This is a genomic window from Flavobacterium sp. CFBP9031 (assembly GCF_034044945.1).
GTDB lineage: Bacteria > Bacteroidota > Bacteroidia > Flavobacteriales > Flavobacteriaceae > Flavobacterium.
This window is the reverse complement of record NZ_JAXCWF010000001.1, coordinates 691,389-749,059: the sequence shown is the minus strand read 5'-3', so window position 1 is coordinate 749,059 and position 57,671 is coordinate 691,389. Positions and strand designations below refer to the sequence as shown.

The 57,671-nt window shown below is 32.3% G+C and carries 56 protein-coding genes (2 of these 56 cut by a window edge); 36 read left to right on the top strand and 20 right to left on the bottom strand.

The window, feature by feature from the left end:
• On the top strand, positions 1-13 hold the end of the coding sequence (locus SOM12_RS03225; RefSeq protein ID WP_320492371.1) for an LTA synthase family protein. Its footprint begins 1,925 nt before the window's first position; 13 of the gene's 1,938 nt are visible here — the last part of the coding sequence; its start codon lies beyond the left edge, outside the window; the stop codon is at positions 11-13.
• An 81-nt stretch (positions 14-94) separates the two neighbouring features.
• Here the strand turns inward: SOM12_RS03225 and meaB are convergent, their stop codons facing one another.
• From meaB to SOM12_RS03210, 3 genes are all read right to left on the bottom strand, one after another.
• Positions 95-1,192, bottom strand: a complete 1,098-nt coding sequence (gene meaB, locus SOM12_RS03220; protein ID WP_320492370.1) for a methylmalonyl Co-A mutase-associated GTPase MeaB — start codon at positions 1,190-1,192, stop codon at positions 95-97.
• A gap of 265 nt (positions 1,193-1,457) precedes the next feature.
• The gene (locus SOM12_RS03215) at positions 1,458-2,099 is read right to left on the bottom strand and encodes an NAD(P)-dependent oxidoreductase (protein ID WP_320492369.1); all 642 of its coding nucleotides are present in this window, start codon (positions 2,097-2,099) and stop codon (positions 1,458-1,460) included.
• 57 nt (positions 2,100-2,156) lie between these two features.
• The gene (locus SOM12_RS03210) at positions 2,157-2,564 is read right to left on the bottom strand and encodes an RrF2 family transcriptional regulator (protein ID WP_095931086.1); all 408 of its coding nucleotides are present in this window, start codon (positions 2,562-2,564) and stop codon (positions 2,157-2,159) included.
• 255 nt (positions 2,565-2,819) lie between these two features.
• Between SOM12_RS03210 and SOM12_RS03205 the strand changes: the two genes are divergently transcribed.
• Both SOM12_RS03205 and SOM12_RS03200 read left to right on the top strand, forming a co-directional pair.
• Entirely contained in the window at positions 2,820-3,731 is a 912-nt protein-coding gene (locus tag SOM12_RS03205) for an AEC family transporter (RefSeq protein WP_320492368.1), read from the top strand.
• Between the two features lie 113 nt (positions 3,732-3,844).
• Positions 3,845-4,483 (top strand): peroxiredoxin, encoded by a 639-nt coding sequence (locus SOM12_RS03200; protein WP_248727929.1) that lies wholly within the window; start codon positions 3,845-3,847, stop codon positions 4,481-4,483.
• 182 nt (positions 4,484-4,665) lie between these two features.
• On the opposite strand, the gene SOM12_RS03195 is transcribed toward SOM12_RS03200, so the two are convergent.
• The 4 genes from SOM12_RS03195 to SOM12_RS03180 all read right to left on the bottom strand — a co-directional run bounded on the left by SOM12_RS03195 (position 4,666) and on the right by SOM12_RS03180 (position 9,925).
• Positions 4,666-6,903 carry a cation:proton antiporter gene (locus SOM12_RS03195; protein WP_320492367.1) on the bottom strand — a complete coding sequence of 746 codons (2,238 nt, stop codon included), beginning with the start codon at positions 6,901-6,903 and terminating at the stop codon, positions 4,666-4,668.
• Positions 6,904-7,118: 215 nt separating this feature from the next.
• Positions 7,119-8,465, bottom strand: a complete 1,347-nt coding sequence (gene purB / locus SOM12_RS03190) for an adenylosuccinate lyase (protein ID WP_320492366.1) — start codon at positions 8,463-8,465, stop codon at positions 7,119-7,121.
• Positions 8,466-8,534: 69 nt separating this feature from the next.
• Positions 8,535-9,227, bottom strand: coding sequence for a sterol desaturase family protein (locus tag SOM12_RS03185; protein ID WP_320492365.1), 693 nt, complete (start codon positions 9,225-9,227; stop codon positions 8,535-8,537).
• Entirely contained in the window at positions 9,224-9,925 is a 702-nt protein-coding gene (locus tag SOM12_RS03180; RefSeq protein WP_320492364.1) for an NAD-dependent deacylase, read from the bottom strand. The genes SOM12_RS03185 and SOM12_RS03180 overlap by 4 nt, the downstream gene beginning before the upstream one ends.
• Before the next feature lie 134 nt (positions 9,926-10,059).
• On the opposite strand from SOM12_RS03180, the gene cysC reads away from it, so the two are divergent.
• The 4 genes from cysC to SOM12_RS03160 are packed head-to-tail and all read left to right on the top strand — an operon-like array spanning position 10,060 to position 12,977.
• The gene (cysC, locus tag SOM12_RS03175) at positions 10,060-10,587 is read left to right on the top strand and encodes an adenylyl-sulfate kinase (RefSeq protein ID WP_320492363.1); all 528 of its coding nucleotides are present in this window, start codon (positions 10,060-10,062) and stop codon (positions 10,585-10,587) included.
• Between the two features lie 4 nt (positions 10,588-10,591).
• Entirely contained in the window at positions 10,592-11,278 is a 687-nt protein-coding gene (locus SOM12_RS03170; protein WP_320492362.1) for an aspartyl/asparaginyl beta-hydroxylase domain-containing protein, read from the top strand.
• A gap of 4 nt (positions 11,279-11,282) precedes the next feature.
• Positions 11,283-12,251 carry a sulfotransferase family protein gene (locus SOM12_RS03165; RefSeq protein ID WP_095931077.1) on the top strand — a complete coding sequence of 323 codons (969 nt, stop codon included), beginning with the start codon at positions 11,283-11,285 and terminating at the stop codon, positions 12,249-12,251.
• 60 nt (positions 12,252-12,311) lie between these two features.
• Positions 12,312-12,977: a TrmH family RNA methyltransferase gene (locus SOM12_RS03160; RefSeq protein WP_095931076.1), complete on the top strand. Its 666-nt coding sequence runs from the start codon at positions 12,312-12,314 to the stop codon at positions 12,975-12,977.
• A gap of 173 nt (positions 12,978-13,150) precedes the next feature.
• Here the strand turns inward: SOM12_RS03160 and secA are convergent, their stop codons facing one another.
• The 4 genes from secA to SOM12_RS03140 all read right to left on the bottom strand — a co-directional run bounded on the left by secA (position 13,151) and on the right by SOM12_RS03140 (position 18,481).
• Positions 13,151-16,495 carry a preprotein translocase subunit SecA gene (gene secA, locus SOM12_RS03155; protein WP_095931075.1) on the bottom strand — a complete coding sequence of 1,115 codons (3,345 nt, stop codon included), beginning with the start codon at positions 16,493-16,495 and terminating at the stop codon, positions 13,151-13,153.
• 87 nt (positions 16,496-16,582) lie between these two features.
• Positions 16,583-16,804 (bottom strand): DUF2795 domain-containing protein, encoded by a 222-nt coding sequence (locus SOM12_RS03150; protein WP_007138072.1) that lies wholly within the window; start codon positions 16,802-16,804, stop codon positions 16,583-16,585.
• A gap of 262 nt (positions 16,805-17,066) precedes the next feature.
• Positions 17,067-17,636, bottom strand: a complete 570-nt coding sequence (locus SOM12_RS03145; RefSeq protein ID WP_095931074.1) for a cob(I)yrinic acid a,c-diamide adenosyltransferase — start codon at positions 17,634-17,636, stop codon at positions 17,067-17,069.
• Between the two features lie 152 nt (positions 17,637-17,788).
• The gene (locus tag SOM12_RS03140; protein ID WP_095931073.1) at positions 17,789-18,481 is read right to left on the bottom strand and encodes an ABC transporter ATP-binding protein; all 693 of its coding nucleotides are present in this window, start codon (positions 18,479-18,481) and stop codon (positions 17,789-17,791) included.
• Between the two features lie 290 nt (positions 18,482-18,771).
• Here SOM12_RS03140 and SOM12_RS03135 point away from each other — a divergent pair, with 290 nt between their 5' ends.
• Positions 18,772-19,431, top strand: a complete 660-nt coding sequence (locus tag SOM12_RS03135; protein ID WP_320492353.1) for a DUF6565 domain-containing protein — start codon at positions 18,772-18,774, stop codon at positions 19,429-19,431.
• 57 nt (positions 19,432-19,488) lie between these two features.
• Here SOM12_RS03135 and SOM12_RS03130 read toward each other — a convergent pair whose 3' ends face one another.
• The 4 genes from SOM12_RS03130 to SOM12_RS03115 all read right to left on the bottom strand — a co-directional run bounded on the left by SOM12_RS03130 (position 19,489) and on the right by SOM12_RS03115 (position 23,803).
• The gene (locus SOM12_RS03130) at positions 19,489-20,268 is read right to left on the bottom strand and encodes a class I SAM-dependent methyltransferase (RefSeq protein ID WP_320492352.1); all 780 of its coding nucleotides are present in this window, start codon (positions 20,266-20,268) and stop codon (positions 19,489-19,491) included.
• A 21-nt stretch (positions 20,269-20,289) separates the two neighbouring features.
• Complete coding sequence (locus tag SOM12_RS03125; RefSeq protein WP_320492351.1) at positions 20,290-20,760, bottom strand: FKBP-type peptidyl-prolyl cis-trans isomerase; 471 nt, start codon at positions 20,758-20,760, stop codon at positions 20,290-20,292.
• 124 nt (positions 20,761-20,884) lie between these two features.
• Positions 20,885-22,747 (bottom strand): ABC-F family ATP-binding cassette domain-containing protein, encoded by a 1,863-nt coding sequence (locus SOM12_RS03120; RefSeq protein ID WP_320492350.1) that lies wholly within the window; start codon positions 22,745-22,747, stop codon positions 20,885-20,887.
• Between the two features lie 90 nt (positions 22,748-22,837).
• Positions 22,838-23,803 carry a T9SS C-terminal target domain-containing protein gene (locus SOM12_RS03115; RefSeq protein WP_320492349.1) on the bottom strand — a complete coding sequence of 322 codons (966 nt, stop codon included), beginning with the start codon at positions 23,801-23,803 and terminating at the stop codon, positions 22,838-22,840.
• Positions 23,804-24,130: 327 nt separating this feature from the next.
• Between SOM12_RS03115 and SOM12_RS03110 the strand changes: the two genes are divergently transcribed.
• From SOM12_RS03110 to SOM12_RS03050, 13 genes are all read left to right on the top strand, one after another.
• The gene (locus tag SOM12_RS03110; RefSeq protein WP_320492348.1) at positions 24,131-24,556 is read left to right on the top strand and encodes an adenylyltransferase/cytidyltransferase family protein; all 426 of its coding nucleotides are present in this window, start codon (positions 24,131-24,133) and stop codon (positions 24,554-24,556) included.
• Between the two features lie 11 nt (positions 24,557-24,567).
• The gene (locus SOM12_RS03105) at positions 24,568-25,518 is read left to right on the top strand and encodes a GDP-L-fucose synthase family protein (protein ID WP_320492347.1); all 951 of its coding nucleotides are present in this window, start codon (positions 24,568-24,570) and stop codon (positions 25,516-25,518) included.
• A gap of 31 nt (positions 25,519-25,549) precedes the next feature.
• Positions 25,550-26,677 carry a GDP-mannose 4,6-dehydratase gene (gene gmd, locus SOM12_RS03100; RefSeq protein ID WP_320492346.1) on the top strand — a complete coding sequence of 376 codons (1,128 nt, stop codon included), beginning with the start codon at positions 25,550-25,552 and terminating at the stop codon, positions 26,675-26,677.
• A 163-nt stretch (positions 26,678-26,840) separates the two neighbouring features.
• A complete protein-coding gene (locus SOM12_RS03095) occupies positions 26,841-28,205 on the top strand; it encodes a lipopolysaccharide biosynthesis protein (protein ID WP_320492345.1) in 1,365 nt (454 codons plus the stop codon).
• A gap of 9 nt (positions 28,206-28,214) precedes the next feature.
• Complete coding sequence (locus SOM12_RS03090) at positions 28,215-29,567, top strand: O-antigen ligase family protein (RefSeq protein ID WP_320492344.1); 1,353 nt, start codon at positions 28,215-28,217, stop codon at positions 29,565-29,567.
• Positions 29,568-29,579: 12 nt separating this feature from the next.
• The gene (locus SOM12_RS03085; protein WP_320492343.1) at positions 29,580-30,473 is read left to right on the top strand and encodes a glycosyltransferase family 2 protein; all 894 of its coding nucleotides are present in this window, start codon (positions 29,580-29,582) and stop codon (positions 30,471-30,473) included.
• Between the two features lie 205 nt (positions 30,474-30,678).
• The gene (locus tag SOM12_RS03080) at positions 30,679-31,572 is read left to right on the top strand and encodes a sugar transferase (protein ID WP_320492342.1); all 894 of its coding nucleotides are present in this window, start codon (positions 30,679-30,681) and stop codon (positions 31,570-31,572) included.
• Positions 31,573-31,574: 2 nt separating this feature from the next.
• Entirely contained in the window at positions 31,575-32,747 is a 1,173-nt protein-coding gene (locus tag SOM12_RS03075; protein ID WP_320492341.1) for a glycosyltransferase, read from the top strand.
• On the top strand, positions 32,744-33,484 hold the full coding sequence (locus SOM12_RS03070) for a WecB/TagA/CpsF family glycosyltransferase (RefSeq protein ID WP_320492340.1): 741 nt from the start codon (positions 32,744-32,746) through the stop codon (positions 33,482-33,484). Before SOM12_RS03075 ends, SOM12_RS03070 begins: the two co-directional genes overlap by 4 nt.
• A gap of 14 nt (positions 33,485-33,498) precedes the next feature.
• Positions 33,499-34,917 carry an undecaprenyl-phosphate glucose phosphotransferase gene (locus SOM12_RS03065; protein WP_320492339.1) on the top strand — a complete coding sequence of 473 codons (1,419 nt, stop codon included), beginning with the start codon at positions 33,499-33,501 and terminating at the stop codon, positions 34,915-34,917.
• Between the two features lie 102 nt (positions 34,918-35,019).
• Entirely contained in the window at positions 35,020-35,811 is a 792-nt protein-coding gene (locus tag SOM12_RS03060) for a polysaccharide biosynthesis/export family protein (RefSeq protein WP_320492338.1), read from the top strand.
• Positions 35,812-35,831: 20 nt separating this feature from the next.
• Positions 35,832-38,198 carry a GumC family protein gene (locus SOM12_RS03055; protein WP_320492337.1) on the top strand — a complete coding sequence of 789 codons (2,367 nt, stop codon included), beginning with the start codon at positions 35,832-35,834 and terminating at the stop codon, positions 38,196-38,198.
• Between the two features lie 177 nt (positions 38,199-38,375).
• Positions 38,376-39,791 carry an undecaprenyl-phosphate glucose phosphotransferase gene (locus SOM12_RS03050; RefSeq protein WP_320492336.1) on the top strand — a complete coding sequence of 472 codons (1,416 nt, stop codon included), beginning with the start codon at positions 38,376-38,378 and terminating at the stop codon, positions 39,789-39,791.
• Between the two features lie 26 nt (positions 39,792-39,817).
• Here the strand turns inward: SOM12_RS03050 and SOM12_RS03045 are convergent, their stop codons facing one another.
• A complete protein-coding gene (locus SOM12_RS03045) occupies positions 39,818-40,555 on the bottom strand; it encodes a tyrosine-protein phosphatase (RefSeq protein ID WP_320492335.1) in 738 nt (245 codons plus the stop codon).
• Positions 40,556-40,667: 112 nt separating this feature from the next.
• Between SOM12_RS03045 and SOM12_RS03040 the strand changes: the two genes are divergently transcribed.
• Entirely contained in the window at positions 40,668-41,858 is a 1,191-nt protein-coding gene (locus SOM12_RS03040) for a DUF5009 domain-containing protein (RefSeq protein ID WP_320492334.1), read from the top strand.
• A gap of 241 nt (positions 41,859-42,099) precedes the next feature.
• On the opposite strand, the gene SOM12_RS03035 is transcribed toward SOM12_RS03040, so the two are convergent.
• A complete protein-coding gene (locus SOM12_RS03035; protein ID WP_095931112.1) occupies positions 42,100-42,657 on the bottom strand; it encodes a hypothetical protein in 558 nt (185 codons plus the stop codon).
• 135 nt (positions 42,658-42,792) lie between these two features.
• Here SOM12_RS03035 and SOM12_RS03030 point away from each other — a divergent pair, with 135 nt between their 5' ends.
• The 14 genes from SOM12_RS03030 to SOM12_RS02965 all read left to right on the top strand — a co-directional run bounded on the left by SOM12_RS03030 (position 42,793) and on the right by SOM12_RS02965 (position 54,028).
• Complete coding sequence (locus tag SOM12_RS03030; protein ID WP_320492333.1) at positions 42,793-43,974, top strand: hypothetical protein; 1,182 nt, start codon at positions 42,793-42,795, stop codon at positions 43,972-43,974.
• A gap of 31 nt (positions 43,975-44,005) precedes the next feature.
• Positions 44,006-45,169, top strand: coding sequence for a glycosyltransferase family 2 protein (locus SOM12_RS03025; protein WP_320492332.1), 1,164 nt, complete (start codon positions 44,006-44,008; stop codon positions 45,167-45,169).
• 84 nt (positions 45,170-45,253) lie between these two features.
• Entirely contained in the window at positions 45,254-46,612 is a 1,359-nt protein-coding gene (locus SOM12_RS03020) for a dihydrolipoamide acetyltransferase family protein (protein ID WP_095931063.1), read from the top strand.
• Positions 46,613-46,830: 218 nt separating this feature from the next.
• A complete protein-coding gene (locus SOM12_RS03015; RefSeq protein ID WP_248727902.1) occupies positions 46,831-47,601 on the top strand; it encodes a 3'-5' exonuclease in 771 nt (256 codons plus the stop codon).
• Positions 47,602-47,688: 87 nt separating this feature from the next.
• On the top strand, positions 47,689-48,300 hold the full coding sequence (locus SOM12_RS03010; RefSeq protein WP_095931061.1) for a fumarylacetoacetate hydrolase family protein: 612 nt from the start codon (positions 47,689-47,691) through the stop codon (positions 48,298-48,300).
• Positions 48,300-48,644 carry an Hpt domain-containing protein gene (locus SOM12_RS03005; RefSeq protein ID WP_008468078.1) on the top strand — a complete coding sequence of 115 codons (345 nt, stop codon included), beginning with the start codon at positions 48,300-48,302 and terminating at the stop codon, positions 48,642-48,644. The genes SOM12_RS03010 and SOM12_RS03005 overlap by 1 nt, the downstream gene beginning before the upstream one ends.
• A 178-nt stretch (positions 48,645-48,822) precedes the next feature.
• Entirely contained in the window at positions 48,823-50,076 is a 1,254-nt protein-coding gene (locus SOM12_RS03000) for a CinA family nicotinamide mononucleotide deamidase-related protein (RefSeq protein WP_320492331.1), read from the top strand.
• A gap of 71 nt (positions 50,077-50,147) precedes the next feature.
• Positions 50,148-50,384 (top strand): 50S ribosomal protein L28, encoded by a 237-nt coding sequence (gene rpmB, locus SOM12_RS02995; RefSeq protein ID WP_008468080.1) that lies wholly within the window; start codon positions 50,148-50,150, stop codon positions 50,382-50,384.
• A 27-nt stretch (positions 50,385-50,411) separates the two neighbouring features.
• Positions 50,412-50,594 carry a 50S ribosomal protein L33 gene (gene rpmG / locus SOM12_RS02990; RefSeq protein WP_011963553.1) on the top strand — a complete coding sequence of 61 codons (183 nt, stop codon included), beginning with the start codon at positions 50,412-50,414 and terminating at the stop codon, positions 50,592-50,594.
• 75 nt (positions 50,595-50,669) lie between these two features.
• A complete protein-coding gene (locus SOM12_RS02985; protein WP_008468081.1) occupies positions 50,670-50,822 on the top strand; it encodes a DUF4295 domain-containing protein in 153 nt (50 codons plus the stop codon).
• A 188-nt stretch (positions 50,823-51,010) separates the two neighbouring features.
• The gene (gene ftsY, locus SOM12_RS02980; RefSeq protein WP_095931059.1) at positions 51,011-51,964 is read left to right on the top strand and encodes a signal recognition particle-docking protein FtsY; all 954 of its coding nucleotides are present in this window, start codon (positions 51,011-51,013) and stop codon (positions 51,962-51,964) included.
• Positions 51,965-52,449: 485 nt separating this feature from the next.
• Positions 52,450-52,890 (top strand): lipocalin family protein, encoded by a 441-nt coding sequence (locus SOM12_RS02975; protein WP_320492327.1) that lies wholly within the window; start codon positions 52,450-52,452, stop codon positions 52,888-52,890.
• Positions 52,871-53,167 (top strand): DUF721 domain-containing protein, encoded by a 297-nt coding sequence (locus SOM12_RS02970; protein WP_095931056.1) that lies wholly within the window; start codon positions 52,871-52,873, stop codon positions 53,165-53,167. Before SOM12_RS02975 ends, SOM12_RS02970 begins: the two co-directional genes overlap by 20 nt.
• Positions 53,168-53,308: 141 nt before the next feature.
• Positions 53,309-54,028 carry a hypothetical protein gene (locus SOM12_RS02965; protein WP_095931055.1) on the top strand — a complete coding sequence of 240 codons (720 nt, stop codon included), beginning with the start codon at positions 53,309-53,311 and terminating at the stop codon, positions 54,026-54,028.
• 71 nt (positions 54,029-54,099) lie between these two features.
• Here the strand turns inward: SOM12_RS02965 and SOM12_RS02960 are convergent, their stop codons facing one another.
• From SOM12_RS02960 to bshC, 3 genes are all read right to left on the bottom strand, one after another.
• Complete coding sequence (locus tag SOM12_RS02960) at positions 54,100-54,519, bottom strand: nucleoside-diphosphate kinase (protein ID WP_012026941.1); 420 nt, start codon at positions 54,517-54,519, stop codon at positions 54,100-54,102.
• Positions 54,520-54,750: 231 nt separating this feature from the next.
• Entirely contained in the window at positions 54,751-56,022 is a 1,272-nt protein-coding gene (locus SOM12_RS02955; protein ID WP_320492325.1) for an acyltransferase family protein, read from the bottom strand.
• A gap of 123 nt (positions 56,023-56,145) precedes the next feature.
• Positions 56,146-57,671, bottom strand: partial view of a bacillithiol biosynthesis cysteine-adding enzyme BshC gene (bshC, locus tag SOM12_RS02950; RefSeq protein ID WP_320492324.1) — the 3' portion only. It continues 64 nt past the right edge of the window; 1,526 of the gene's 1,590 nt are visible here — the last part of the coding sequence; its start codon lies beyond the right edge, outside the window; its stop codon occupies positions 56,146-56,148.

The following is a 57,671-nucleotide window of genomic DNA, read 5'->3' as shown; positions in this document are numbered from 1 at the left end:
ACCTAAAAAATAGGTTCAAAGGTTCAGAGTAACAAAGTAACAAAGTAACAAAGGTTCAAAGAAGCAGAGAAAAACTTTGCCACTTGAACCTTTGTTACTTTACACCTTTATTAAAATATAGTTTTAATAACTCATAAGCAGCTGCAAAAGATGAAATTTCATTGTTTTGCACTGCTTTTTTGTTTTCTTCCAATAATGAAATAATTTCAGGGCGGTTATAAAAATTCTGTTTCAATTGCTCATTGATGGTTTCCATCATCCAGAAATGGTTTTGTTCGTTTCTTTTGTCTTGGAAAAATCCTGATTCTTTTGTCAATTCTAAATAATTAGAAATCGTACTCCAAACTTCGGGAATTCCATCTTTTGTTAGCGAACTGCAAGTGGTTACTTTAGGCTGCCAATTTGATTTTTTTGGAGGAAATAAATGTAAAGCACGATTAAACTCTAATTTCGCCTGATTGGCTTTTTTTACATTGTCGCCGTCTGCTTTGTTGATTACAATTGCATCAGCCATTTCCATTATACCTCGTTTGATACCTTGGAGTTCATCGCCTGCACCAGAAATTTTTAAAAGTAAAAAGAAATCGACCATACTGTGAACAGCAGTTTCACTTTGGCCAACACCGACTGTTTCGATAATTATAGTATCAAAACCTGCGGCTTCACAAAGAATAATCGTTTCTCGGGTTTTTCGAGCCACTCCTCCTAAAGTTTCTCCAGATGCACTTGGCCTAATAAAAGCATTTTCATCTTTAACCAATTCTTCCATTCTGGTTTTGTCACCCAAAATACTTCCGTGTGAAAGCGAACTGCTTGGATCAACGGCCAAGACCGCTACTTTTTTTCCAAGTTCAGTTAGATGTTTTCCAAAAGCTTCAATAAAAGTACTTTTTCCAACACCGGGAACTCCAGTAATTCCAATTCGAATTGATTTATTGGCATGAGCCAAACAGCCTTGAATGACTTCGCCAGCTTTTTCAAAATGATCTGGATTAGTGCTTTCGATTAAAGTAATAGCACGGCTTAAAGAAGTTCTATTGCCGCCTAAAATACCATTAATTAATTCTTGCGAAGAGGGTTGCTGTCTGCGTTTATTTTTAATTTGATTGATAGCCAAAATATTGGTGATTTCGGGAGGTGAAATTCCAGCTTTTTCAGATATGCTACCAGTTTGTTTATTAGAATTTGACAAAACGCACTTTTTAGAAATGTAAAAGTACAGAAAACAAAGACAGTTTCAAAAAGTTAGTTTGCCACGACCCGAGCGATAGCGAACAGGCGAAGCAATTACACGAATTTCCGCTAATTTGTTATTCTCAAAAGGAGTAAAAAAAAGTTTGCCACGAATTCACGAATTTTCTTTTTAAAATCTTTATCTAATATTATTCGAATTAATTCGAAAAAAATAATCTCAAAGATTTTAAAAAGAAAATTCGTGAATTCGTGGCTGAAGAAAATTAATATCCAGCTGTAAAGCGTACTTGATGATGTTTTGGAGTTTCTACTTCATCAGCAATTACAACCGCTAAATCTTCTACAGATAAGATACTTCTTTGCTCATCATTGAAAACCGGATTTTCTAAACCTAAACGGTATTTTCCAGTTCTACCTGTTTTAGTTCCAGCATGCATTTCAAAAGCAGGGCTAAAAAATGCCCAGTCTAAATCTTTTTCTTCTTTAATGATATTTAAATAATGTCTTGCAGCGTTTGCACCTGGGAAAATCTCTTTTGGAAAATCTGGAGTATCAACCGCTTGTAAATCTGGAGCAACATATAAACTTCCTGCACCACCGATAGTGATAAAACGTTTAACCCCCGATTTTTTAACCGCTTCCTGAATAGCTTTAGATCCCGCTAAAAAGTCATCGTAAATATTCGGGTTAGTCCATCCCGGATTATAAGCATTAACCACAACATCATGACCTTTTAAGATCTCTGCCAAAGCATCAACATTAAAGATATCTGCAGCAACCCAAGTAGCGTTTGCTGTGTCTTTTGGAGTTCTTGCGATAGCAGTGATTTCGTGTTTTCTGTCTGCTAATTCGTTTAAAATTGCTGAGCCAACAAATCCTGTAGCTCCAATAAGTGCGATTTTCATAATATATAAATTTATTTAGTAATAAAAAATGTTACAGTTTAGGTTAAAAAAATAGTTTTAAAATTGATTCGAAAAATCTTCCAATGAAATACCTTCCAGCTGTAAGCTAACTTTCTGATTCATTTCGCTGTATAAATTCTCCAAATGCTGATTGATGTTTTTTCCAACAGGACAATCAGGATTGGGTTGGTTTTTAGCAAAACCTAAACCAATAGTTTCAAAGGTCATTTCGAATATTTGTTTTAAAGTCAGTTCGGCAGCATTAACCGCCAATTTTGTACCGCCATTTTTTCCTTCTTTACTTTCTACAACATGATGCGCTTTTAGGTTGGCAATTTCTTTTCGAACCAAAACAGGATTTAAATTAATACTTCCCGCAATAAACTCCGATGATAAATAATCATTAGGGAATTTATGCAGCAGAGTAAGAATGTGAATAGTGATGGCAAATTTACCTGAAATCATACTGTAATAAAATATGTTACAAATTTACATCTTTTTGTAACACAAAATACTAATTTAGCTATTTTTTTTGAAATGTATGATGAGTGATTGGTAAAAAATGACTGATATTCAGTAAGAAGCGATTGATTTTCATTGAAATGTTATATGTTTAACAAAAGAAAATCAGTAGTTACGATTCAGTCAAAAAGCGAATTACTATTTACTTTTCACTAATCACTAAATTAGAAATACTTATTTTTGTCTTGATCTTACTATATGAACAACTTCATTCTAATATTTCTCTTTCTTTCACTCGGATTGATTTTACAGCGAGTAAAACAATTCCCGACTCATATTTACAAAACGCTCAATAAAATTGTTATTTATTTCTGTCTTCCAGCGGTTACTTTATACCATATTCCGAAGATAAAATGGAGTAGCGAATTACTGTTTCCGATAGGAGCGGGGTGGATTACTTATATTCTGGCTTTTATTTTTTTTCATTTTTTGGGAAGAAGAAATGGCTGGTCGAATAAACTGATTGGATGTTTGATTTTGACGGCAGGATTAAGTAACAGTTCATTTCTCGGATACCCAATTATTGAAGCCTTGTTTGGTAAGAAAGGCCTAGAAACGGCAGTTTTGGTAGATCAGCCCGGAACTTTTGTTGTGGTTTCAACACTTGGTGTTTTTACAGCCGCTTTTTATTCTAAAGGAAGCCCAGATGCTTTCGGTATTTTTAAAAAGATTATTTTGTTTCCTCCTTTCATAATGTTTGTTATCGCTTGTATAATGAATATTTTTCGAGTTGATTTAAATGAAAATTTTCAATCAGCATTATTAAAAATTGGAAGTTTGGTAACGCCTTTAGCTTTGCTTTCGGTTGGTTTGCAGTTAACTTTTGATAGAAAAAGCCAGCATTGGAAATTTTTGCGATTGGGGCTTTTCTTTAAACTGCTTTTAATTCCTTTTGTGATTTTTGTGCTGTATGTATTTATTTTTGACCAGCATTCTGAAGTCATAAAAATCACTATAATGGAAACTGCTATGGCACCAATGATAACCGGTGCAATCTTAGCTTCAACATACGGATTAAAGCCAAAATTAAGCAGTATGATGATTGGTTTCGGAATCCCGATTTCTTTTGTAACGCTTGCTTTTTGGTACTTCATTCTAAGTTTTATCTAGGAGTAAAATACTAATTATATCGATAAAGTAGAATTTTAACTTTTTTTTACCTTTTGAATGTTTTCTAAATGCATTTTTTAGTTAATTTTAGATGAACTAAAAAAATATAAATTATGTCAACATTAAGATTAGGCGATATAGCTCCAGATTTTCAGGCAGAAACCACACAAGGACCAATTAATTTTCACGAATGGTTAGGAGATTCTTGGGGTGTTTTATTTTCTCATCCAGCAGATTTTACTCCTGTTTGTACTACTGAATTAGGAACTGTAGCGAACTATGTTCCAGAATTTCAAAAAAGAAATACTAAGGTTATTGCTTTGAGTGTAGACGGTTTAGACTCGCATAAAGAATGGATTAAAGATATTAACGAAACTCAAAATACAGAAGTAAATTTCCCAATTATTGCCGATGAGGATAAAAAAGTAGCAAATCTATATGATATGCTTCATCCCAATGCAAGTGATAAATTCACAGTACGTTCTGTTTTTGTTATCGGTCCAGATAAAAAAATCAAATTGACTTTGACATATCCAGCTTCTACAGGAAGAAATTTTGATGAATTACTCCGTGTAATTGACAGCTTACAATTGACAGCGAATTACAGCGTTGCAACACCAGCAAACTGGAAAGATGGAGAAGATGTTGTAATTGCACCAGCAATTCCAGATAGTGATATTCCAGCAAAATTCCCGAAAGGACACACACCAATCAAACCTTATTTGCGTTTGACACCGCAGCCGAATAAATAGTTTTTTTGAGGTCCTAAGATACTAAGGTGCTAAGGTTCTAAGTTTTTTTTTCTTAGAATTTTAGCATTTTTGTTTTTATGAAAGCAAAGAAAATTAAAAAGTGTTGAGACTTTCAATTTATGAAAAGTTCAACACTTTATATATAAAGGCTTAGAACCTTAGTAGCTTAGCATCTCAGAACCTTACTTGGCTGCCAACAAAGCATTCATTCTTTTCTTGTCTCCTACAACCCACAGAATGTCATTTTTCTCCAAGATCAAACTAGATTCAGGATTTAAGATACGATTTCCGTTTCGTTCAATTCCTACAACCATCCCATCTGTTTTGGCTCTGAATTGTCCGATGCTTTTTTGAATAAATTCGTCTTGAGAAACTTCAAGCTGACGTAAAACAATATCGGTTTCTTCTACTTTTGCAGGCGGTTCTGTTTCGTTTTGAGTTAAGAATTTTGTAAATTCTGTAATTTGAGCATCAGTTCCGATTACGCAAATTTCGTCGCCTGGAAATAAGCGTTCGGTTTTAGTAGGAATCGGAATTGTGACTTCTCCTCGCTTAATGTAAGCGATATTAATTCCTAATTGCTCACGAATTTTAAGTTCTTGTAAAGTTTGTCCGACCAGATTAGATTCCTTTTTAATTTCGAAGAAAGACATGTGTCCGTCCCATGGCATTAAATTAGCATATCTTCTGTCGATCTTTTTGTTTTCACGATCGTTAAGATTCTTCAAAAAGTGACTTTCAATTCTGTGGTATTGCTCGTTTAATTTTTTAGGAAAAAGTTGATAAGCTCCAATTGCAATAATCAGGGCGACGAAAGCAACCAAAGGAGAGAAGAAAATATTCAATAAAAATCCGACAAAGAATAAACCAAGGCTCATTCTAATCAAAATAAGCATTAACAGTGCGCCTCGATATTTACGTTCTTCCCAAAGAGCTTCAACTTCATCTACTTTTACACGACGAAGCGAAAGCGCCCATAAAAACGGTGCAATTACAACCAAAGTTAGTAAAGCGGCCAAGGTATTTCCGAATCGTGTATCGGCTACTAAAGGCGCTACAAATTTAGATGACAATAATATGATAGCAGTAATAATGATCGTATGAAGAACAATTTGAGTAATCGAAGAACGAAGAACAATCTGCCAAGTACTGACAGATTTAATCGCTTGCGCATTCACACTATAACGGTTAATATTTTTAACCCATCTTTTAGGCATTTTTGCTTCTAAAAAGAAAGCAAACCGCTCTGAATATTTAATTAAGAAAGGAGTAGTAAATGTAGTAATTGCAGATACTGCCACGATAATAGGATATAAGAAATCGCTGGTAACTTTTAAAGTCATTCCAAGAGTAGCAATAATAAAAGAGAACTCTCCAATTTGAGCCAAACTCATCCCAGTTTGAACAGATTGTTTTAAAGGTTGGCCAGAAATTAAAGCTCCTATAGAAGAACTGAATGCTTTTCCGAAGATGGTCAATAAAGTGATTATAGCCACAGGAAGAGCATAATTTACCAAGGTAATCGGATTGATTAACATTCCTACTGATACAAAGAAAACAGCACCAAAGAAATCTTTTACCGGCTGAATTAAATGTTCGATTTTTTCTGCCATTGTAGTTTCAGCAATAATAGATCCCATAATGAAAGCGCCTAATGCTGGAGAGAAACCAACATTTGAAGCAAAAATCACCATCATTAAACATAAGGCTAATGAGATAATGAGCAGCATTTCGTCTGTTAGCAAATGTTTTGCTTTTTTGAAGATGGTTGGAATAATAAAAATTCCTCCTAAGAACCAGATGATTAAAAAGAAAACAAGTTTGAAAACTGATTGCAATAATGCGGTTCCAGAAACCTGATCGCTTACGGCAATAGTTGATAATAAAACAAGCATTAAGATGGCAACGATATCTTCTACAATTAAAGCTCCGAAAACAATCCCGACGAATTTTTTTCCTTTAACTCCCAATTCGTCAAAAGCTCTAATGATAATGGTTGTGGATGAAATAGAAAGTGTGGCTCCTAAGAAAATACTATCCATTTTTCCCCAGCCCATCCATTGCCCAACACAATAACCGATTACGGTCATAAATAGAATCTGGGTTATGGCGGTGACAGACGAAGTCCCTCCAACCTTCATTAGTTTCTTAAAGCTGAATTCGAGTCCTAAACTGAAAAGTAAAAATATAACCCCGATTTCGGCCCAGACTTCAACACTTTTCATGTCGGTTATGGATGGGAAAAAATCAAAATGGTTTCCAGCCAAAAAACCTGCAATCAGGTAGCCTAAAACCAAAGGTTGTTTCAATCTTCTAAATAATAGAACGGCAATTGCGGCAGTCATTAGGATTAAACCTAAATCACTAATTAAAGGTTGTAAGTGGTGTGTAGTTTCAGCAGCGGCGCTTAGTGCAATCATAGGTGGTATTTTAGTTTCAGTGAGCTTGATCCAGCTTTTTATTTAAAGTTTTTTGTTCAAACTCTGGCTTTCTGAACAAAACGACTTTTTTAATGTAATTCACTGAACTCCAACTAAAATAAAGTTAAGTGAAGTAATCTGGACTACCCCGGGTTAAATAAAAAAAGCTATCTCGATAAAGATAGCTTTTTTTGATAAAATATTTGGTGTTTTTCTTAAATTCCTGTGTAGTTACTAGGTGTTATCGCTAATAATTCTGCTCTAACTGCATCTGAAACTTCCAAAGTTGCAATGAAGGTATGAATTGCATTTTTGTCAATTGCTTCATTCGTTCTAGTCAAACCTTTTAAAGCTTCATACGGATTTGGATAAGCTTCGCGACGTAAAATTGTCTGAATAGCTTCAGCCACAACTGCCCAGTTTCTCTCTAAATCTTCAGCAAATTTGTTTTCGTTTAAAAGTAATTTGTTTAAACCTTTCAAAGTTGCTTCAAAAGCAATAATAGTATGTCCGAAAGGAACACCAACATTACGTAAAACAGTACTGTCAGTTAAATCACGCTGTAATCTCGAAATTGGAAGTTTTGCAGCCAAGTGTTCGAAAATTGCATTTGCAATTCCTAAGTTTCCTTCAGAATTTTCAAAATCAATTGGATTTACTTTATGAGGCATTGCAGACGAACCAATTTCTCCAGCTTTAATTTTTTGCTTAAAGTAATCCATTGATACATATGTCCAAATATCACGATCTAAATCGATGATGATCGTATTGATTCTTTTTAAAGCATCGAAGAAAGCTGCAAAATGATCGTAATGCTCGATTTGAGTTGTTGGGAAAGAATGTTTTAAACCAAGATCGGTTTCAACAAATTTATTTCCGAATTGTTTCCAGTCAATTTGCGGGTAAGCTACGTGATGTGCATTAAAGTTTCCTGTTGCTCCTCCAAATTTAGCAGCAAACGGAATATTGAATAGCAATCGCATTTGCTCTTCTAAACGTTCTACAAAAACCAAAATCTCTTTTCCTAAACGAGTAGGAGAGGCTGGTTGTCCGTGTGTACGTGCCAACATCGGGATGTCTTTCCATTCAACACTCAATTCTTTTAATTTTGCAATTACTGCGATTAAGGTTGGCATGTAAACTTGCTCAAACGCTTCTTTTGTAGAAAGCGGAATAGCAGTGTTGTTAATATCTTGAGATGTTAATCCGAAGTGAATGAACTCTTTGTACTGAGATAAACCTAATTTCTCAAAAGCATCTTTAATAAAGTATTCAACTGCTTTTACGTCGTGGTTGGTTACTTTTTCTGTTTCTTTAATCCAAAGTGCATCTTCTGTTGAGAAGTTTTTGTAGATATTTCTCAAGCTTTCAAATAAACTAGAGTCAATACCTTGTAACTGAGGTAATGGAATTTGGCATAAAGAAATGAAGTATTCCACTTCAACCAGAACGCGGTATTTTATTAAAGCTTCTTCAGAGAAGAAAGGTGCTAAATTTTGAGTTTTATTTCTATATCTTCCGTCAATTGGCGATATAGCATTCAATTCGTTTAGAGTAGTCATTGTGATGTTGTTTTTTCGAAAGGTGCAAATATAAGCTATTGTTAAAACTTCTGAAAGCTATATTGATGCTTAAATTATGGTTTTGAAAATTTTATCCCAGATTGTAAAGTAAAAACCGTAATTGTGAGATTCATTTTTATGATGATCATTATGAAATTTAGTAGTCGATATCCATTTTGTGAAGTAATTGTTGTACCAGAAAGATGGAAATATGTCTTTTTTTAAATGTCCAAATATTCCATAAGAAAGATTGAGAATCAAATAAATAATGATGCTCAGATAATTAAAATTAAAAATCGTAATTAAAAACAGCCATATAAAACCGAAACCTAGAGTTTCTATCGGATGAAGCACATATAAACTATAAACATTCGTTTCAACATGTGTATGATGCAGTTTATGAATGGGGTAAAGCCATTTTAAATGATGAACCAGAAAATGAAAAATAAACATAAAAAGATCCATTAAAAGAATCAATAAAAGTGTATCAAAAATGATAAGTTTTAAGGACCCAGAAAAATCTACTTTCAGTATTCCGTAGCGATATAATTCAAAACCTATTAAAGTGATGAATGTGTTACAAAGCAGTGTAGAAAATACCCATTTTCGATCTTTATTCTTTAAAACGGTGTTCTCAGATTCGATTACTTTTCCAATTAAAACAGATAAACCTACTAACGCTGCATTTTCTATTAAAAAGAAAACAAAGAGCCAGAATATATTAAACTGAAATAACTGTTGTAACCAGCTTTCAAAAATCATGTTGTTTTTTCTAAGTTCAGTAATTTTTCTCTTAAATCGGCGACTCCTTCAGAAGCAAATTTGGCAATGGTTTCGACTTTGTTTCGAAGGTTCGGAATCGAAATTGGTTTCGGATCAATATAAAAAACCGGTGTTGTACTTGGAGTATAAGCAATTAATCCAGCAGCTGGATAAACCTGAAGCGAAGTTCCAATTACGGCAAAATAATCTGCGGTTTCTGTAATGTCAATAGCTTCTTCAAGTGCAGGAACTTCTTCACCAAACCAAACAATATGCGGACGCAATTGATGCCCGTTTGTATCTAAATCTCCAGTTTGCAAATCTTCGGTCCAGTCTAAAATTAGATTTTTATTTTGTGTGCTACGTACTTTTAATAATTCGCCATGCAAATGCAAAACATTTGTGCTTCCTGCACGTTCATGAAGATCGTCAACATTTTGAGTGATAATTTGTACGTCAAAATCTTTTTCCAATTCAGCCAAAATGATATGCCCAAGATTTGGATTGACTTCTTTTAACTGCTGACGTCTTTTGTTGTAAAAATCCAGAACCAATTCTTGATTTTTATGCCAGCCTTCTGGAGTGGCAACTTCCATTACATCATGACCTTCCCATAAACCATCACTGTCTCGAAAAGTTTTAATTCCGCTCTCAGCACTTATTCCTGCTCCTGTTAAAACAACAAGTTTCTTTTTCATTTTTAGTTTAATTAAAAGATAAAAATAGTGATTTCTTTGTTCAAATGTCTAGTAAATAAAGGGTATTTATACTCTTTGTCTCTCGTCCTAAATTATTTAGTTTTAATGTCGCGTTTTATAAAAGTGAAGCTAAAATGATTTTAATTCAATTTACAGGATTATCTGGTTCGGGAAAAACGACTTTGGCAGAAAATGTCAGACATCTTTTGCTTCAAAATAATTATGAAGCCGAAATTGTAGATGGTGATGTGTACCGACAAACGATCTGTAAAGATTTGGGGTTTTCTAAAGAGGATCGTTGCGAAAATGTAAGACGTCTTTTTAATGTTGGGCGAAATCTAATTGAGGAAAAGAAAATTGTTCTCATGTCGGTTATTAATCCATATGAAAATCTTAGAAATGAATTAAGGTCTTTTGAATTTGTAAAAACGGTATTTCTGGATTGCGCCATTTCTAATTTGATCGAAAGAGATCCAAAAGGATTGTATAAAAGAGCTTTGTTGCCAGACAGTGATCAAAATAAAATTAAAAGCTTTACAGGAATAAGCGATGTTTTTGAAATTCCGAAAAAAGCCGATTTAGTATTAAAAACAGATTCTGAAACCGTTTCTGATTCTACCCATAAACTCTACCATTTTATACTTAGCAATTTAAATTTTTAAGGTTATGAATCCTTCTTCTTGTCAGCTTCCGATTTCTTTCTCGATAGAAAAACTGCAAAATGATTTATTGATTTGCGAAACCAATTTGTGGACACCACATTTTAATACCGATCGATATGAAGGAAAATGGACAAGTGTTTCTTTGCGATCGCAATCGGGCTTAGAGAATGATATTTATTCTTTTCCAGACAAAAAGTATAAAAATACGCCTTTGCTTGACAGTTGTTTTTATTTTAAAGAAATAATGGATTGGTTTGAATGCGAAAAAGAAGCCGTAAGATTATTAAGACTCGGGCCTAATAGCGAAATTAAAGAACATGTTGATAATGACACTTCATACGAAGATGGATTTTTTAGAATTCATGTTCCAATTATTACCAATTCTGAAGTTTATTTTTATGTCAATCATCAGCAGGTTCCAATGAAAAAGGGAGAGTGCTGGTACGCCAATTTTCAGTTGCCACATAGCGTGCTGAACAAAAGCGCAGAACCTAGAATTCATTTAACGTTAGATTGCATTAGAAATGAATGGTCTGATGAATTATTTTCTAAAATGGGTTTTGATCTGAATTATGTGCCAAAATATGAATGTTCAGACGAAGTGAAAAGACAAGTTATTGCGGAGCTTTCTAGAAATCCATCGGAGACAAATGATAAGATTATTGCCGAACTTCAATCTCAAATGAAATAATAAAATGGAAAAGGTAAAAGATTTTATTTCAAATTGGATTCCGATTAAATTGATCGAAAAAGATAATGAGGTTTATTTCGAATGGACTTATTTTGCTGATATACCATTTGCAGAACCTTTTTTTGAAGAAACCATTGTAAAATGCCAAAGCCATGACTACAATTCAAAATCATTTAAATTAATAAGTACAGCAGAGAATATTATTGACTGGTCTAAAGAACTCGATTTTGTAGAATTAAAAGGATTGGTTTTTCATGTGTCAAGATGCGGATCTACCATGTTGAGTCAGTCTCTTGCCACTTCATCTGAAAATATAATGGTTTCTGAAGCTCCTATCATCGATCAGATTTTAAGAAGTAATGCTTTTGATTCCGCCATGAAAACCACTTTGCTGAAATCGGTTTTGAGATTCTTAGGGCAAAAAAGATTTTCTGAACAAAAACATTTGATTATAAAACTAGATGCTTGGAGTATTTTTAAAGCTTCTTATTTAAGATCTGTTTTTCCTGAAATTCCGTTTGCATTATTGTACCGAAATCCAGGAGAAGTTTTGAGATCGCATCAAAAAATGGCAGGCATGCACATGATTCCAAATTTAATTCCTTCAAGTGTTTTCGGAATCACTTCTAAAGAAGTTGAAGAAGTAAGTTTTCAGCAATATCAAGTTTTGGTTTTAGAGAAGTATTTTCAAAGTTTTCTAGATTTTTACGAAAGAGACCAAAATATAATAATGCTTAATTACAATGATGGAATGAAGAATGTAATAGAGCGATTCATAGCTTTTATTAATGTTGATTTTTCTGAAAGTGAATTGAACGCTATGCTGGAACGTCTTAAAAAACATTCTAAAAATGAACAAGCAGTTTTTACGGGAGATTCATATAAAGACGATATTTTGTCTGTGAATTTGGCTCAGCTTCATGCTTTGCACGAAAAACTTAATGTCAATTTTATTGCAGATTTGACAGGCTGAAAAATAAGGTGAAGTCTTCTTTCTCTTTTATTTATTATTTTTGCGCCAAACATAAATAAAATGATTGATTTAGATTACCTCGCATTCTTAGAAAATATATTGACAGAAAACAGAAAAGCTAATTTTTTAAAAGTACTAGAAAATAGAACAAAGCATTTTACAGTTGCAGTAGAAGATGTTTATCAAATGCACAATACAAGCGCAGTAATGCGAAGCTGTGAAGTTTTTGGAATTCAGGAATTAAATGTAATTGAACAGCGTTTTGGAAAAAGAATCGACAAAGAAATTGCTTTGGGTGCGCAAAAATGGGTTGACATCAATCGATTTGATTCGGTTTCAGGATGCCTTTCCGATTTAAAAAGTAAAGGATATCAAATTATTGCGACTACTCCGCACGAGAAAGATTGCATGTTGGAAGATTTCGATATTACAAAACCAAGTGCTTTATTCTTTGGAACAGAAAAAGAAGGATTGTCACAAGAAATTATGGACAACGCCGATGGTTTCTTAAAAATACCTATGGTTGGTTTTACAGAAAGTTTAAATATTTCTGTGTCGGCTGCCATTATCATTCAAAGTTTAACCAATAGACTTCGCAGATCTGATATTAATTGGAAATTGACAGAGGAAGAAATTTTAGTAAAACGCTTACTTTGGGCGAAAAACTCTATCAAAGATATAAAACGAATTGAAGAACGTTATTATCAGGATAACCCGAGGGATTAGTGTTCAGTATTTAGTGATCAGTCTCAGTTTTAGGACGAGGGAGTGAATTGGAAATAAAGATAATTTTCCATAAAAAAAGACCGATAGTTTCAACTATCGGTCTTTTTTTATGGAATTTATAAGTATCAGCCTATACTGTAAACTGTGCCTGCGACTGAATACTTAAAATATTATTAGTTAATTAAAACCCAAGTTCCAGCTGCTATTAAAGCTTCAGCTTTTTTGTACTTCATTGTTTCTGTTTTACCAGTAGCAACTTCTTGAACTACAACCGTATCATTTCTGTTGATTTTTGGCATATCTCTAACGATAGTTTCTGTAACTTGACGTTGTTGAGTTTCTCCAGCTTCACGGTTGATGCTTTCGCTATTTGGGATTTCGTCTTTACTTAATTGTAAATTTTCTTTTGGACGAGCGACTTCTCTTGCTTCGTGAATTTCAGGAGCGTTTTGAGCTGGTAAATCACCTTTGAATAAGAATGAAATAACTTCTTTGTTAACGTTATCCAACATTCCTCTAAACAAGTTGAAAGCTTCTAATTTGTAAATAAGCAATGGATCTTTTTGTTCGTGAACAGCCAATTGAACAGATTGTTTCAATTCGTCCATTTTACGTAAGTGTTTTTTCCAAGCTTCATCCACAATAGAAAGTGTGATGTTTTTCTCGAAATCAGCAATTAATTGAGCACCTTGGCTATCATAAGCTTTTTTCAAGTCAGTTACCACATTCAAAGTTTTGATTCCGTCTGTAAATGGAACTACGATTCTTTCAAAATGATTGTTTGGCTCTTCGTAAACTCCTTTGATAATTGGGAAAGCTTCTCTAGCGCTTCTTTCTGTTTTTTCAGTATAGAAAGCTAAAGCTTCTTTGTACACTTTTCCAGTAACTTCAATATCAGATAATTTTAAGAAATCTGCTTCAGAGATTGGAGAAGTGATTCCGAAATAACGAATTAAATCAAACTCATATCCTTTAAAATCATTTGTTACTTTACTGTTGCTTACGATTAATTCGCAAGTATCGTAAAGCATATTCGCGATATCCAGTTTCAAACGCTCTCCGAACAATGCGTGACGACGACGTTTGTAAACTACTTCACGTTGAGAGTTCATTACGTCATCATATTCTAATAAACGTTTACGAACACCAAAGTTGTTTTCTTCTACTTTTTTCTGAGCACGTTCGATAGATTTAGTCATCATAGAATGCTGAATAACTTCACCTTCTTTCAATCCCATTCTGTCCATTACTTTTGCAACTCTTTCAGAACCGAATAAACGCATTAAGTTGTCTTCAAGAGAAACATAGAATTGAGAACTTCCTGGATCTCCTTGACGACCAGAACGACCACGTAACTGTCTGTCTACACGACGAGAATCATGACGCTCTGTACCAACAATTGCTAAACCTCCTGCAGCTTTTACTTCTGGAGATAATTTAATATCGGTACCACGACCAGCCATGTTTGTTGCAATAGTTACAACTCCAGCTTTACCCGCTTCTTCAACGATTTGTGCCTCTTGCTTGTGCATTTTAGCGTTCAATACGTTGTGTGTGATTCCTCTCATTTTAAGCATACGGCTTAATAATTCTGAAATCTCTACAGAAGTTGTTCCTATTAATACTGGTCTTCCAGCTTGAGATAGTTCAGTAACATCTTCGATTACAGCGTTGAATTTCTCACGTGTTGTTTTGTAGATATAATCTTCCTTGTCAATTCTTGCAATTCCACGGTTTGTTGGAATTTCAACAACATCCAATTTATAAATCTGCCATAACTCTCCTGCTTCTGTAACAGCTGTACCAGTCATACCAGCCAGTTTGTTGTACATTCTGAAGTAATTCTGTAATGTAACAGTTGCAAAAGTTTGAGTTGCAGCTTCGATTTTTACGTTTTCTTTTGCTTCGATCGCTTGGTGAAGACCGTCTGAATAACGACGCCCGTCCATGATACGACCTGTTTGCTCATCGACAATCATAATTTTGTTGTCCATGATAACGTACTCTACATCTTTTTCAAATAAAGCATATGCTTTTAAAAGCTGAGTAAGAGTATGAATACGCTCGCTTTTTACTCCAAAATCTTGGAATAATCTTTCTTTGGCTTCAGCTTCAGCGTCTTTATCTAATTTTTGTTTTTCAATTGCAGCGATTTCTGTTCCAATGTCTGGTAAAACGAAGAAATCTGCATCAGTATCTCCAGAAAGGTATTTAATACCATTGTCTGTTAATTCTACTTGATTGTTTTTCTCTTCAATCACAAAATACAAAGCTTCGTCTACTTTGTGCATTTCGCGATTGTTATCTTGCATGTATTGATTTTCAGTTTTTTGAAGCAATTGTTTAATTCCTTCTTCACTTAAAAATTTAATTAATGCTTTATTTTTAGGTAAACTTCTGTAAGCTCTTAATAATTGGAAACCTCCATCTTTAGTATTACCTTCTTTAATTAATTTTTTAGCTTCAGCCAAGAAACCATTCGCTAACTGACGTTGTTGTGCAACTAAGTTTTCGATTTTTGGTTTCAATTCGTTGAATTCGTGACGATCTCCTTGAGGAACTGGTCCAGAGATAATAAGAGGTGTTCTAGCATCATCAATTAATACAGAGTCAACCTCGTCGACAATTGCAAAATTGTGTTTTCTCTGCACTAAATCGCTTGGAGAGTGCGCCATATTATCTCTTAAGTAATCAAAACCAAACTCATTGTTAGTTCCGTAAGTAATATCAGCATCGTAAGCTTTTTTTCTTTGCTCTGTACTTGGCTGGTGATTATCGATACAATCAACAGATAAACCGTGGAATTCGAATAAAGGAGCTTTCCAAGTACTATCACGTTTTGCCAAGTAGTCATTCACTGTTACTAAGTGAACTCCATTTCCAGTCAAAGCATTTAAATAAAGTGGAAGAGTAGCAACCAAAGTTTTACCTTCTCCCGTTTGCATTTCAGCAACTTTACCTTCGTGTAATACCATACCACCAATTAACTGAACATCATAGTGAATCATGTCCCAAGTGATGTCTTTTCCAGCAGCATTCCATTTGTTTGCCCAGATCGCTTTTTCGCCATCAATAGTAATGTATGATTTTGTTGCTGAGAATTCGCGGTCTTTTGGAGTTGCAGTAACTTCAATATGAGAGTTCTCTTTAAAACGACGAGCCGTTTCTTTTACTACAGAAAACGCTTCTGGAAGAATTTCCAATAAAGTTTTTTCAGAGATTTCGTAAGCCTCTTTTTCAAGAGCATCTATTGCATCATAAATGTCTTCTCTTTTATCGATGTCTTCGATGTTTTCTACTTCTGCTTTAAGCGAAGCAATTTTAGCATCTTTATCAGCTCTAGCTTCTTTTATTCTGTCTTTAAAATAAACGGTTCTTCCTCTTAACTCGTCGTTTGATAGACTCATTAAAGGAGCTTCGAATGTTTTAATTTTGTTTAAGTAAGGTTGTAAAGCTTTGACATCTTTCTGCGACTTATCGCCGACAAAGACTTTAATAATACTGTTTATGAAACTCATGATTTATTGTATTTCTTTATTATATATATGTATTTGAACCAAAAAAAAAGTCTCTATGATGAGAGACTTTTTCCTTTGGTTTATTTTTTAATATTCATCCTCATTCCAAAGATAATCTTCGTCTGTTGGATAATCAGGCCAAATTTCTTCCATTGATTCATATATCTCACCTTCGTCTTCGATTGATTGAAGGTTTTCTACTACTTCTAATGGAGCACCTGCTCTGATAGCGTAGTCTATAAGTTCATCTTTGTTAGCAGGCCATGGCGCATCACTTAAATAAGATGCTAATTCTAATGTCCAATACATCTGTTATCTGTTTAGTTTGTGCAAAAATAAATTTTTTACTGAAAAAGACAAGTAAATTTTGATTTATTTTAATAAAATTTAAGAACGTCGATTATTAAATTCCAATTTTTAAATTCCAAACTTCAAAAAAGAAGTTTAAAAACCAATATTTAAATTCCAAATCCCAATGTTGGAAGGCTTTTTTTGTTTTTTATAAATTCAAAAGAATTTAAATTTTTCTCTTGGAATTTGGGATTTCAAAAATTTGGAATTTTCAGAAAATTCATTTTCTGGGTATCCATTTCACTTCCTCCGCTTTTAAGTCTGAGGACAACTTTCGTGCCAAGACAAAAAGGTAGTCAGAAAGTCGGTTTAAGTACGTGATTGCTATTTCAGGAACGTGTTCATTATGGCTTAAGTGCACTGCTAAACGTTCTGCGCGACGACAAATACAGCGCGCTATATGACAATGTGACACGGTTGGATGGCCACCGGGTAAAACAAAATGAGTCATTGGCGGAAGGCTTTCGTCCATTTTATCTATTTCGTTTTCCAGTAATTCGATATCCGAATCAATTATGCCGAGATTTTCTAAACGAAGTTTTCCGTTTTTCAAAACTTCTTTTTCTTGTGGAGTTGCCAAAATGGCACCAACGGTAAAAAGACGGTCTTGAATCTCTATTAAAATAGTTTTATAATGAGAATCCATTTCCTGATCTCGAATCAATCCGATATAAGAATTCAATTCGTCAACAGTTCCATAACTGTCAATTCTAATATGGTCTTTTGGTACACGCGTTCCTCCAAAAAGAGCCGTTGTGCCTTTATCGCCTGTTTTGGTATATACTTTCATTTTTTTTAAAGATGCTAAGGTTCTGAGATTCTGAGATGCTAAGTTTTCCTCTTTGAGCTTATTTTTCTAGATTCTATCCCTAGAATTTATCTGGATTGAACTGAAATTATAAGTTTTTCTTTTTCCGATTAAACGATTAACCAAATAAACGATTAAACAGTTTTTCTCGTGTCGCTTTCAATTAGACCATCTCGCAAACGAATAATTCTATGTGCATAAGCGGCAATATCTTCTTCGTGAGTTACTAGTATTACAGTATTTCCTTGTGCATGAATATCTCCAAAAAGCTTCATAATTTCTACAGAGGTTTTACTGTCTAAGTTTCCAGTTGGCTCATCGGCTAGAATAATAGAGGGTCTGTTGACTAATGCTCTCGCAACCGCAACACGCTGACGCTGTCCTCCAGAAAGCTGATTCGGCTGGTGATCCATTCTGTCGGCAAGATTAACCTGTTTTAAAACTTCTGTGGCACGAGCAATTCTTTCAGATTTTCCGTAACCAGCATAAATCATGGGTAAGGCAACATTGTCTAAAGCTGTAGTTCTTGGCAAAAGATTGAAAGTCTGAAATACGAAACCAATTTCTTTATTTCTGATTTCTGCCAGTTCATCATCTTTCATTTTGCTTACATCTTTTCCATTTAAAATATAACGACCTGAAGTTGGAGTGTCTAAACAGCCTAATAAATTCATTAATGTAGATTTTCCTGATCCGGAAGGTCCCATTAAAGCAACGTATTCGCCTTTTTGTATTTCTAGATCTATTCCTTTTAAAACATAAACGATTTCATTTCCTAAAGTAAAATTTCGTTTGATGTCGGTTATTTTAATTAATGGTTCAGCCATTTTTTTTACAATTTTGGATTTAAAAGTACAAAACACTTTTCAATAAAAAGGATAAGTAGTTCAGAATTGGTTTTTGTTACAAAAGCTCTTTCGTAAATACGTTTTTATATAATATATTTTTAAAAGAGAATAATGTTATATCTTTTTTAAAATATTTTGCAATATTATCATTGTTTTGTGTTTTTTATAGTTTTAAGATGTTTTTAATTTTAAAAACATGATAATAATGTAATTTATTAAGAAAAGCGTTTGGTAAATTTGATTAATCAATTAATTAAATAATCAAGATTATGAAAAATATCAAAATAGCTACAGGAATTGCTTTATTAGTATTAGGGTTAACATCGTGTAAAGATGAAAAACAAGAAAGAGCTCAAAAAACAGTAGAGAACTATGTAATCTATGTTGACTCTGTTAAAAATGTGGCAGCTGCTGACTTAAAAGACAATTGGAAAAGTGTAGAAGCAGAATATGATAGAAGATCTACCGAAGCGCAAGCTGCGTTGGCTGATATTAAAGATAATGCTGCCGCAACAGAAAAAATAAATGCAAGTAAAATTAAGTACGAGGAATTTAAAAATGAAATGACCGCCCAATTTGCCCCTCCAGCTCCTAGTCCGAAACAACAGTTAAGAGATGCGTTGTTTGGTGCAGGAAAAATTGGTGATGATATGAGTTTTAATTGGGTTAATGCCCAAAACATTCATAGCGTTTATCAGCAGTTTGTTCATACTGTAGAAAATAATAAAGATAAATATTCTAGAGAAGACTGGGATGAAATCAAATTAATGTATGAAGCTCTTGACAGCCGTAAAAATACAGTTGAAAAAGAAGGTTTAACAGCTGAAGATAATCGTAAAATTGCTGGTTTGAAAGTAAAATTTGCACCAATGTATACTGTAAATAGAATGGGAGCTAAATCTGAAGAAAACAAAGACGCAAAAAAATAAGATTTTAAAATTTTGAATTAGAAAATGAAAAAGACGATCAGAAATGATCGTCTTTTTTTATGCTCGAATAATAAAATGCTCTTTCGGTTGTTCTCGTCTAAAGAATACAAATCCCCATTGAAAAGTATCAATCGTAACTTTTACTTGAGGATGATTTTTGATGATTTCCCAAGCTTCTTCCATATCTTCTGACCAATGAATATCGTCGAAAATCCATACAGAATCATTGTCGATTGTTGGTAGTAAAAGGTCAAAATAAGCTAAAGTTGCTTTTTTAGAATGATTTCCGTCAAAATATATGAGGTTGTAATTTGTTGCTTGAATGTTCTCAGAAATTAAAAAAGATTCAAACTCAGAAATTACATTTTCAACATTATTACAATCAAATTCAGCCAATTGATTTTGGGCAACATTTGCCGTATTTGGACAGCCTTCAATAGTAACAACTTTCGCTTTCGGGTTTCCCAAAGCTAGGGCTGAAGTTGCCAAACCCAAAGAAGTTCCTATTTCTAAAATATTCTCTGGCTTAAAATAATTGGTAACACGAAACAATAATTCTGCTCGTTTTGGCGAAATTCCTGCTGTTTGTGCAATTTTAGAAATTTGTCTTCTATTTGATTTGAAAACTCTCGATCCCGCTCCAAAATCGGTTACTTCAATAAAGTTTTTATTTTCTAAAAGCGATTTTCTATATTTTTTTAGAATTGCATATTCAGGTTTTGTTTTCTTATCATAAAAACATTTTGTCAGTAAATTAAAAACAAACGGCGAGTGAACGGCATGTTCGTTCTTAGAATGCCAAAGAAAGCTCAGATAAGATTTTATTTGAAAAAGCATCTAGAAATTTAGAATGAAAGATTAATTTACTTTAATCAATTTTACGTCGAAAATAAGTACAGACCCTCCTGGTATTGTCATATAATCATAACTTCCGTAACCCAAACGAGATGGTATTAAAAGAACTCCAGATCCTCCTTCTTTAAAATAAGGAATGCCTTCTGTCCATCCTTTAATTACTTGATTTAAACCAAATGAAATTCCTGTGTCTTTACTTTGATCAAAAACTTTTCCGTTGGTATAATAACCTTTATAAGCGACAGTTACATTAGAAGTAGAAGTTGGCTGAGCGCCATTACCTGGTTCTGTAATGATATAATAAAGACCTGAATCGGTTCTGGTTGCAGTTAAATTATTTTTGGCTAAATAATCTTTAATGTCCTTTTCGTTTTGTTCTGTGAAATCTTTTGCTGGTTCAGGCGTGTCTTTCTCTGTGCTGTTACAAGAAATAAAAAGGGTTAAAGCAAATACTGCGGCTAATAGTTTTTTCATTGTGGTATTTTTTAATATTTAATATAGTAAAATTAGTTTTTAGTCTCAGTCACGGTTTTCAGTCTAGTAATTCTTTTAAAAAGTAAAACTTGAAACTTTAAACCTGAAACTTGAAACAAAAAATCTATCCTTCAAGTTTAGCAGAAAGTTCAAACCAGCGTTCTTCTTTTGCTTCGATTTTATTAATTATGTTTTGAAGTTCGTTTGCTTTTTTCTCGATATCGGCATCTGCAATTTTTCCGTCAGAGAATAATTGTTCGATTTTGGCTTTTTCAGCTTCTAAATCTTTAATTTCTCTTTCGATTTTCTGATATTCTTTTTGTTCGTTAAAGCTTAGATTTCCAGTTGGATTGTTTTGTTTCCAGTCTTTCTTTTCTGCTTTGTTTTCTTCTTTTTGAGCAACATCAGCACTGTCTTCGTAAGCTCTAAAATCAGAATAGTTTCCTGGGAAATTTTCTATTTCGCCTTGACCTCTAAAGACAAATAAATAATCGACAATTTTATCCATAAAGTAACGGTCGTGAGAAACTACCAATAAACATCCTGGATAATCCAAAAGGAAACTTTCTAAAACGTTAAGTGTTACAATGTCCAAATCGTTTGTAGGCTCATCTAGAATCAAGAAGTTCGGATTCTGAATTAAAACCGTACACAAGTATAAACGCTTTAATTCTCCACCACTTAATTTCTCAACATAATCATATTGTTTTTTGGCATCAAAAAGAAAACGCTCCAATAGTTGCGAAGCCGAAATAATTTTTCCTTTTGTCAACGGGATATACTCTCCATACTCTTTTATAATATCAATAACACGTTGGCCCGGTTTTGGATTGATTCCAGACTGTGTGTAATAACCAATTTTTATGGTATCTCCTTTAACAACACGTCCGCTGTCTGGCGGAATTGTTCCTGTCAAAAGATTTAAGAAGGTCGATTTTCCAGTTCCGTTTTTACCGATAATTCCGATTCTTTCCCCACGTTGAAAATCAAAACTGAAATTGTCGAGAATAACGCGGTCTTTGAATTTTTTAGAAAGTTTATGAAGCTCAATGATTTTGCTTCCCATTCTTTCCATATTAATTTCAAGCTCAACTTTATTTTCTTTACGTCGGCTTTGTGCTTTTTCTTTAATAACATAGAAATCATCCTGACGTGATTTAGATTTGGTTGTTCTCGCTTTTGGCTGGCGTCGCATCCATTCTAATTCTTTTACAAACAAGTTTTTAGCCTTGTCAACACTAGCATTTTCAGAAGTGATTCTTTCTTCTTTTTTCTGTAAGTAGTAAGAATAATTTCCTTTGTATTGGTATAGTTTTCCGTTGTCTAATTCTATAATTTCATTACAAACACGCTCCAAAAAGAAACGGTCGTGCGTTACCATAAACAACGTAATATTTTCTTTAGCGAAGTAACTTTCAAGCCATTCGATCATTTCTAGGTCTAAGTGGTTGGTTGGCTCATCTAGAATCAATAAATCGGGACGATTGATTAGAATTATGGCTAACGAAAGACGTTTTTTCTGTCCTCCAGAAAGATTCTTAACTTTAAGTTTGAAATCTTCCAGCTTTAATTTGAATAAAATTTGTTTGTATTGCGTTTCAAAATCCCAAGCATTATGCTGATCCATAGCGTCAAAAGCTTTTTGGTAAGCTTCTTCGTCAGCAGGATTTTCTAAAGCTTTTTCATAAGCTTCAATAACTTTAAGCGTTTCGTTATCTGAAGCGAAAATACTTTCTTCAATCGTAAGTTCATCTTGAAGATTATTGTCTTGTGACAGAAATGCCATTCTGATTCCTTTTCTCAAAACAACTTGTCCAGTATCTGGTTCTTCCAAACCATTAATAATGCTCATTATGGTTGTTTTTCCAGAACCATTTTTTGCAATAAAAGCGATTTTTTGATCTTTATTAATTCCAAAAGAAATGTTGTCAAAAAGGACTCTTTCTCCAAATGACTTTGATATATTTTCGACTGATAAGTAATTCACTTTGTAATTATAAGTTATAAATTATGAGTTATGAATGTTTTCTAAAACATAACTTTCTGCAAAAGTAAACTATTATCTTGCATTTGCGAATTATTTATGTAGATACAGCTTTAGAACGGAGCTTAAATCGAAATAATGAATTTGCTGAGGAACATTTATTACAGGTTTTCGAACAAGAGATTCGTTTGTTAAAAAATAATGTAAACCATCTTTTGTTGCAATTCCTTCAATTTGATGAAAAGAAAGTTTTAAATCGATTCGTCTTTTATTTCCAGATAAAAAATCTTGATCTTTAAAATCGTAGAGCAGGTATAAAAAAGGTTTTCCCACTTTGGTATAGCCACACAAAGCAATTAGTTTTTTGTCTTCTAAATAAGTGGCACCAGTAACCAGACCCTTGGTGTCAAGTGTTGCCTTAAGTTTTGCAATTTGTGTCCCTTCTTGCTTTGATAAAGCGTAAATATTGGTCTTAGACGATTTCCATTGTTTGGTAAACAGATAGATACTGTCTTTAGAAACAATAAATGCTTCACAATCAAAATCGGTTTTGTTTGGTTTTGATGGAGAAAAATCAGTTTGGTCAGAATAAGAATAGAGAATAGTTTCAATTTTCGGATTTTCCTCTAAAAAAGATTTTTTTTCAATTTTAAGAATTTTCAAATCGGTTCTATTTCCAGAATAATTATTGCCAAAATCGCCGATATAAAGATGTGTGCTGTCTTGTGAGATTTCTTCCCAATCATGATTGACAGTTTCAGGAAGAATGATTTTCTTCTTGATTTTTCCTAAAGTATCCAAACCATAAATCGTAGCGTCATGATCGTCATTATGTGTCCAGAGTAAATTTTTAAAAGCAATTAAGCCAGAGGTTTCTTTTATTGAATCACTCAGTTGTCTAGAATATTCTGGTTTTAAATCTACTTTTTGATAGATACAGCTTCCATCATTTAGTTTTGCGTTTGGATTGTAATTTTTGGACAGTGAATCTGTGCAACCCGAAATTTGACTATAGGCTGAGGAGGTAAACAATGCAAAAAGTAATATCGCTCTTTTCATTTGAAGATTTCGTTGAATGTCTCTGTAAAAGTAGCTTTTAATAGCTAAAGATACGTTATATCCGCATTTCTAATATTTTTTATAACCTAATTTTTTTGTAAGAGGAAAACTAGACTTTTTTATATTAAAATAAGACATTTCTTTCTTTTTGTCTTTTGATTATACTTTTACTACACTACTTTTGCAAAAATTAAAAAGCTCCCTCTTGTAAAATAAAGCATTTTCTGGAAGTTTTTTACTGAAATAAGAATTTGGATCCGAGTTATGTGACTCGGAGAAGCGAAGCTATGCTCTTTGGATATTTTTTTACTAACTATTCAATAATATATGAAGATAGGAATAACATTTAGCGCTTTTGATTTACTACATGCAGGTCATGTAAAGATGTTGGAAGAGGCGAAAAGACAGTGTGATTATTTAATTGTTGGATTACAGATAGATCCGGCATTAGATCGTCCTGAAAAAAATAGTCCTACACAAACAGTGGTTGAAAGATACATCCAGCTTAAAGGGTGCAAGTTTGTAGATGAAATTGTTCCGTATTCGACAGAACAAGATTTAGAAGACATTCTAAGATCTTTTAAAATAGATGTCCGCATAATAGGCGATGAATATCAACATAAAAATTTTACAGGTAGATTATATTGTGAAGAAAAAGGTATTGACCTTTATTTTAACAAACGTGATCATCGTTTTTCAAGTAGTGGGTTGAGGAAAGAGGTAGCGGTTAGAGAGTTGTCGAAGGTAAAATAAAAGTGGAGATTATGAAAAAGGATAGCAGAATTTACATAGCTGGTCATAATGGAATGGTAGGTAGTGCCATTTGGAAAATTTTGATTGCTAGAGGATTTACAAATTTAGTTGGACTTCCTAGTGCAGAATTAGATCTAAGAGACCAAAAATCAGTTTGTGATTTTTTTGCTGACATGCAGCCTGAGATTGTGATTGATGCAGCTGCTCGTGTTGGGGGAATCTTAGCTAATAATGATTTTCCTTATCAGTTTATAATGGAGAATATGCAAATTCAAAATAATCTAATTGATACTGCCTTGCGAAGTGGAGTAGAAAAGTTTATTTTTTTGGGAAGTTCTTGTATTTATCCAAAATTAGCTCCACAACCACTAAAAGAGCATTATCTGTTAACGGATGTTCTAGAGCCAACTAATGAATGGTATGCTATTGCAAAAATTGCGGGTATAAAAGCTTGTCAAGCTATTAGAAAACAGTTTGGAAAAGACTTTGTAAGCCTAATGCCAACAAATTTGTATGGTCCGCATGACAATTTTGATTTACATACTTCACATGTTTTACCAGCTATGATTCGAAAATTTCATGAAGCTAGAATAAATAATAACGCCACAGTAACTCTTTGGGGGAGCGGAAAGCCAATGAGAGAGTTTTTGTATGTCGATGATATGGCTAAAGCGGTTGTTTTTGCTTTAGAGAACAGGCTACCTCACTATTTATACAATATAGGAACAGGTCAAGATTTAACAATAGAAAAACTTGCCGCAATTGTGCAGCAAGTTACTGGCCATACTGGTAAGATTATTTGGGACGCTGATAAGCCTGATGGTACACCAAAGAAACTTATGGATGTCTCAAAAATGCATAAACTTGGATGGAAGCACGAAGTAGAGCTTTACGAAGGGATTAAAATAACTTACGATTGGTTTTCAAAAAACATTGAAAATTTTAAACAGATAAAATTATAAAGGAACTACACTGTCCAAAGTTGAATAAAGTATGAAAGTAGCACTTATAACGGGAATCACAGGTCAAGATGGATCTTATTTGGCTGAATTATTATTAGAAAAAGGATATCAGGTGCATGGGGTTAAAAGGCGTGCGTCGTCTTTTAATACACAGCGAATAGATCATCTTTATCAGGATCAGCATGATCAGCATGTAAATTTCAAATTGCATTATGGAGATTTGACAGATTCAACTAATATTATTAGAATTATTCAAGAAGTACAGCCTGACGAAATTTATAATTTAGGTGCAATGTCTCATGTAAAAGTGTCTTTTGATTCTCCAGAATATGTAGCAAATGTTGATGGAATTGGTACTTTACGCATTTTAGAAGCAGTTAGGATATTAGGGTTTGAGAAAAAAACAAGAATTTATCAGGCTTCAACTTCTGAACTATATGGAGGTTTGCCAGAAAATAAGAACGAAAAAGGTTTTTATGATGAGAACTCTCCATTTTACCCGCGTTCTCCATATGGTGCTGCTAAAATTTATGGTTTTTGGATAACAAAAAATTACCGGGAAGCTTATAATATGTTTGCCTGTAATGGTATTTTGTTCAATCACGAATCTCCAAGACGTGGTGAAACTTTTGTAACCAGGAAAATTACAAGAGCAACCGTTAGAATTGCACTCGGATTGCAAAATAAATTGTATCTGGGAAATTTAGATGCTAAACGAGATTGGGGACACGCTAAAGATTATGTTAGGATGATGTGGATGATTTTGCAAGCAGATAAACCTGAAGACTGGGTAATTGCAACAGGTAAGACAGCTGCTGTTAGAGATTTTGTACGCATGAGCTTTGCCGAAGTCGGAATTGAGTTAGAATTTATTGGCAATGGAGTTGATGAAAAAGGGTATGTAAAAGCTAGTAATAATCCTAATTTTCAAATAGAGATTGGTAAAGAAGTATTGGCAGTTGATCCAAAGTATTTTAGGCCTACAGAAGTTGACATACTAATTGGTGATCCAGCTAAAGCAAAGAGCAAATTAGGCTGGGAATGTAATTATGATTTACAGGCTTTAGTCACAGATATGATGCAAAGCGATTTGGAACTTATGCAAAAAGAGCAATACTTAAATGAAGTTGGGTATAAAACTTTAAATTATTTTGAATAGTGTTGTCTGCAGTAGACAAAACAGTTAAAAATGAGAAGACAAACCAGAGAATATTAAAATTACGAAACAAGAATTTTAAATAGTATCTAACATGCAAACTAAAGAACAATTCAAAATTAGTTTTATAACTCTTTTGTGTAAAGTTTAAAGCATTTAAATCGTAGTGATAAAAAAAATTAAGCAAAAAATTTACTCTTTTTTTTCAGACGGACATAGCAGAACCATTTTAGCAAAAAAGAATATAGCAATTTCTTTTTTTATTAAAGGGGCCAGCATCGTTATAGGATTATTATTGGTCCCTATGACTATAAATTACGTAAGTTCTATGCAATATGGTATTTGGTTGACTATTAGTTCGCTGATAGGATGGATGAGCTTTTTTGATATAGGAATGGGTAATGGTCTTCGAAATAAATTAGCAGAATCATTAGCTTTAAATGAGTTTCAGCTTGCTAAAATATATGTAAGTACAACCTATGCCTGTTTGCTAATAATTTCTCTTGGCTTATTTGTATTTTTCTGTTTTTTAAATCCTTATATCGATTGGCAAACTTTTTTAAATATTCCTGAATCTGTAAAAGATGATATTTCATTAGCAGTTCTAATAATTTTCGGCTCTTTTTGTGTGCAATTTGTAGTTCAATTAATCAACACAGTACTTACTGCGGTCCATAAGCCTGCTATCGCTGGATTATTATTATTAATTGGACAATTATGTGTTTTAATCACTATTTACATTATGAAAAAAACGATTCAGGGAAATCTTACGGTTCTAGTATTAGCTTTAACAATGAATCCTGTTATAATCCTGACATTGGCCAGCTTATATTTTTATAAAACTAAATTTAAAAATATTGCTCCGGCATTTTCTCACGTAGATTTTAGCTATTCAAAAAAAATATTTCAAGTTGGAGGACACTTTTTTATTATTCAAATAGGTTCAATAATACTGCTTCAGACAGATAATATTATTATTTCAAAATTTATAGGGCCAGAATCTGTTACAAAATTTAATGTAGCTCTTAAATTGTTTTCAACAGTAATTATGCTTTTTTCAATTATAATGAACCCTTACTGGAGTGCTTTTACAGATGCAAATGCAAAAAGAGATTATGAGTGGATAAAAAATAGCGTTAAAAAAATAAGGCAAATATGGTTTTTTATTTCGATTGTTATTGTTCCCCTGATCTTGGTGTTTTCAAATTTTATATATAAGTTTTGGTTAGGCGATTCAATACAAATACCATTTAAGTTATCACTTTTGTTAAGTTTATATGTAATCGCCTATATGTGCTTAAATTTAAATAGTTACTTTTTAAATGGAGTAGGTAAGATAAGATTACAACTATATATTTATTTAATTGTCTGCATTGTGAATATTCCATTATGTTGTTTTTTGGCAAAAAAAATCGGAATAAACGGAATAGTAATTTCTAATTTATTAATGTTTGTAGGAATGAGCATCATTCTTTGGATTCAAACTAATAAGGTTTTAGCACATACAGATAAAAATATATGGAGCAAATAAAATAGCATTGTGGAATTAGCATCTACTAGAAGAAATTTTAAAAGACAATTAAAGACGAAGAAACCTAGTTCACGTATCTTGCTATTTGTTTATTTACAACTTACTAATATTATTACTGGACCTGATCTTGTTTTGAAATTTTTAGGTTTTAAATATGGTGATGTTGCAGAAATTGGGCTCGGGTGGTTTACAACTTCTGTAAATTTTATTTTTGTTCTACTTTCTGCATTGGTTCTTTTGAATAATAAAAAAGCAAGTTTACAACTCGTTACAAAAGCAAAAAAAATCATCATTATTTTGGTTTTAACTTTCTTTTCGAGTGTTTTAGTTCTAGATAATATGTTTAGTCAATCAATTAATTTGATTTTTTTAACTATTGGCTATTTTATTAAAGTTTGTAGCCTAATCGTTTTGTTTGATAAATATAACATAGAATTTTCTGCAACATTGCTTAAAGTATTAAAAATACTAATGATATTAATGTTGTTATATCTTGTGATTTTTTTTGCAAATGGTTTTTCAACAACATTAATTGGTCGATATCAAAGCATTTTTAACCAACCTAATACTTTGGGACAGTTTTCTTCTTTGACAATTGTTGCTTTATTTTCTGATAGATTGTATTTTTCCACGAGATGTAAACGTGCTAATAATAATCTTTCTTTTTTCTTTTTTTTGTCAATTGGGATAGTATTTGTTTTCATGAGTCAAAGTTTTACAAACTTGTTATTGATTACATTGATTTTATTGATTTATTTTTTTTATAGCCTAAGTAATAGAATATTGCAGGTATTATTACTTATTTCAATAATTCTTTTTTCTTTTTTCTTTTTTACAAATTCAAAAGATCTGTCGGTTTTGTCCTTTTCAAATGTTAATGTATCAGCATCAAATTTTAAAAGAGATTTAACTTTAACAGGGAGAACACAAATTTGGAGGGATGTTTTAGATAAGGTTCAATTGGAGAATAAAACACTATGTGGTTATGGAATTGGAGGTTTCTGGGGTAAAACAGGCGCACCCTCATCTAAAATTGATAATGCGCTTTTTGCAGAAATAGGCCAGTCGCATAATGGATTAATAGATTTATATGTTCAATATGGGCTAATAGGTGTTTCTTTATTTATATGTTTTTTGTCTAGTATTTTGAACAAATTATCCAAAATGAAATCTAATTCTTCGTACGTCATTTTTTTTAATTTCTTTTTTGTTTTGTTTCTTTTTAACAACTTAGTAGAATCCAGTTACCTTCAGCCCAAAAATTTTTTAAATATCATATTCTTTTTAATTATTGTATCTATTCTTAATTCAGTGCCCTCACAGGGATTTGTGCAAAGTGGACTAAAGAAGAATATCAATTAAATGTAAAAACTGATGATAAATAAAAAGATTACGGTTGCTATATGTACTTATAATAGACCTTTATTATTGGAAAAATGTATTGAATCTGTTTTGATACAAGACACGAGTTATGAATATGAAATTATTGTTGTAGATAATGACGCCAGAAAAACTGCTCAGGAAATAGTTTACAAGTATAGGACAAGAGTTCAATATTATTTCCAACCCTTAAAAGGATTGTCTTATGCAAGAAATATGGCAGTATCAAAATCAAATGGAGAATTTCTTCTTTTTATTGATGATGATGAATATGCCGATCGTGATTGGCTGAATAACATGGTTAGTTGTCAGGAAAAATATTCAGCTGATGTTGTTTTAGGTAAAGTGATTTATGAAATTCCCGACTATTTTCCTTCTTATATTAAAAAGAGTTCATTTTTTCTTCGTAAGAACAGAATTACTGGTGAAAGTGCAGGAATAAATGAAGGATATACGGGAAATACTTTAGTTCGTAAAGAAATTTTTAATTTGAGAACCCCTGCTTTTCTTGAAGAATTTAATCACACAGGTGGAGAGGACTCTGATTTTTTTAATTTTTTATTATCAAGACAAGCAAAAATTATATTTTCAAATGAAGCTATTATATACGAAACACAAGATTTTAAAAGATTAAAAGCATCTTGGTTTTATAAAAGAGGATATCGTTCAGGATATAATTATTCAAATCATCTTTTTAAAAACAATCATTTTTTTATTGGCTGTATAAAATGGCTATACAGTGTTTTTGGAGGTTTTATGGTGAGTTTCTTGTTAATTATCAGAATGATTTTTAGTCCAAATAAATATTTTATTAAAATGTTGGCAAAACTAGGCAATCAATTAGGGAAAATTGGATATGCCTTTCGTTTTCAAATTAAAGATTATTAAATAATTAATACTGATTGTAGGCTTGATTTTTTTAGACATGGTTTTGGATTTACCAATGAAAAAGAAATTTCTTACCTCAATAAAAGTTCAAAATTGATAGGTCTTCTATGAATTTATCCTCCTTTATAAAGTAAATTTTTTACAATTCTATAATTAGTGGGTCAGTATTATGCTTTTGCAAAAAGAATGATTTAAAAAAAAACAAATGAATAATTTTTCTCCAGTAGTCCTTTTCGCATATAAGCGTCTAGGGACTTTACAAAAAACAGTACAATCACTTCAAAAAAATTACCTGGCTGAGAAATCGGACCTTTATATTTTTTCGGATGAAGCAAAAACATCTTTAGATAAGACAGCTGTAACTGCAGTTCGAAAATATTTGCATTCTATTAATGGTTTTAAAAGTATTACGATCTATGAAGCATCAATAAATAAAGGATTAGCAAATTCAATTCGAGATGGTGTAAGCCAAGTTTTGAAAACTCATGAAACAGTCATCGTATTAGAAGATGATCTTGTGAGCAGTGCAAATTTTTTAAATTTTATGAATGAAGCTCTTCTCTTTTATAAGGACGAATCAAAAGTGTTTTCAATTGCAGGATTTAGTATGCCAATTAAAGTTAATACAGAATTTGATAATTACTTTACTCAAAGATCAAGTTCAACAGGCTGGGCAACATGGCGAAATCGTTGGTTAAAAATTGACTGGAATGTTAGTGATTACAATGAATTTAAAGAAAACAGGAAAGCAAGAAATAATTTTAATAAGATGGGTTCTGATATGTCAAACATGCTGGATCGTCAGATGCAAGGAAAGATAAATTCTTGGGCTATTCGTTGGTGTTATCATCAATTTAAATATGATTTGTTTTCTGCGCACGCTTTTGTTTCAAAAATTGAAAATGTTGGTTTTACAAAAGATGCAAGCAATACAACAGAAACATATAATAGATTTCAAACAATTCTAGACAGTGGGTTAAAAACAAACTTCCTTTTTTCTTCAGACATTCGTTTAGATCCAAAAATAATAAAGCAATTCACTAAACCATTTTCTATTCTTTCTAGAATTAAGTACAAAGTGATTAATTTGTTTCAGTAAAATTGAAAATTCTCATAATTCATACGCGCTATCAAATGTTTGGTGGCGAAGATATTGTTGTAGATCAAGAATTGAATTTATTAAAACAACATCATACTGTTGAGGTTATATATTTTCAAAATCATCTAGGATGGAGGGGAGCAATGCAATTTTTGGGCTCAATTTGGAACGTCTCTTCTGCGAGAAAAGTAAAAAAAAAAATTAGGGAATTTAAACCTGATTTGGTTCATATACACAATTGGCACTTTGCTTTAGGCCCCTTGGTTTTTAGAAAAATAAGTCAATTAAAAATTCCAGTTGTTCATACAATTCATAATTATCGTTTATTATGCCCTTCTGGTATTTTACTCAACAAAGGGCAATTATTTAGTCATAGCCTATATCAAAGATTTCCTTATACAGCAATATTTAAGAAAGTTTATAGATCCTCGTTTTTCCAAACGTTTTGGCTTTCGTTTATTATCTGGTTTCATAAAAAAATAGGTACTTGGTCAAAAATTGAAAAATATTTGTGCCTTACTTCATTTGCAGTTGAACTTTTTCAAAAATCTAATTTTAATGTTCCTGTCGAAAAATTTGCAGTTAAGCCAAATTTTGTAATGACCAACAAAACTAAGTTGGAAGTTAAAAGGGGAAATCATTTTTTATTTGTAGGAAGATTGTCAGATGAGAAAGGGGTAAAAGTATTAATAGATGCTTTTAGGAATTCCTCATATGAACTCAAGATAGCAGGAGATGGTATATTAAAACAGCTTGTTGTAAATGCAAGTTTAGATAATAAGAATATCTGCTACTTAGGAAGCATACAAAATAAAGAAGTTAGATTAGAATTGAAAAAAGCTCAAGCCCTTATTTTTTCATCAATATGGTATGAAGGAATGCCAATGACAATAATAGAAGCTTTTTCATGCAGGACGCCAGTTATAGCATCAAATTTAGGAGCGATGTCTTCTATGGTTTCTAATAATTTAAATGGTTTTCATTTTGAGCAAGGTAATGCAGAGGACTTAATAAAAACACTACAATCATTTGATAAACTATCACAAGAAGTTAGAAAAGAAATTCAAAATAATGCCTATCAAACTTATAAAGAGAAATATTCGGTAAACTCCCAATTATCATATTTCAACGATATCTATATGTCAATTATTAATAAAAGAAATGAAGTGAAATGATTAATGAAATGTTATTTGAACCATGCCTTAGTTATAAAATATTTAAGGATGATTTGTCTAATTGTTTTTTAGACAAAAAAACATTGATTAATACTATTAATCAATATTCTTATTGTATCGCAGAAATAGATTTAACATTTAAAAAAGCCCTTCAGGAATCTGACATTCTTTTGCCGGATGGAATTGGAATTGTAGCTGCTGTAAAATTGTTGAATAATAAAAAAATTTCTAAGATAGCTGGAGCTGATCTTCATCACTATTTATTAAACGATTTAAATAAAAAAAAAGGAAAATGTTTTTATTTGGGTTCTTCTCAAAATACACTTGATAAAATTACTCAGCGAATTTCAAACGAATTTCCTGATGTGGAAGTAGAATCCTTTTCACCTCCTTTTAAAAATGAATTTTCAGATAATGATAATCAACAAATAATAAAGATAATAAATGATTTCAAACCTGATGTATTGTTCATTGGAATGACAGCGCCAAAACAGGAGAAATGGGCTTATAAGTTTAAAGAAATTTTAGATGTAAAAGTTATTTGCTCAATCGGAGCAGTTTTCGATTTCTATGCAGGAACAGTGGTAAGACCACATAAAGTATGGATAAATTTAGGTTTAGAATGGTCTGTGAGATTAATAAAAGAACCCAAAAGAATGTGGAAAAGATATTTATATTATGGGCCAGTTTTTGTTAAACTAATTTTAGAAAAAAAAATCAAAAGTTTTTTCAAATAGAGTTCTTTTCAATTATGAAAATTTTAAAAAAACTATCTGAATATAGTTTCTCGAGATACTATCAAATTCTATTTATTGTTTGGGATATGATTTTGTTAAATGTCTCAGTCTTTGTTTCTGGTTTGATTAAGTCTGATGATCTTGATGTCATATCCATAAAAGAGACACAAACTATTTCTTTGTTGGGTAATTTAATATGGATTGGATTATTGCTTTATAAGAATTCATATAAAATTATTAGGATAGAAACCTTAGAGTCAATTTTAAGCAGAACAATTAAAAAAGTTATTATTCACGCTTCTATTGTTGCAGTTTTTGTGGTTTTTCTAGAATATTCAAATATTTCTAGGATGCAATTATTTTGTTTTTATGTGTTTTTCTTTGTGTTATTGATGCTATCAAGGTTTTTTTTGATGCGATTTTTAAAATATGTTAGATCTAAGGGATATAATTATAGAAACTTTGTTATTGTTGGAGCTAACGACAAGGGTAGGAGCATACGCAAAATATTAGCCAAAAATTTAAATTATGGTTATAGATTTTTAGGTTTTTTTGATGAAAATGAAAATAGCCGTCATTTAGCAAACGATGTTATTTTGGGTGGGTTTAATGATATTCAGAACTACATGGCAAAAGTTCATGTTGATGAAATGTATATCGCATTGCATATCGATAATGTTAATATCATTAATTACTTAATAGATATTTGCGAGCAGCATATGGTTCGCGTGAAATTTATACCTGATTTTCAGTTGTATACTAAATCAAGTAGAGTTGAAATTTCTTTTTATGAGAATATGCCTGTATTAATGTCTCGCCGTGAGCCTTTAGAATATGCAGTAAATAGATTATTGAAAAAAGCTTTTGATATTTGCTTTTCAGGATTGGTTATTTTATTAATATTTCCGTGGTTGTTTCCAATTATAATGCTAATTATAAAAGTAGAATCTCCGGGTCCTGTTTTTTTTAAACAAGATAGATCTGGGCGGGATAACAAATCTTTTACATGTTTTAAATTTAGAAGTATGAGTGTTAATGCTTCTGCAGATGAGAAGCAGGCTCAGAAAGGGGATTCACGAGTTACAAAATTTGGTGCTTTTATTCGTAAAACAAGTATTGATGAATTGCCACAATTTTTTAATGTTTTTTTGGGCAATATGTCGGTAGTTGGACCACGCCCCCACATGTTGTATCATACGCAAGAATATAGTGAGTTAATCAATAATTATTTAGTTCGGCAATATGCCAAACCAGGGATAACTGGTTGGGCACAGGTTAATGGCTATCGCGGTGAAACCAAAGCACTGGTTGATATGGAAAATAGAGTAGAATGCGATATTTGGTACATTGAAAACTGGAGTTTACTTCTTGATGTGAAAATCATTATAAAAACAATTATTAATGTTTTTCGAGGAGAAAAAAATGCGTATTAGATTTCTTCCAAATTTAAAAAATACCCCCTTTTTATAAAAGTATGTTTGCAGGATAGGCTTTCTATTTTGTTGTAAATGTTTTATGATTTAAAATCAAACCTAATGAAATTTCAATTTGTCTTTTTGATAAAAACTTTCGTTTTTTTGTCAGTTTTTTTCTTGTTTTTTTCTTGTGCTTCTAAGAAAGATCTCGTCTATTACCAAAACATTGATTCTCTTCAAACCAAGCAAAATGTAACTTCTTATGAAGTTAAAATTCAGCCTGATGATTTACTAATGATTATTGTTTCTGCTGATGACCCTGAGGTTGCTATTCCTTTTAATTTAAAAACATACAGTATTGCCGGTAACAATAAACTGGATGTTGCTCGTGGTCAAGAAACGTTGCAATTATATTTGGTAGATCATAACGGAAATATTGAGTTTCCTGTAGTTGGGAAAATAAAAGTTGGTGGATATAGCCGTACAGAAGTGTTGGAATTATTGCAGAATAAAATTGGGAACTACATTAAAAACCCAATAATCAATCTCCGTATAACAAATTTCAAAGTCTCATTGCAAGGAGAGGTGAATCAACCAGGAACTTATCCTGTTGCTTCAGAAAGAATTACGTTAATTGAGGCTTTGAGTATGGCCAAGGATTTGACTATATATGGAAAAAGAGATAATATTTTAGTCATTCGGGAAGTTAATGGAGTAAAATCATACAATACAGTAGATTTAACAAAATCAGATTTTATTAATTCTCCTTTTTACTATTTGGCTCAAAATGATGTAGTATATGTTGAGCCTAATAAAACTAGAGTGAATTCCTCGGCAGTCGGTCCAAATACCTCTGTAATCATTTCTGCGATCTCTATTTTAGTTTCGCTTTCAGTCCTAATTTTTAAATAAAATCGAAATAATAAAGTATAATGAAAGAGTTTTACAATGATGTTGAAGATGATGCTGAAGATCTTGATCTTAAACAACAATTAGAAAAATATTTAGTTCATTGGCGTTGGTTTTTACTGAGTATTATAATAGGCCTACTGTTGGCTTTTTTATATTTAAGATTTTCAACAGCTTATTATGAGGCTTCAACTACAATACTTGTTAAGGATGAGAAAAAAGGTGGGATGCTTTCAGAACTTTCCGTTTTTTCAGATTTAGGTTTGGGATCAAGTATGAAAAGTAATCTTGATAATGAAATTGAAATTTTAAAATCAAGAACTTTAGTAGAAAGTACCATTTTGAAACTTAATTTAAATGTTGCTTTGTTACATGAGAAAAATTTTATCGAACGTGATATATATGACGAAGCTCCAATAGAAATTCATTTTGTAAATAAAATGCAATCGTTTAGAGAGGCAAATATTAATCTTAATTGCGAACTAAGAACTGCTGAAACTTTTTTATTGGTAGAGAAAACTGAAAACAAGGAAAGCTTTATAGAATCGCCTAAGAAAGAATTTAGATTTGGAGAAAAAATTTTTACGAAAATAGGAACTTTAGTAGTAAACAAAACATCTTTTTTTTCTGATTTTTATTCAAATGGGGAGAAATCTATCTCCATTTTGATAAAACCATTAGATGATTTAACAGAAGATTTTAGGAAAAAACTCAAAGTAGAACCTATTAGTAAAACCAGTAGTGTGGTTAGTATTTCAGTTTCAGATCCAGTCGCTAAAAAGGCTGAGGAGTTTTTAAACAATATGGTTGAGATTTATAATGAGAGTTCAAAACAAGATAAAAATTTCATTTCAGAAAACACCTCTAATTTTATTGCAAACAGACTTGCTCTGATTACACAAGAACTTGATGGAGTAGAACAAAATGTTGAGAGCTTCAAAAAATCAAATCGACTAACTGATATTGAATCTGATGCAAAGCTGTATGTTGAAAGTTCAAATGAATATGATAAAAAAGGAGTTGAAACTGAAATTCAGTTTAACATAGTTTCTTCGTTGCTTGATTTTATTAAAAAAAGTTCAAACTCAGATTTGTTACCTTCTAATCTAATTTTAGATAAAGGAGATGCATCTAATTTGATTAGTTCCTACAATCAACTGGTTTTAGATCGTAATCGAGTTTTAAAATCGGCAACAAATGAGAATCCAACGGTTGTAAAATTAGATCAACAAATAAGTTCTTTAAAACTTAATGTTGCAGAAAGTTTGAATCGGATGCAGTCTAATTTGCAAATTCAAAATCGTGATCTAAAAACCAAAGAAGGGGTTTTGAATAGTAAAATTGGAAAAATTCCAGTTCAAGAGCGTCAATTTAGAGTGATAGCGAGGCAGCAAAAAGTAAAAGAAGAGCTTTATTTATACTTATTGCAAAAGAGAGAAGAAGCGGCAATTTCGTTAGCCGCAACTGAACCGAATGCTCGAATAATTGATACGGCAAAAGCAGAAAAGAATCCAGTTAGTCCAAAGAAAAAGATAATTTATCTAGCAGGAATTTTATTTGGGATATTGTTTCCGTTGGGTATTATTTATGCAGATGATTTGTTAAATTCTAAAATTAAAAGCAGAGATGATTTAGAAGGGAAAACGCAAATTCCATTTATAGGCGATGTACCTAATTGCGAGGATGTGTCAGAATTAATCCAGCCTAATAGCAGGAGTAGCTCTGCAGAAGCGCTTCGTATTGTTAGAACCAATCTTGGATTTATGCTGAATAAAGATGAAGTAGGTAAAGCAAAAACGATATTTGTAACTTCAACTTTTGCTTCTGAAGGTAAAACATTTATTTCGACAAATTTAGCAGCCAGTTTTGCATTGTTAGAAGAAAAGGTTTTGCTTATAGGTATGGATATTAGAAGTCCAAAACTGAATGAATATATTAATCTTCCCTCTGAAGGGCTGACAAATTATTTGTCTTCAAGCAATAAAGAAATTGAGGATTATATCGTAAAGCATGATAAATATGAGAATTTTTATATTTTGCCTGGAGGAATAGTTCCACCAAATCCACCTGAATTGTTGACGAACAAAAAAGTAGATCAGCTATTTGAAAAACTAAAAGCAGAATATGATTATATAATAGTAGATACTGCTCCGGTTAGTCTCGTAACGGATACATTGCTTATAGCAAAAAATGCTGACACTTTTGTTTATGTAATGCGTGCCAGATTTTTAGAAAAACGAATGATATCTATTGCAAACAGATTTTTTAGAGATAAAAAACTTCCTAATATGTGCATTGTTCTAAATGATACAAATCCGAAAGGAATGTATAGTTACGGTTATGGAGAGAAATTGGAGAAAAGGGGGTGGCTTAAAAAAATTATCAGCTAAAATAAAAAAAACGGCTCAAAATATTTTGAGCCGTTTTTTTTTGCAAAACAATTGTATCTATGTTGTTAATTTAATGTTTCACAAGAATTGACGTAAAAATAGTATATAGCAATAATTAAAATACTATTTTCGTCATTTAGACTAAAAACAAATCTTATTCAGACAAAAAGCTTAAAAATGAACTTTTTACAAAACCTATCACAATATCGTTTTTCGCGTTACTCTAAACTATTATTTGTGTGCTGGGATCTTTTATTATTAAATTTTGCTGTATATCTATCTGCTATGACAAGATTTGGAGATACAGAGAAGCTTTTTTTAAAAGACGAAAAAACGATTTCACTATTAGCTAACTTGATCTGGATTGTTTTACTGATGCAAAAAGACTCTCATAGAATTATAAGGATAGAATATATTGAATCAATTTTAAAAAGAACAATTAAAAAGATTCTTATACATGTCGCCTTAATAGTCTTTTTTGTTGTTTTTTTAAAATATACAGACATTTCAAGGCTTAGGTTGTTATATTTTTACCTGCTTTTTTTTACTTTACTAATGATCTCCCGCTATATACTAATGAAACTCTTAAAGTATGTTAGAGCTAAAGGATATAATTTTAAAAAAATCATTATTGTAGGAGCTAATGAAACAGGAGAAAAGATGCGGAAAATACTAGCTAAAGATCTAACATATGGATACAAATTTTTAGGTTTTTTTGATCAAAAGAATGAATTAGAAAATCAATCTATTCCAATTATCGGAGGATTTGATGATGTACAAGACTTTATTATTAGAGAAAAAGTAGAAGAAGTGTATGTAGCTTTGCATATAGATAATATTAAAGTAATAAATGAGTTAACAAAAGTATGTGAGCAAAACTTGGTCAGAATTAAATTTATTCCTGATTTTCAGTTGTATACAAAATCTAGTAAGGTTGAAGTAGCTTTTTATGAAAATACACCTGTCTTAATGCTACGCCCTGAACCTTTAGAATTAGCAATAAACAGACTTATAAAAAAAATCTTTGATCTTTGTTTTTCTGCACTAGTTATAATTTTGATCTTTCCCTGGCTCTTTCCAATAGTGATGATAATTATAAAATTGGAATCAACAGGGCCTGTGTTTTTTAGGCAAGATCGTTCTGGTCGAGACAACAAATCATTTTCATGTATTAAATTTAGAAGCATGTACCTAAATGATTTGGCACATGATAAACAAGCTAAAAAAGGAGATTTGCGTATAACAAAATTTGGAGCCTTTATGCGTAAAACAAGTATTGATGAGTTACCACAATTTTTTAATGTCCTTTTCGGAAATATGTCTGTAGTAGGTCCACGGCCTCATATGATCAATTTAGCCAAAGAATATGGAGAACTAATAGATAATTATTCGGTTCGCCATTATGCTAAACCAGGAATTACAGGTTGGGCACAAGTAAATGGTTATCGAGGAGAAACAAAAAAGCTTTCTGATATGCAAAATAGAGTAGAATCCGATATTTGGTATATAGAAAATTGGAGTTTGCTATTAGATGTTAAGATTATAATTAGAACAATTATGAACATTATTAAAGGCGAAGAAAATGCTTATTAGCAAGTTCTATATCGTTGTATTTTTTTTTAAAATTTGAAAAAGGAATTGTTTGCAATTACTTCTTTCAAAATGGAAACATCCCTAATATTTACCTTTTGCTCAAAAGATTTAACATGCTTATTGTGATGGACATCAGTTCCTGCAAAATCATACATTCCTTTTTTGAGAATTTGTTCGGCTATTTTGTTAATTTCACTTCCGTAATAACCGACAACTGAAAGTAAGTTTAACTGAAATCGGCATCCCGCTTTTTTTAATTTATCATATTCATTAAAGTTTTTATGATAAAATAAATATCTTTCAGGATGAGCCAAAACAGGAATATATCCTGCTACTTGTAGGTCAAAAAGCGTTTTATAAAGCTGTATTGGAGCATTCATATAAGACATTTCTACCAATACATAATTATCTTTTAAAGTTAAAAGCTTTTCACTTTTAAAGTGATTCTCAAACCAGTCGTCCATAAAATATTCTGCAGCTGCTTTAAGAGGAATATTTATATTTTCATTTGTTATAATCTGTTTAGTTTCTATATAAGAATTGATAATAGTCAAAGGAGAGTTATCCCAAAGATAGTGGCTAATATGTGGAGTTGTAATAAATTGAGATACTCCCAATCCCTTTAAAGATTTAATAAGCATTTTAGTATTGTCAATAGTTTTTGCGCCATCGTCAATTCCTGGTAACAGGTGAGAGTGAATATCGACAAAGTTACCGCCTAGCAGATCTCTTAAAAAAGGTTTCGATTTGAAAAATGATAACATAGTACAAAAAAGGTTTAGCTCAATTCATTATGCTGCAAAAATAATCTAGAATTTGTAATAAGACATTTTAGATTTATGTTATATTTGATTTTTAGTAAAAAAGTAAAAAATTATGAAAATAAAAGAGAATTTGTTTGATCAGCGTATTATTTCTATTGATGCTTTGCGTGGAATTACCATTTTTGTAATGATTTTTGTAAATGAGCTTGCGAGTATTCAAAATGTGCCACAATGGTTAAAACATATGCCTGCAGATGCAGATGCAATGACTTTTGTTGATTTAGTTTTCCCTGCTTTTTTATTCATTGTCGGAATGTCTATTCCGTTTGCTTTTAATGCCAGATTGATAAAAGGTGACAGCCCGAAAACAATTTGGACACATACTCTTAAAAGAGCCATTGCTCTTATTGTAATTGGCGTTTTTATGGTCAATGCCGAATATGGCTACGACGCTTCTAAAATGATAATCGCACCTGCGTTTTGGGGGCTTTTAGCCTATGCGATGCCAATTCCGATTTGGAATAAATATCCAAAAGATTTTCCTTTATGGTTAAAAAGCATACTTCAATACGGAGGGATTTTAGTTCTAGTAACACTGTATTTTTTATATGTTCAAGAAACTGGAGATCGAGGAATGACTCCAAAATGGTGGGGAATACTCGGATTAATCGGTTGGGCGTATCTTTTTACAGTAGTTTATTATTGGTTAGTTTCTGGAAATTTATGGGCAATGATTGCATTTTTAGTTTTTTCTGTTGCAATGAATTCGCTTAATCTAACAGAAAATTCTTTTGTACAAAATACTTCTTGGTTGAGTTTTATAGCTGGACATTTAACGCATGCTTCTTTAGCTTCAGCAGGAATAATAGTTTCGTTATTGTTTTTTGATCGAAAAATCAGTTCCAAAATCAACTGGTCTGTAATTGGTTTTGTTGCGCTATTTACAATCACGGCTATTTTGCTTCGTCCTTACTTTGGAATTTCAAAAATTAAAGGAACACCATCGTGGACAATGTTTTCGGCAGCAATATGTACCGTTTTGTTCTATTTGTTGTATTGGTTGATGGAAGTTAAAAAACAAACCAAATGGAGTGAATTTTTTATGCCTGCAGCGGCAAATCCGTTATTGATTTATATTTTGCCAGGCGTGATTTATTATTTCTGTAAAGCGTTTAATCTTCATATTATTCCCGGATATTTTAGAGAAGGAGTTCCTGGAATTATTTGGTCTTTAGTATTTTCTATCATTATGCTTTATGTTATGAAAATCTTGAATCGATATAAAATTCAGCTGCACCTTTAATTTTTCAAGTTTCAGGTTTCAAGTTTCAGGTTTCAAGTTTCAAGTTTCAAGTTTCATGTTGTTGAACTTAACCGCAAAGAGCGCAAAGATATACACAAGGTTCGCAAAGTTTTTAAAGCTTTGTGAACTTTGTGTTTGTAGTGAGTGGAACATAGAACAAAAACTTGCGTATTTTGCAGAAAAAAACACAATGTTTCAAGTTCCGGATAAAACTTGAAACCTGAAACCTGAAACAAAAAAACTAAAAACTCACCGATTTTATCTTCAGAACAGAACCTGAAGTAGGATTGTAATTGACAAAATTAAGCTTGCATAAATTATGAATGTTTAAAAGTTTTCCGTCAGGGAGTTCATCTTGTCTGAAATCTGACCATAGAATTTTTATTGTAGAAAAGCGTTTAGGAGAAGCAGGTATAGAAACTCTTGGATGTGAACCTCCGTGCGCACAACCGGTGCCTTCTTGATTGCCCTCTCTCGCTTGCAGTTTTATAATTTGTGTAGATTGATAAGTAATTTTGAGGTATTTAGAATCGTCTGAAAGATTTGCGGGAATTCCGTCATTGGTTTCAGAGGGAGTAATCGTGACATTCAATTCTATTTCACCCTTAGGGTTGTCATTTGTTGTAACGCTAACCATTCCATTTTGTAGGCGGAATTTATTCAGCATGTCTTCATTTTCTACAGAAGGCCCAGCAATGAACCATTTGTTTGTTTTTACAAGATTTATTTCATTTTTCTGATAGGTTGCTGAAAAGCCAAAGAGCATAATCAACGGAAGAAAAAGACAATAGCGAAACATAGCAAAGATTTTCAAAATCAAATAATTTAGCATTTCAAATATAACTTTTTATGTAATTCAGATTAGCATAAAAAAATGATTGATATTCTTAATAAAATTCTAAATTTGTAAGAGGGTGTTTTTAAAATATTGTGTGTGAATGGTTTAAAAAATAAATACATTGTAGTTTTATTTTTAATTGGATCGTTTTGTCAAGCTCAAAATGATAGCACAAATGTGGGTACACGAGATATTTTGGATGTTATTCATCGAGTTTTTGATAAGCAGGACACCATTCGTCCAGAAAGAAATAAAAAACTAGCTTTTTCCTTATTGCCGGTTCCAGTTGGTGTTAATTCCAGCACAGGTTTGGTGGTTTCTTTTCTGACAACATTTTATTTAGGAGATCCCAAAACAACCAGAATGTCTCAGGTTACTTTTTCGCCTTATTTTAGTTTTACTAAGCAATTTGTATTTCCAATTCAGTCTTACATCTATTCAAAAGATAATAAATGGAGTCTTATTGGAGATTATCGCTACATGATTTATCCCCAAGATACTTATGGATTGGGCGAAGACAATTCAGATAAAGAAATGTCAACGCTCGATTACCAGCAATGGCGTTTTTATCAGTTTATTACCAGGCAGGTTATTGGAAATTATCGTTTGGGAGTTGGCTTTCTTTTAGATAATTATAAAAATATTTCGGAAGAATCATATATAGAGGGAGAAACCGATTATTTCAAATATATGAATGGCGATTACTCTAACGAGACTTCGTTTGGTTTTGCCTTGCAGGGACTTTACGATTCGAGGGAAAACATTATTAATCCCGAAAAAGGTTTGTATATAGAAGCCGATTTTAGAATAAATACCAGTGGAGTAGAAGGAGACAAATGGCAATCTTTGTATTTTGATGCTCGAAAATATCATTCTTTCAGTAAAACCAAACATCGAGTTTGGGCTTCAAGAGCTTTTTACTGGTCAACGTTTGGCGGAAAACCGCATTACTTAGATTTGCCAAGTATTGGTTGGGATCGTGAAGGCAAAACAGGACGTGGATTTACCAAAAATAGATACCGAAGCAATGCTCTTATTTATTTTGAAACCGAATACAGGACCGACATAAGTCGAAACGGATTTTTTGGTGCTGTTTTTTTTACTAATATTTCTTCGGTTTCTAAGTTAGATACCTATCAATTTAAAAAATGGAATCCTGCGGTTGGAACAGGAATTCGTATTAAATGGAATAAACGCAATGGCAGTAATTTGGCATTAGATTACGGAATTAGTAAAAACGATTGGTCATTGCGTTTGGGGTTATCAGAAAATTTCTAACTTCGGCCAAAATCTACAGACTCAATTTTTCATGCAGTTATCGGTTGTCATTTTAAATTATAATGTGCGTTACTTTCTAGAACAATGTGTTTTAAGTGTTCAGGAGGCAATTGTGGTAATCGATGCAGAAATTATTGTGATTGATAATAATTCATCAGACGAAAGTGTTTTGATGATGAAAGAAAAATTTCCAGACGTTAAATTGATTGAAAACAAAGAAAATTTTGGATTCCCAAAAGGCAATAATATTGGTGTTCGTCAAGCGAAAGGAAAGTACATTTGCATTTTAAATCCGGACACCATTGTTGCAGAAGATACTTTTACGAAGATTTTGGCTTTCGCCGAAGGGCAAAAAAAACTCGGAATTGTTGGCTGTAAATTAATTGATGGAACAGGGGAGTTTCTTCCAGAAAGCAAACGCGGAATTCCTTCGCCTTGGGTTGCTTTTACCAAAATTTTCGGATTGTATAAAGTTTTTCCTAAAATCAAACTCTTCAATCAATATTACGCACAGCATTTAGATGAAGACGAAACGGGGGAAGTAGATATTCTCGTTGGCGCTTTTATGCTTTTGAAAAAAGAGCTTTATGAAGATTTAAAAGGTTTTGATGAAGATTGTTTTATGTATGCTGATGATATCGATTTATCGTATAGAGCATTGCAAAAACAAAAGGTAAATTTTTACTTTCACGAAACTACAGTTTTGCACTATAAAGGAGAAAGCACCATAAAAGACGAAAAATATATGAAACGTTTTCAGGAAGCTATGAATTTCTTTTATCAGAAGCATTTTAAGAAATCACTGTTTTTTAGTTTCTTCATCCAAATCGGAACTTGGTTTTTCTCTTTTGTAAAAATGTTTCAAGGCAAAACAAGAATAAAACCAAATCCAGAATTGCATGTTTTTTATTCTTTAAATGAAGATTTGTCTTACAAAATGGCCCTAATTTTAAAAAATAAAGTCCAGTTTTTAAAAATCCCGAAAGAAAAAATGGTAAATTCGTGCCTGATTTTTAAGGGAAAAAACGTCGAAATAATTTTGGATAATCAGTACATTTCATTCAAAAAATGTATCGAAATCATAGAAACTATTAAAGATAAGAGTATTACTTTTAAAGTTTTGCCTAAAAATACCCATTTTATTATTGGAAGTAATTCCAGAAATGACAGAGGGCAAATTGTAAAAATCGAGTAAAAAATTATATTAAATGAAATTTATGTTTAAAATATTCATTAATTTCGCAATCTGAAAATCAAAAACATCTTTTAGATTAACAATATGGCAAGATTTGAATTAAAGCTTCCTAAAATGGGAGAAAGTGTCGCTGAAGCAACTATTACAAATTGGTTGAAAGAAGTTGGAGACAAAATTGAGGCTGATGAAGCTGTACTCGAAATTGCAACAGATAAAGTTGACAGCGAAGTGCCTAGCGAAGTATCAGGAATTTTAGTTGAGCAATTGTTTGGTAAAGATGATTTAGTGCAGGTAGGGCAAACTATTGCTATTATTGAAACTGAAGGCGGAGAAACAGCAACTCCAGAAGCTGCAAATACGGTTCAAGAAACTGCCGCTCCTGCAGAAGCTGCAGAAATCGAAAAAACAATCGAATCGGTTAAAGAAACGGTAACTTCTCAAGATTTCTCAGGATCAGATAAATTCTTTTCTCCATTAGTAAAAAATATTGCAAAAGAAGAAGGTCTTTCTTTAAACGAACTCGAAAACATTCCAGGTTCTGGAAAAGATGGACGTGTGACTAAAGAAGATATTCTAAAATATGTAGAAGCTCGTAAATCGGGATCTATTCAAGCTCCGCAAACAATTGAAGTTGCTCCAAAAGTTGTTGCAGAAACTCCAAAAGCTGAAGCTCCAAAAGCAGTTGAGCCAGTTGTTCAAAAAAGCCAGCAGGCAGTGCCGGTTTCTGTAAATGGTGGTGACGAAATTGTTGAGATGGACAGAATGCGTAAACTGATTTCGGGTTACATGGTAGCATCGGTTCAGACTTCGGCTCACGTGCAATCTTTCATTGAAGTAGATGTAACGAATATTGTAAAATGGAGAGATAAAGTAAAAGCAGCTTTTGAAAAAAGAGAAGGCGAGAAACTGACTTTTACTCCAATTATGATGGAAGCAGTTGCAAAAGCTTTAAAAGATTTTCCAGGAATGAACATTTCTGTTGACGGAGATTATATCATTAAAAAGAAAAATATCAATTTAGGAATGGCAGCAGCATTGCCAAACGGAAATTTAATTGTTCCTGTAATTAAAAATGCAGATCAGTTGAATCTTGTTGGAATGGCTAAAGCGGTTAACGATTTAGGAAACCGTGCAAAAGCTGGAAAACTAAAACCAGACGATACGCAAGGTGGAACTTACACAGTAACAAACGTTGGTACTTTTGGAAGTGTTTTCGGAACGCCAATTATCAATCAGCCTCAAGTTGGAATTCTAGCGCTTGGTGCTATTCGCAAAGTGCCTGCGGTAATTGAAACTCCAGAAGGTGACTTTATCGGAATTCGTCAGAAAATGTTCTTATCGCACTCTTACGATCATAGAGTTGTAGATGGTGCATTAGGAGGAAGTTTTGTGAAAAGAGTAGCAGAATATTTAGAAGCTTTTGATGTAGATAGAGATTTCTAAAAATAAAGTACAAATAAATTCAAATCCGACAGGTTTAAAACTTGGCGGATTTTTTGTTTTGTAAGAAAAGAATTAAGCAGTACTACGCAGACTTACTAAAAGCTTGTTTTTGAAAAGTTAAAATTGATTAATTGAAAGCATTTTTCGACAAAAAAAATCAGAATAAAGAGAGATATTCCGCTTTAAAAATTACATTTGTAAACTTATAAAAATTAGAAATGGAATTAAAACTTAACAAGCCAATTTGCTTTTTTGATCTCGAAACAACGGGAATTGATATCGGTAAAGATAGAATCGTAGAAATTTCAATATTCAAAGTTTTTCCAAACGGAAACAAAGAAAGTAAAACCTGGTTGGTTAATCCAACAATTCCAATTCCTCCACAAACAACTGCAGTTCATGGCATAACAGACGAAAAAGTAGCCAATGAACCCACTTTTGCAGAACTGGCTCCGCATATTCATAATATGATAAAAGACAGTGATCTTGGCGGATTTAATTCAGATCGTTTCGATATTCCGCTTTTAGCAGAAGAATTACTTCGCGCAGGAGTTGATTTTGATATGAAGAACAAAGTTTCTGTAGATGTGCAGACTATTTTTCATAAAATGGAAGAGCGTACTTTAAGTGCTGCTTTGAAATTTTATTGTGGAAAAAGTTTAGACAATGCGCATTCGGCAGAAGCGGATACAATGGCAACTTACGAAATCTTGAAAGCGCAATTAGATCGTTATCCAGAATTAGAGAACGATATGAAATCTTTGTCTGAATTTACGACACGTAAAAAAATCGCCGATTTTGCAGGAATGATTGCTTTTGATCAAGATGACGAAGAAATTTTTACTTTTGGAAAACATAAAGGAGCTAAAGTGGAGAAGGTTCTAGAAACAGAACCAGGGTATTTCAGCTGGATTCAAAATGCTGATTTTCCGTTGTACACCAAAAAAGTCTTGACAGCAATTAAATTAAGAAAATTAAATACTAAATAAGTTTCTAAGATGCTAAGATTCTGAGATTCTAATTTTTTTAGATTCTTAGTATCTTAGCATCTCAGTATCTCAGCAACTTAAAAAAGAATGAAAATTATCTGTGTCGGCAGGAATTATGCCAATCATATAGAAGAGTTGAAAAACGAACGCCCAAGCGAGCCAGTTGTTTTTATGAAGCCAGATTCGGCGGTTTTGTTGAAGCAGCATCCTTTTGTTATTCCGGAGTTTTCTGAAGATGTTCATCATGAAGTTGAAATAATCGTAAAGATTAATAAGGTAGGGAAATATATTGAGCCAAAATTTGCTCATAAATATTATGATGAAATAAGTGTTGGAATCGATTTTACTGCTCGAGACCTGCAAAGTAAATTGAAAGAAAAAGGACTTCCGTGGGAAAAAGCCAAGGCATTTGACGGTTCTGCAGTTATTGGAGATTTTTTGCCAAAAACTGATTTTGTTTCTATGGAAAATCTTAATTTTGAATTAAGAAGCAATTCAGAAACAGTTCAAAAAGGAAACTCAAATATGATGCTTTGGAAAATTGATGAATTGATTTCTCACGTGTCTCAGTTTTTTACCTTAAAAATTGGAGATATTATTTTTACAGGAACGCCTGCAGGTGTTGCGGCTGTAAAACCAAATGATGTTTTAGAAGGCTTTTTAGAAGATAAAAAATTATTCAGAATACAAGTAAAATAATGGCTTTAAAGTACAACCTTTCGAAAGTTTATGCGCTTTCAGATAATGACCCTGAATTTGTAAATCAAATTTTAACCTTATTTGTTACAGAAGTTCCAGAAGATTTAAAACAAATTAAAGAAGGAATAAAAAAGAAGGATCATAAATACGCCTATTCCTATGCTCATAAAATAAAGCCTACACTTGATTTGATGGGGTTAAATGTGGCTTTTGAAGAAATTTTGCAGGTAGAAGCTTGGACAAAAGCTGAAGGCAAGAAAAAAGATATTATCGAAACTTTTAAAAGTATTAAAGTGCAAGTAAAAGAAGCGATTAAAGAAATTAAAAAAGATTTTGATCTTTAATATAAAATTTGACTTATTCCTGTTTTTATAAAAGGAATAAGTCAAAACATTTTTTAAATTTTGTAAACGGGCTTATAGTTTGTAAAAGCCGTTAATACCTTCCTCCTAGACAAAATTTAATTTTCTACTTATAAATTATTAGCTTATTTATTTAAGAGACACAAATATTTCACTGATTATGAAAGCAGCAATTATTACTATTGGAGATGAAATCTTAATTGGTCAAATCGTAGATACAAATTCGGCTTTTATTGCCAAATCACTTGATAGAATTGGAGTTGAGGTGGCAGAAATGCTGTCAATAAGCGATGACAAAAAACATATTTTAGGCACTTTTACGCAACTACAAAACAAAGTAGATGTTGTGATTGTGACAGGTGGATTAGGGCCAACCAAAGATGATGTAACAAAGAAAACTTTCTGTGAATACTTTGATGATGAGTTAATTGTAGATCAAAAAGTTTTGGCGCATGTGACGGAATTAATTGAAGGATTTTATAAAAGACCCATTTCTCAATTGAACAAAGATCAAGCTCTTGTTCCGTCAACCTGTACTGTTTTGCATAATAAAGTTGGAACTGCGCCAGGAATGTGGATGAAGAAAGAAAATACCGTATTTATTTCGCTTCCGGGAGTTCCGTACGAAATGAAATATCTGGTAGAAGAAGAAATAATTCCTAAAATTGTCCGCGAATACAAACGTCCTTATATCATTCATAAAACCATTTTGACGTATGGGCAAGGAGAAAGTTTAGTTGCAGAACGTATTGAGCAATGGGAAAACAACCTTCCTGAATTTATAAAATTGGCTTATTTGCCCAATCCAGGGCGAGTTCGTTTGCGTTTAACTGCTCGCGGGACTAATAAAGAGGAATTAGAAGAAGCGATAGAAAGTAATGTGCAGTCCTTGGATGCCATCATTCATGATATAATTGTAGGTTACGAAGAGAATGAAACAATTGAAACAGTAATTGGTAAGTTGCTTTTGAAACAAAATAAAACCATCTCAACAGCAGAAAGTTGCACAGGTGGAAGAATTGCATCATTATTGTCGGCTGTTCCAGGTTCGTCAAGCTATTTTAAAGGAAGTATTGTTTCTTATGCGACAGAAGTTAAAATAAATGTTTTGGGAATACCGAAAAATTTAATTGATCAATTTTCGGTCGTTAGTGCTGAGGTTGCATCGGCTATGGCTTTGAGTGCTAAAGATTTGCTAAAAACCGACTATGCGCTAGCAACGACGGGCAATGCAGGTCCATCAAAAGGCGATTCTGATGCTGAAATAGGCACTGTTTTTATTGCTTTGGCAACACCAGACGGGGTAATTGTCGAGGAATTTAACTTCGGACAACCTCGTGAAAAAGTGATAGATAGGGCGTCTGTCAAGAGTTTGGAAATATTACAGAAAGAAATTTTAAAATTTGTGCAATAATTTTTTGCTACAATGGTTTATTTTTCTTTTCTTTGCACCCTGATTTTGAATAACGATAAAAGATAAGTATAATGTCAAGAGTTTGTGACCTTACAGGTAAAAGAGCGATGGTAGGAAATAACGTTTCTCACGCTATGAACAAAACTAAGAGAAAGTTTTCTGTAAACTTAGTTAAAAAGCGTTTTTATCTTCCAGAAGAAGATAGATGGATTACTCTTAGAGTAGCAGCATCTACGATAAAAACAATTAATAAAAATGGAATCACTGCTGTTTTGAAAAAAGCACAGTCAGAAGGATTTATCAAATAATCTTTTCCTAAATAAATATATAGCAAGATGGCAAAGAAAGGTAATAGAATCCAAGTAATTTTAGAATGTACTGAACACAAAGCTTCTGGTGTTGCAGGAACTTCTAGATATATTACAACTAAGAACAAAAAAAATACTCCAGACAGATTAGAGATTAAAAAATTTAATCCAGTTTTAAAAAGAGTAACTGTTCACAAAGAAATTAAGTAATAATTAGAGATTTTGATTAAATCTCAAATGGTTTTTCATTTGAAGATTTAATGAATTTCAAATAACATTTGAATCATGGCAAAGAAAACCGTAGCATCGTTACAAACATCTTCTAAGAGATTATCAAAAGCCATCAAAATGGTAAAATCTCCTAAAACTGGTGCGTATACATTCGTAGAATCTATTATGGCTCCTGAAGAAGTTGATGAGTTCTTGAAAAAGAAATAATTACAATTACATTATATAGAAAAGCTACTTTCTTTCGGAAGTAGCTTTTTTATTACCTATATTTGTCTAAAAATTTAAAGAATCGTAACAATTGGCCTTTTTTGGTAAAACAATTGCGCTTTCTTTAAAGATTTGGATTTCTTGCATGAAAATCAAGAAATCTAGTAAATCTAAATAATCTACAAAAAATGAGTTTTTTTAAAAAATTATTCTCTACCGAAAAAAAAGAGACTTTAGACAAAGGTCTTGAAAAAACGAAAACTACTTTTTTCTCGAAGTTAAGTAAAGCCGTTGCAGGGAAATCTAAAGTTGATGATGATGTTTTAGATAATCTGGAGGAAGTTCTTGTGGCTTCTGATGTTGGGGTAGATACTACTTTGAAAATTATTACAAGAATTGAAAAGCGTGTTGCTGAAGATAAATATCTAGGAACAGAAGAATTGAATCAAATTCTTCGTGATGAAATTGGTGCTTTATTATCTGAAACGAATACAGGTGAGGCAACAGAATTTGAAATTCCGAAAGATAAAAAGCCTTACGTTTTAATGGTTGTTGGAGTAAATGGAGTTGGAAAGACTACAACAATTGGTAAATTGGCTTATCAATTTAAAAAAGCGGGGCATAATGTTGTTTTAGGTGCTGCAGATACATTTCGTGCTGCTGCGATTGATCAATTGCAAGTTTGGGCAGATCGTGTAAATGTGCCTATTGTAAGACAGCAAATGGGAAGCGATCCTGCTTCTGTAGCTTTTGATACTTTACAATCTGCAGTTGCTCAAAATGCTGATGTTGTAATTATTGACACAGCTGGACGTCTTCATAATAAAATCAACTTAATGAATGAGTTGACAAAAGTAAAACGTGTAATGCAGAAAGTGGTTGCTGATGCGCCTCATGATGTGCTTTTGGTTTTGGATGGCTCTACAGGACAAAATGCTTTTGAACAAGCTAAACAATTTACGGCAGCTACAGAGGTTACTTCATTAGCTGTTACAAAATTGGATGGAACAGCAAAAGGCGGTGTGGTAATTGGAATTTCAGATCAATTTCAAATTCCTGTGAAATATATTGGTGTTGGCGAAGGAATTGAAGATTTGCAAGTCTTCAATAAATATGAATTTGTAGATAGCTTTTTTAAATAATTAATAATGAAAAATATATCAGCTTTAACTTTTTATTTTGCTAGTGTAATATCTTTTGTTCTGGCAAATGTTTTAAAGGATAAAAATCTTTCGGTATATTATGTTTTATTGGTTCTAGGGATAGTTTTATTCTTTTTAGGTGTTCTTAAAAGAATACGTTCTAATCGATAAATATAATTGAAAATTTATTGAGTCTTTAAATAGGATTCGTTTAGGCGTTTCTATTTAAGGATTCTTTTTTATTGGTAATGCCTGTTTTGAAAAATAGTTGAATGTGTTTTCGATTTTTATTTCTTTTGAGGATTATAAGGTTATCTTTGTAGTCTGAGAAAATCTTCTTTTGAAACCGGAAGCCTAGCCATGATGGGAGCGGTATCCTTTTGTGCCTGGGTTCGGCGCAAAAGATACAGCGGACAGCAGGAAATAGCTCCTAATTCTTCAACTTCATTCAGATTAAAAAAGAATAAATTTTAATATTTTTATTTATGAAAAACACTTTTATAGTTTTGTTTTGTTCACTTTTATTTGTGAGCTGTAAACAGGAAATAAAACCTGCAGACCTCGCTAAATTAAATGGTTATTGGGAAATTGAAAAAGTGGTTTTTGAGAAAGGCGAGGAGAAGGAATATAAAATGAACGAGACTTTTGATTTTTTTCAAATTAAAAACAATAAAGGAGTTCGAACGAAAGTGATGCCACAATTTGATGGTACATTTTTGACAACAGACACTTTTGAGAATGTTTCGGTTCGTTTTACTGGAGAACAAGTTTTCTTAGATTATAAAACGGATTATGCAAAATGGAGCGAGGAAATTATTTCGCTCTCTGATGACAAATTGGTGGTTAAAAATCCACAAAAAATTGAATATCATTATAAAAAAGCTGGACCAGTAAACCTTTTGAACGATGGCGAAAAGACTAAATAACGAAAGCACGATTAGTGCTGTATTACAGCAGATTATTCAAGTGAATAAATTGCAGCCAGGTATGGATCAAATTGATGTTCGTGACGCTTGGAAAAATCTTATGGGGAGCGGGGTCAATACTTATACTCGAAATGTTGTACTGAAAGGCAGTACACTTTATGTAGAATTAGGTTCGTCTGTTCTGCGCGAAGAATTAACTCATGGAAAATATAAAATTGTTAAAATGATTAACGAAGAATTGGGACGCGAGGTAGTAAAAGATGTTGTTTTACGCTGATTTCATTTGATTTTTTTTAATAAGATTAACTTTAAAAATAAGTAACACTTCTATTGTGAAGTGTTTTTTTTTGCGATACATTTGAGCGTTATTTTTTGTAAGTAGCATCTTTTAGTAACCCAAAAACAATTAAAAAAAACAATGAAAAAAATTTTACTTATTTTAACCGTATTATTTGCTTTAACTAGCTCTGCACAAAAGAAAAAAGTTGCTGTTGTCTCTTTTTATACAGATAAAACAATAGATCTTTCTGAGCTTGGTTTAAATGGTTTGGCTGCAGTGACAGATTTAGGAAGTAATCCGAATTTTAACTTATTGCCAATTTTGGAGAAATATCATAATGCATTTTTTAATGATTATTCGAAAAAATTTCCTTTTGATTTAATTCCTGAAACGGAAGTAACTCAAAAACAAGAATATATTGATTACGTTCCTCATTTTGATAAAGAAGGAGATGCTGGAAAATATATTATCAACTATCCTGGATACAAATATATTTATGAAGGAATAAATGGTTCTGCAAACGAAGTGGCTACAGCAACTATGTTTAAAGATAATGCTGATGGTGTTTTGTTTACTGAAATTCATTTTGCTGTAGTAAAAGGATTCGCTGTTGGTGGAACAGGAACTATTAAAATGAAAGCTTATGCAAGAATTGCTTTGTATGACAAAAATGGAAAAAAATTGTTTGCTTTCAATGAAGGAGCAACATCTAAGAAAACTGGAACAATTGTAGGAGGTATTCCTGTTTTATCTTTTGATAAAGTATTGCCAATGTGTGAGAGTGCATTAGATGAGCTTTTGAAAGATTTAGATGGAAGAATTGAGAAAATGGTAAAAAAGACTGCTAATACTCTATAATCAGTTCGTAATAAAAATAAAAAACCCGCTTCAATTTGAAGCGGGTTTTTTTGTTTGATTTGTAATTCTTATTAGAATTGCTCTCTTCCTGCAAAGTGGAATGCGCTTTCGATAGCAGCGTTTTCGTCGCTGTCAGATCCGTGAACTGCATTTTCTCCAATTGAAGTAGCGTATGCTTTACGAATAGTTCCTTCAGCAGCTTCAGCTGGATTTGTAGCTCCAATTAAAGTTCTGAAATCTTCTACTGCGTTATCTTTCTCTAAAATAGCAGCAACAATTGGTCCGCGAGACATGAATTCAACTAATTCTCCGTAGAAAGGTCTTTCTGCGTGAACTGCGTAAAATGCTTTTGCATCTGCTACAGTTAATTGAGTTAATTTTAATGAAACGATTTTGAAACCACCATTAGTAATCATTGCTAAGATATTCCCGATGTGTCCGTTTGCAACAGCATCTGGTTTAATCATTGTAAAAGTTCTATTTGTTGCCATTTTATATTTTATTAAATTTTGTGCAAAAGTATACTTTTTTTATGAATTGATTTTAATTAATTCGTAATTAAAACATAGTAGAATAATGTTTTAACCAAGAATAGGCTTTTTTTTGAGTCATTATGTAGAGATGCACTGCAGTACATCTAACAAAAAGTAAATGTTTAATGAAAAAAGACGCACTGCTGTGCGTCTCTACAATTATGTTTCTCTCTATATATCGTGTAAAAATTAGACTTTAAAGATTAATTTGTTTCTGTAGAATACCCACAAAATAAATGTCCAGATTGCAACGTATGTTAATGCGCCTGCCAAAGAAGCAGTCATTGGATTGCTAAAAAATGGTGCAATTCCGAAACGGTATAGATAGTCTAAAAGGTTAATTTGTTCGCCAGAAAGTGATGGATGCTGAAAACGAATGAGTACCAAAGCTTGAGGAATAATTTGTGAAGCAAAGAAAACAATCATTGGATTTACTCCCCAAATAACAAATAGTTTAAAGCCTTTTTTGAATTCTCTTATGTCAATTATATAATATAATGCTGTAAGACAAATTGTTGCCAATCCTGTTGTATATAAAACGTAACTGCTTGTCCAGATTGATTTGTTTATTGGAAAAACTAAATCCCAGATTAAACCGAAAAAAACTAACGCAGTGCCGATCGTTCCCATTCTTTGGGCTTTTTGGATTTTAGTTACATTAAGCAATAGAATTTGTCCGATGAATAAACCAATAATGCCGTTTACAATTGATGGCAAAGTACTTAAGATTCCTTCTGGATCCCAAGTATTGGTTTCATGGTACATATGTCCTTTCAAGAAAATGCTATCAACCCAAGCGGCTAAATTAGTGCCTCTCTCTAAATTTGCTTCTCCAAAACCAGGAACAGGAATTAAAGTCATAACTGCCCAATACCCTAGAAGTAAAATTGCTCCCGTAATAATTTGAGTTTTTCGAGATGTCTTTAAATATAAAAGTGAAACGACAAAATAGACTACTGCAATACGCTGTAAAACTCCAGGAAGTCGAACATCTTGATAATTTTCAAATCCGCCGTAGGCTAAAATGAGATAAATAGCCAATATGCCAAATGCAAAAATGTTTTTTAGTCGCGTGCTAAAACTTCCCATCAAAGCATAACCAACTGCAAAAGTAATGACCAATCTTCCAATTAGAAGCGGAATTCCGTCTAATCCAAAAAGCTGAATTTTTCCGAAGAAATTAAAGAAAATCCCCAAACAGAACATTCTTAAAGAACGAATCAGGATTTTGTTAAACGTTGTTTCGTCATACTTTTTCTCTGGCATTGCAAGCGGTACAGCAACTCCCATTATAAAAATAAAAAACGGAAATACAAGGTCGGTTGGTGTACAGCCATTCCAGTGCGCGTGTAAAAGCGGAGGATAAACATTTCCCCAATCTCCTGGATTGTTTACAATAGTCATCAATAGAATTGTCAGTCCGCGAAAGACATCAAGCGAAATTAATCGATCTCTTACCATTAGGTTAGTTAGTTAATAGGTTATAAAATATAATTCTATTTGGTTTGAGAGAGTAAAGATTTAGAAAATGTGCTGGTTATTTGTTTCTAAATCTGTACTTTTTAATTTCTAAAGATAATTATTTTAGATTATTATGATGTCAAAATTATGTTCTAAAGGTTTTAATTTCTGAATTAAAAGCGGAATCAATTGCTCTCCTTTTTCTAAATAAAATTCAGAAAAATTGGCTTGGCGCTCTTGAAGGCTGTTATTTGGAAATAATTCGCACTGCAAATCGGTAACACGCTCCAATTGATCGGCTAGTTTTCTTTTTTGTGCTTTTAACAAACGTTTTTCTAGATTTTCTAAACCTTTCTTTTGTTTTACTTCTTGAGCTTTAACTGCTCCAGAAAAAGATTTATCGGTCTTTTCGGCCAATTCAAAAAGATAAGCAAACTGTTTTTCAAGCGCTTCTTTTTGAGGAGTTAAATCAATTGGAAACGGAGATAGTTTATGCGTAATCTGATTGACTAAATTCTCTGATTTATTGAATAAATCTTTCCAAGTTAAATTTAAATTATCGGCTTTTTTAACTTGTTTTTCGGTTGCTAAAAGAACTGAATTTCGAACTAATAATATTGGGAAGGTAATGTTTACTGCCTCAAAGAAAGCTTTTAATTCTAACCAATAAGCAATTTCCCCGCCTCCGCCAATGTAGCAAAGATTAGGAAGAATAATTTCCTGATATAGCGGACGCATAATTACATTGGGACTGAATTTTTCAGGATTGCTTTCTAATAGTTTTAGAATTTCTTCTTTAGAAAATGAAATTCTAGTGTTGTTAACTAGGTATTTATCATTTTCAAAAATGATTCTTTCGCGCAGTTTATCTTCAATGTAAAATAAATTTATTTCACGAGGATTTACTTGAACAGTATAGTCAGAAAGTGCTTCAATTGATTTTTGAACGGCTTTAAATGAAGTCTGATGTTCTAATTCTTCTTTTACAAACGGAATAAAAGCACGTTTTAAATTGGTATCGTCTGCATCTATAATTACTAAGCCATAGCTTGAAAAAAGCGCATTGGCCAAAAAGCGAGTTGCATCGGCTAGATTTTCGTGTTTTAAATACGCATTTTCAAAAAGCTTCTTAAGTGCATTTGCATTGGTGCTTGAACCTAATTCTTGAGAGTAAATTTCAAATAAATTCTCTAAGCCTTCAGTTGAAAGTCTTCCAACTGGACCAGTGCTTTCTGCATTCCAACGGATTTTTTTCCCTTTAAAATTAAAATAATTGATTTCTTCAAAATCGTGATCTTCGGTCGCCATCCAATAAACGGGAACAAAATTGTACGAAGGATATTTCGATTTTAATTCTTTAGTTAAATTAATCGTAGAAATAATTTTATATAAAAAATACAATGGTCCGCTAAATAGATTTAGCTGATGTCCAGTTGTAATGGTAAATGTATTTTCGAGTTTTAAAAGCGCAATATTATGTTGAGTTGACTCCGAAATTTCAATATTTTGATATTGTTTTTCCAGCGTTTCAACCAATGCATTTCTATTGTTATGATCAAAATTGGCTGATTTTTCAGCTATTTGTTTTTCAAAATTTTCTAGGCTTGGAAAATGGTTGTACAGCGGTTTTAACTCTGGTTTCTGATCTA

Excerpts from the sequence above, each read along its gene's own strand:
- SOM12_RS03215 (WP_320492369.1), bottom strand. The coding sequence starts at position 2,099 with ATGAAAATCGCACTTATTGGAGCTACAGGATTTGTTGGCTCAGCAATT.
- SOM12_RS03210 (WP_095931086.1), bottom strand. The coding sequence starts at position 2,564 with ATGATTTCAGGTAAATTTGCCATCACTATTCACATTCTTACTCTGCTG.
- SOM12_RS03205 (WP_320492368.1), top strand. The coding sequence starts at position 2,820 with ATGAACAACTTCATTCTAATATTTCTCTTTCTTTCACTCGGATTGATT.
- SOM12_RS03200 (WP_248727929.1), top strand. The coding sequence starts at position 3,845 with ATGTCAACATTAAGATTAGGCGATATAGCTCCAGATTTTCAGGCAGAA.
- SOM12_RS03195 (WP_320492367.1), bottom strand. The coding sequence starts at position 6,903 with ATGATTGCACTAAGCGCCGCTGCTGAAACTACACACCACTTACAACCT.
- purB (WP_320492366.1), bottom strand. The coding sequence starts at position 8,465 with ATGACTACTCTAAACGAATTGAATGCTATATCGCCAATTGACGGAAGA.
- SOM12_RS03185 (WP_320492365.1), bottom strand. The coding sequence starts at position 9,227 with ATGATTTTTGAAAGCTGGTTACAACAGTTATTTCAGTTTAATATATTC.
- SOM12_RS03180 (WP_320492364.1), bottom strand. The coding sequence starts at position 9,925 with ATGAAAAAGAAACTTGTTGTTTTAACAGGAGCAGGAATAAGTGCTGAG.
- cysC (WP_320492363.1), top strand. The coding sequence starts at position 10,060 with ATGATTTTAATTCAATTTACAGGATTATCTGGTTCGGGAAAAACGACT.
- SOM12_RS03170 (WP_320492362.1), top strand. The coding sequence starts at position 10,592 with ATGAATCCTTCTTCTTGTCAGCTTCCGATTTCTTTCTCGATAGAAAAA.
- SOM12_RS03165 (WP_095931077.1), top strand. The coding sequence starts at position 11,283 with ATGGAAAAGGTAAAAGATTTTATTTCAAATTGGATTCCGATTAAATTG.
- SOM12_RS03160 (WP_095931076.1), top strand. The coding sequence starts at position 12,312 with ATGATTGATTTAGATTACCTCGCATTCTTAGAAAATATATTGACAGAA.
- secA (WP_095931075.1), bottom strand. The coding sequence starts at position 16,495 with ATGAGTTTCATAAACAGTATTATTAAAGTCTTTGTCGGCGATAAGTCG.
- SOM12_RS03150 (WP_007138072.1), bottom strand. The coding sequence starts at position 16,804 with ATGTATTGGACATTAGAATTAGCATCTTATTTAAGTGATGCGCCATGG.
- SOM12_RS03145 (WP_095931074.1), bottom strand. The coding sequence starts at position 17,636 with ATGAAAGTATATACCAAAACAGGCGATAAAGGCACAACGGCTCTTTTT.
- SOM12_RS03140 (WP_095931073.1), bottom strand. The coding sequence starts at position 18,481 with ATGGCTGAACCATTAATTAAAATAACCGACATCAAACGAAATTTTACT.
- SOM12_RS03135 (WP_320492353.1), top strand. The coding sequence starts at position 18,772 with ATGAAAAATATCAAAATAGCTACAGGAATTGCTTTATTAGTATTAGGG.
- SOM12_RS03130 (WP_320492352.1), bottom strand. The coding sequence starts at position 20,268 with ATGCTTTTTCAAATAAAATCTTATCTGAGCTTTCTTTGGCATTCTAAG.
- SOM12_RS03125 (WP_320492351.1), bottom strand. The coding sequence starts at position 20,760 with ATGAAAAAACTATTAGCCGCAGTATTTGCTTTAACCCTTTTTATTTCT.
- SOM12_RS03115 (WP_320492349.1), bottom strand. The coding sequence starts at position 23,803 with ATGAAAAGAGCGATATTACTTTTTGCATTGTTTACCTCCTCAGCCTAT.
- SOM12_RS03110 (WP_320492348.1), top strand. The coding sequence starts at position 24,131 with ATGAAGATAGGAATAACATTTAGCGCTTTTGATTTACTACATGCAGGT.
- SOM12_RS03105 (WP_320492347.1), top strand. The coding sequence starts at position 24,568 with ATGAAAAAGGATAGCAGAATTTACATAGCTGGTCATAATGGAATGGTA.
- gmd (WP_320492346.1), top strand. The coding sequence starts at position 25,550 with ATGAAAGTAGCACTTATAACGGGAATCACAGGTCAAGATGGATCTTAT.
- SOM12_RS03085 (WP_320492343.1), top strand. The coding sequence starts at position 29,580 with ATGATAAATAAAAAGATTACGGTTGCTATATGTACTTATAATAGACCT.
- SOM12_RS03080 (WP_320492342.1), top strand. The coding sequence starts at position 30,679 with ATGAATAATTTTTCTCCAGTAGTCCTTTTCGCATATAAGCGTCTAGGG.
- SOM12_RS03070 (WP_320492340.1), top strand. The coding sequence starts at position 32,744 with ATGATTAATGAAATGTTATTTGAACCATGCCTTAGTTATAAAATATTT.
- SOM12_RS03065 (WP_320492339.1), top strand. The coding sequence starts at position 33,499 with ATGAAAATTTTAAAAAAACTATCTGAATATAGTTTCTCGAGATACTAT.
- SOM12_RS03060 (WP_320492338.1), top strand. The coding sequence starts at position 35,020 with ATGAAATTTCAATTTGTCTTTTTGATAAAAACTTTCGTTTTTTTGTCA.
- SOM12_RS03055 (WP_320492337.1), top strand. The coding sequence starts at position 35,832 with ATGAAAGAGTTTTACAATGATGTTGAAGATGATGCTGAAGATCTTGAT.
- SOM12_RS03050 (WP_320492336.1), top strand. The coding sequence starts at position 38,376 with ATGAACTTTTTACAAAACCTATCACAATATCGTTTTTCGCGTTACTCT.
- SOM12_RS03045 (WP_320492335.1), bottom strand. The coding sequence starts at position 40,555 with ATGTTATCATTTTTCAAATCGAAACCTTTTTTAAGAGATCTGCTAGGC.
- SOM12_RS03040 (WP_320492334.1), top strand. The coding sequence starts at position 40,668 with ATGAAAATAAAAGAGAATTTGTTTGATCAGCGTATTATTTCTATTGAT.
- SOM12_RS03035 (WP_095931112.1), bottom strand. The coding sequence starts at position 42,657 with ATGTTTCGCTATTGTCTTTTTCTTCCGTTGATTATGCTCTTTGGCTTT.
- SOM12_RS03025 (WP_320492332.1), top strand. The coding sequence starts at position 44,006 with ATGCAGTTATCGGTTGTCATTTTAAATTATAATGTGCGTTACTTTCTA.
- SOM12_RS03020 (WP_095931063.1), top strand. The coding sequence starts at position 45,254 with ATGGCAAGATTTGAATTAAAGCTTCCTAAAATGGGAGAAAGTGTCGCT.
- SOM12_RS03015 (WP_248727902.1), top strand. The coding sequence starts at position 46,831 with ATGGAATTAAAACTTAACAAGCCAATTTGCTTTTTTGATCTCGAAACA.
- SOM12_RS03010 (WP_095931061.1), top strand. The coding sequence starts at position 47,689 with ATGAAAATTATCTGTGTCGGCAGGAATTATGCCAATCATATAGAAGAG.
- SOM12_RS03005 (WP_008468078.1), top strand. The coding sequence starts at position 48,300 with ATGGCTTTAAAGTACAACCTTTCGAAAGTTTATGCGCTTTCAGATAAT.
- SOM12_RS03000 (WP_320492331.1), top strand. The coding sequence starts at position 48,823 with ATGAAAGCAGCAATTATTACTATTGGAGATGAAATCTTAATTGGTCAA.
- rpmB (WP_008468080.1), top strand. The coding sequence starts at position 50,148 with ATGTCAAGAGTTTGTGACCTTACAGGTAAAAGAGCGATGGTAGGAAAT.
- rpmG (WP_011963553.1), top strand. The coding sequence starts at position 50,412 with ATGGCAAAGAAAGGTAATAGAATCCAAGTAATTTTAGAATGTACTGAA.
- SOM12_RS02985 (WP_008468081.1), top strand. The coding sequence starts at position 50,670 with ATGGCAAAGAAAACCGTAGCATCGTTACAAACATCTTCTAAGAGATTA.
- ftsY (WP_095931059.1), top strand. The coding sequence starts at position 51,011 with ATGAGTTTTTTTAAAAAATTATTCTCTACCGAAAAAAAAGAGACTTTA.
- SOM12_RS02975 (WP_320492327.1), top strand. The coding sequence starts at position 52,450 with ATGAAAAACACTTTTATAGTTTTGTTTTGTTCACTTTTATTTGTGAGC.
- SOM12_RS02970 (WP_095931056.1), top strand. The coding sequence starts at position 52,871 with ATGGCGAAAAGACTAAATAACGAAAGCACGATTAGTGCTGTATTACAG.
- SOM12_RS02965 (WP_095931055.1), top strand. The coding sequence starts at position 53,309 with ATGAAAAAAATTTTACTTATTTTAACCGTATTATTTGCTTTAACTAGC.
- SOM12_RS02960 (WP_012026941.1), bottom strand. The coding sequence starts at position 54,519 with ATGGCAACAAATAGAACTTTTACAATGATTAAACCAGATGCTGTTGCA.
- SOM12_RS02955 (WP_320492325.1), bottom strand. The coding sequence starts at position 56,022 with ATGGTAAGAGATCGATTAATTTCGCTTGATGTCTTTCGCGGACTGACA.